This is a genomic window from uncultured Tenacibaculum sp., from assembly GCF_947502995.1.
In the GTDB taxonomy this organism is placed as follows: Bacteria; Bacteroidota; Bacteroidia; order Flavobacteriales; family Flavobacteriaceae; genus Polaribacter.
This window is the reverse complement of the sequence record NZ_CANNBW010000023.1, coordinates 1-57,671: the sequence shown is the minus strand read 5'-3', so window position 1 is coordinate 57,671 and position 57,671 is coordinate 1. Positions and strand designations below refer to the sequence as shown.

General features: G+C 29.3%; 45 protein-coding genes (1 of these 45 running past the window's edge). 32 read left to right on the top strand and 13 right to left on the bottom strand.

The window, feature by feature from the left end:
• The 3 genes from Q1A46_RS17390 to Q1A46_RS17380 form a co-directional block, all read left to right on the top strand.
• A protein-coding gene (locus tag Q1A46_RS17390) for an AMP-binding protein (RefSeq protein WP_299681874.1) crosses the window boundary here: on the top strand, positions 1 to 830 show its 3' portion. 196 nt of this gene lie to the left of the window's left edge; the window shows 830 of its 1,026 coding nt (coding positions 197-1,026); the start codon falls outside the window, past its left edge; the stop codon is at positions 828 to 830.
• 146 nt (positions 831 to 976) lie between these two features.
• Complete coding sequence (locus Q1A46_RS17385; RefSeq protein ID WP_299681872.1) at positions 977 to 4,375, top strand: VIT domain-containing protein; 3,399 nt, start codon at positions 977 to 979, stop codon at positions 4,373 to 4,375.
• A gap of 176 nt (positions 4,376 to 4,551) precedes the next feature.
• Positions 4,552 to 6,657: a von Willebrand factor type A domain-containing protein gene (locus tag Q1A46_RS17380; protein WP_299681870.1), complete on the top strand. Its 2,106-nt coding sequence runs from the start codon at positions 4,552 to 4,554 to the stop codon at positions 6,655 to 6,657.
• A 30-nt stretch (positions 6,658 to 6,687) separates the two neighbouring features.
• Here the strand turns inward: Q1A46_RS17380 and Q1A46_RS17375 are convergent, their stop codons facing one another.
• The 7 genes from Q1A46_RS17375 to Q1A46_RS17345 form a co-directional block, all read right to left on the bottom strand.
• Entirely contained in the window at positions 6,688 to 7,446 is a 759-nt protein-coding gene (locus tag Q1A46_RS17375; RefSeq protein WP_299681868.1) for a hypothetical protein, read from the bottom strand.
• 21 nt (positions 7,447 to 7,467) lie between these two features.
• The gene (locus Q1A46_RS17370; protein WP_299681866.1) at positions 7,468 to 8,193 is read right to left on the bottom strand and encodes a YebC/PmpR family DNA-binding transcriptional regulator; all 726 of its coding nucleotides are present in this window, start codon (positions 8,191 to 8,193) and stop codon (positions 7,468 to 7,470) included.
• Positions 8,194 to 8,297: 104 nt separating this feature from the next.
• Positions 8,298 to 9,485 carry an OmpA family protein gene (locus tag Q1A46_RS17365; protein ID WP_299681865.1) on the bottom strand — a complete coding sequence of 396 codons (1,188 nt, stop codon included), beginning with the start codon at positions 9,483 to 9,485 and terminating at the stop codon, positions 8,298 to 8,300.
• A gap of 164 nt (positions 9,486 to 9,649) precedes the next feature.
• Positions 9,650 to 10,384 (bottom strand): LytTR family DNA-binding domain-containing protein, encoded by a 735-nt coding sequence (locus Q1A46_RS17360; protein WP_299681863.1) that lies wholly within the window; start codon positions 10,382 to 10,384, stop codon positions 9,650 to 9,652.
• The gene (locus tag Q1A46_RS17355) at positions 10,384 to 12,162 is read right to left on the bottom strand and encodes a tetratricopeptide repeat protein (RefSeq protein WP_299681862.1); all 1,779 of its coding nucleotides are present in this window, start codon (positions 12,160 to 12,162) and stop codon (positions 10,384 to 10,386) included. Before Q1A46_RS17355 ends, Q1A46_RS17360 begins: the two co-directional genes overlap by 1 nt.
• 46 nt (positions 12,163 to 12,208) lie before the next feature.
• Complete coding sequence (locus Q1A46_RS17350; RefSeq protein WP_299681861.1) at positions 12,209 to 13,852, bottom strand: acyl-CoA carboxylase subunit beta; 1,644 nt, start codon at positions 13,850 to 13,852, stop codon at positions 12,209 to 12,211.
• Positions 13,853 to 13,914: 62 nt separating this feature from the next.
• Positions 13,915 to 15,399 carry a helix-turn-helix domain-containing protein gene (locus Q1A46_RS17345; RefSeq protein ID WP_299681860.1) on the bottom strand — a complete coding sequence of 495 codons (1,485 nt, stop codon included), beginning with the start codon at positions 15,397 to 15,399 and terminating at the stop codon, positions 13,915 to 13,917.
• A 127-nt stretch (positions 15,400 to 15,526) separates the two neighbouring features.
• Here Q1A46_RS17345 and aceB point away from each other — a divergent pair, with 127 nt between their 5' ends.
• From aceB to Q1A46_RS17300, 9 genes are all read left to right on the top strand, one after another.
• Complete coding sequence (gene aceB / locus Q1A46_RS17340; protein ID WP_299681859.1) at positions 15,527 to 17,122, top strand: malate synthase A; 1,596 nt, start codon at positions 15,527 to 15,529, stop codon at positions 17,120 to 17,122.
• Between the two features lie 89 nt (positions 17,123 to 17,211).
• A complete protein-coding gene (locus Q1A46_RS17335) occupies positions 17,212 to 18,840 on the top strand; it encodes an isocitrate lyase (protein WP_299681858.1) in 1,629 nt (542 codons plus the stop codon).
• A 233-nt stretch (positions 18,841 to 19,073) separates the two neighbouring features.
• Complete coding sequence (locus tag Q1A46_RS17330; protein ID WP_299681857.1) at positions 19,074 to 20,417, top strand: microtubule-binding protein; 1,344 nt, start codon at positions 19,074 to 19,076, stop codon at positions 20,415 to 20,417.
• A 78-nt stretch (positions 20,418 to 20,495) separates the two neighbouring features.
• The gene (locus tag Q1A46_RS17325; RefSeq protein WP_299681856.1) at positions 20,496 to 21,542 is read left to right on the top strand and encodes a hypothetical protein; all 1,047 of its coding nucleotides are present in this window, start codon (positions 20,496 to 20,498) and stop codon (positions 21,540 to 21,542) included.
• A 28-nt stretch (positions 21,543 to 21,570) separates the two neighbouring features.
• Positions 21,571 to 21,843 carry a hypothetical protein gene (locus tag Q1A46_RS17320; RefSeq protein ID WP_299681855.1) on the top strand — a complete coding sequence of 91 codons (273 nt, stop codon included), beginning with the start codon at positions 21,571 to 21,573 and terminating at the stop codon, positions 21,841 to 21,843.
• Positions 21,844 to 21,849: 6 nt separating this feature from the next.
• On the top strand, positions 21,850 to 23,808 hold the full coding sequence (locus Q1A46_RS17315) for an AAA family ATPase (RefSeq protein WP_299681854.1): 1,959 nt from the start codon (positions 21,850 to 21,852) through the stop codon (positions 23,806 to 23,808).
• Positions 23,809 to 23,813: 5 nt separating this feature from the next.
• Positions 23,814 to 24,437, top strand: coding sequence for a hypothetical protein (locus Q1A46_RS17310; RefSeq protein WP_299681853.1), 624 nt, complete (start codon positions 23,814 to 23,816; stop codon positions 24,435 to 24,437).
• Between the two features lie 39 nt (positions 24,438 to 24,476).
• Positions 24,477 to 25,064 carry an NUDIX domain-containing protein gene (locus tag Q1A46_RS17305; RefSeq protein WP_299681852.1) on the top strand — a complete coding sequence of 196 codons (588 nt, stop codon included), beginning with the start codon at positions 24,477 to 24,479 and terminating at the stop codon, positions 25,062 to 25,064.
• 229 nt (positions 25,065 to 25,293) lie between these two features.
• Entirely contained in the window at positions 25,294 to 30,150 is a 4,857-nt protein-coding gene (locus Q1A46_RS17300; RefSeq protein WP_299681849.1) for a PAS domain-containing protein, read from the top strand.
• Between the two features lie 2 nt (positions 30,151 to 30,152).
• Here the strand turns inward: Q1A46_RS17300 and Q1A46_RS17295 are convergent, their stop codons facing one another.
• Both Q1A46_RS17295 and Q1A46_RS17290 read right to left on the bottom strand, forming a co-directional pair.
• Positions 30,153 to 30,920, bottom strand: a complete 768-nt coding sequence (locus tag Q1A46_RS17295) for an AraC family transcriptional regulator (protein WP_299681846.1) — start codon at positions 30,918 to 30,920, stop codon at positions 30,153 to 30,155.
• Between the two features lie 226 nt (positions 30,921 to 31,146).
• Entirely contained in the window at positions 31,147 to 32,067 is a 921-nt protein-coding gene (locus Q1A46_RS17290; RefSeq protein WP_299681843.1) for an AraC family transcriptional regulator, read from the bottom strand.
• Between the two features lie 1,244 nt (positions 32,068 to 33,311).
• Here Q1A46_RS17290 and Q1A46_RS17285 point away from each other — a divergent pair.
• The 4 genes from Q1A46_RS17285 (at position 33,312) to Q1A46_RS17270 (ending at position 38,338) form a co-directional block, all read left to right on the top strand.
• Positions 33,312 to 34,547 carry a DUF6638 family protein gene (locus Q1A46_RS17285; protein ID WP_299681840.1) on the top strand — a complete coding sequence of 412 codons (1,236 nt, stop codon included), beginning with the start codon at positions 33,312 to 33,314 and terminating at the stop codon, positions 34,545 to 34,547.
• Positions 34,548 to 34,574: 27 nt separating this feature from the next.
• On the top strand, positions 34,575 to 35,936 hold the full coding sequence (locus Q1A46_RS17280; RefSeq protein ID WP_299681837.1) for a hypothetical protein: 1,362 nt from the start codon (positions 34,575 to 34,577) through the stop codon (positions 35,934 to 35,936).
• 78 nt (positions 35,937 to 36,014) lie between these two features.
• Positions 36,015 to 36,539, top strand: a complete 525-nt coding sequence (locus tag Q1A46_RS17275; RefSeq protein ID WP_299681834.1) for a hypothetical protein — start codon at positions 36,015 to 36,017, stop codon at positions 36,537 to 36,539.
• Positions 36,540 to 36,628: 89 nt separating this feature from the next.
• Positions 36,629 to 38,338, top strand: a complete 1,710-nt coding sequence (locus Q1A46_RS17270) for a hypothetical protein (RefSeq protein ID WP_299681831.1) — start codon at positions 36,629 to 36,631, stop codon at positions 38,336 to 38,338.
• A gap of 111 nt (positions 38,339 to 38,449) precedes the next feature.
• Here the strand turns inward: Q1A46_RS17270 and Q1A46_RS17265 are convergent, their stop codons facing one another.
• Positions 38,450 to 38,626 carry a hypothetical protein gene (locus tag Q1A46_RS17265; RefSeq protein ID WP_299681828.1) on the bottom strand — a complete coding sequence of 59 codons (177 nt, stop codon included), beginning with the start codon at positions 38,624 to 38,626 and terminating at the stop codon, positions 38,450 to 38,452.
• A 286-nt stretch (positions 38,627 to 38,912) separates the two neighbouring features.
• On the opposite strand from Q1A46_RS17265, the gene Q1A46_RS17260 reads away from it, so the two are divergent.
• The 3 genes from Q1A46_RS17260 (at position 38,913) to Q1A46_RS17250 (ending at position 40,279) form a co-directional block, all read left to right on the top strand.
• The gene (locus Q1A46_RS17260; protein ID WP_299681825.1) at positions 38,913 to 39,179 is read left to right on the top strand and encodes a hypothetical protein; all 267 of its coding nucleotides are present in this window, start codon (positions 38,913 to 38,915) and stop codon (positions 39,177 to 39,179) included.
• A gap of 79 nt (positions 39,180 to 39,258) precedes the next feature.
• Positions 39,259 to 39,483: a hypothetical protein gene (locus Q1A46_RS17255; RefSeq protein ID WP_299681822.1), complete on the top strand. Its 225-nt coding sequence runs from the start codon at positions 39,259 to 39,261 to the stop codon at positions 39,481 to 39,483.
• 184 nt (positions 39,484 to 39,667) lie between these two features.
• Positions 39,668 to 40,279: a hypothetical protein gene (locus Q1A46_RS17250; RefSeq protein WP_299681819.1), complete on the top strand. Its 612-nt coding sequence runs from the start codon at positions 39,668 to 39,670 to the stop codon at positions 40,277 to 40,279.
• A gap of 4 nt (positions 40,280 to 40,283) precedes the next feature.
• Here Q1A46_RS17250 and Q1A46_RS17245 read toward each other — a convergent pair whose 3' ends face one another.
• Together Q1A46_RS17245 and Q1A46_RS20945 are read right to left on the bottom strand one after the other, a co-directional pair.
• A complete protein-coding gene (locus tag Q1A46_RS17245; protein WP_299681816.1) occupies positions 40,284 to 41,186 on the bottom strand; it encodes a DMT family transporter in 903 nt (300 codons plus the stop codon).
• Positions 41,187 to 41,293: 107 nt separating this feature from the next.
• Positions 41,294 to 42,247 carry a bifunctional helix-turn-helix transcriptional regulator/GNAT family N-acetyltransferase gene (locus Q1A46_RS20945; protein ID WP_162288555.1) on the bottom strand — a complete coding sequence of 318 codons (954 nt, stop codon included), beginning with the start codon at positions 42,245 to 42,247 and terminating at the stop codon, positions 41,294 to 41,296.
• A gap of 132 nt (positions 42,248 to 42,379) precedes the next feature.
• On the opposite strand from Q1A46_RS20945, the gene Q1A46_RS17230 reads away from it, so the two are divergent.
• From Q1A46_RS17230 to Q1A46_RS17210, 5 genes are all read left to right on the top strand, one after another.
• Positions 42,380 to 42,739 (top strand): DoxX family protein, encoded by a 360-nt coding sequence (locus Q1A46_RS17230; protein WP_299681813.1) that lies wholly within the window; start codon positions 42,380 to 42,382, stop codon positions 42,737 to 42,739.
• On the top strand, positions 42,727 to 43,257 hold the full coding sequence (locus Q1A46_RS17225) for an NADPH-dependent FMN reductase (protein ID WP_299681809.1): 531 nt from the start codon (positions 42,727 to 42,729) through the stop codon (positions 43,255 to 43,257). Before Q1A46_RS17230 ends, Q1A46_RS17225 begins: the two co-directional genes overlap by 13 nt.
• A gap of 3 nt (positions 43,258 to 43,260) precedes the next feature.
• On the top strand, positions 43,261 to 43,701 hold the full coding sequence (locus tag Q1A46_RS17220; protein WP_095070642.1) for a MarR family winged helix-turn-helix transcriptional regulator: 441 nt from the start codon (positions 43,261 to 43,263) through the stop codon (positions 43,699 to 43,701).
• A gap of 6 nt (positions 43,702 to 43,707) precedes the next feature.
• Positions 43,708 to 44,430: a pirin family protein gene (locus tag Q1A46_RS17215; protein WP_299681806.1), complete on the top strand. Its 723-nt coding sequence runs from the start codon at positions 43,708 to 43,710 to the stop codon at positions 44,428 to 44,430.
• A 209-nt stretch (positions 44,431 to 44,639) separates the two neighbouring features.
• On the top strand, positions 44,640 to 45,122 hold the full coding sequence (locus tag Q1A46_RS17210; protein WP_299681803.1) for a hypothetical protein: 483 nt from the start codon (positions 44,640 to 44,642) through the stop codon (positions 45,120 to 45,122).
• Between the two features lie 65 nt (positions 45,123 to 45,187).
• Here the strand turns inward: Q1A46_RS17210 and Q1A46_RS17205 are convergent, their stop codons facing one another.
• The gene (locus Q1A46_RS17205; protein ID WP_299681800.1) at positions 45,188 to 46,912 is read right to left on the bottom strand and encodes a T9SS type A sorting domain-containing protein; all 1,725 of its coding nucleotides are present in this window, start codon (positions 46,910 to 46,912) and stop codon (positions 45,188 to 45,190) included.
• Positions 46,913 to 47,068: 156 nt separating this feature from the next.
• Here Q1A46_RS17205 and Q1A46_RS17200 point away from each other — a divergent pair, with 156 nt between their 5' ends.
• From Q1A46_RS17200 to serA, 8 genes are all read left to right on the top strand, one after another.
• The gene (locus Q1A46_RS17200; protein ID WP_373456518.1) at positions 47,069 to 49,096 is read left to right on the top strand and encodes an FAD-dependent oxidoreductase; all 2,028 of its coding nucleotides are present in this window, start codon (positions 47,069 to 47,071) and stop codon (positions 49,094 to 49,096) included.
• A gap of 76 nt (positions 49,097 to 49,172) precedes the next feature.
• Entirely contained in the window at positions 49,173 to 50,159 is a 987-nt protein-coding gene (lpxD, locus tag Q1A46_RS17195) for a UDP-3-O-(3-hydroxymyristoyl)glucosamine N-acyltransferase (RefSeq protein WP_299681797.1), read from the top strand.
• Positions 50,160 to 50,324: 165 nt separating this feature from the next.
• On the top strand, positions 50,325 to 50,504 hold the full coding sequence (locus tag Q1A46_RS17190; RefSeq protein WP_095070655.1) for a CAL67264 family membrane protein: 180 nt from the start codon (positions 50,325 to 50,327) through the stop codon (positions 50,502 to 50,504).
• Between the two features lie 63 nt (positions 50,505 to 50,567).
• Positions 50,568 to 52,259: an energy-dependent translational throttle protein EttA gene (ettA, locus tag Q1A46_RS17185; protein ID WP_299681791.1), complete on the top strand. Its 1,692-nt coding sequence runs from the start codon at positions 50,568 to 50,570 to the stop codon at positions 52,257 to 52,259.
• 231 nt (positions 52,260 to 52,490) lie between these two features.
• Positions 52,491 to 52,850, top strand: a complete 360-nt coding sequence (locus Q1A46_RS17180; RefSeq protein WP_299681788.1) for a hypothetical protein — start codon at positions 52,491 to 52,493, stop codon at positions 52,848 to 52,850.
• Positions 52,851 to 52,979: 129 nt separating this feature from the next.
• Positions 52,980 to 53,504 (top strand): hypothetical protein, encoded by a 525-nt coding sequence (locus Q1A46_RS17175; protein WP_299681785.1) that lies wholly within the window; start codon positions 52,980 to 52,982, stop codon positions 53,502 to 53,504.
• A gap of 904 nt (positions 53,505 to 54,408) precedes the next feature.
• Complete coding sequence (locus tag Q1A46_RS17170) at positions 54,409 to 55,530, top strand: SH3 domain-containing protein (RefSeq protein ID WP_299681782.1); 1,122 nt, start codon at positions 54,409 to 54,411, stop codon at positions 55,528 to 55,530.
• A gap of 159 nt (positions 55,531 to 55,689) precedes the next feature.
• Complete coding sequence (gene serA, locus Q1A46_RS17165) at positions 55,690 to 57,573, top strand: phosphoglycerate dehydrogenase (protein ID WP_299681779.1); 1,884 nt, start codon at positions 55,690 to 55,692, stop codon at positions 57,571 to 57,573.
• Positions 57,574 to 57,671 lie beyond the last annotated feature (98 nt).

Sequence of the window (57,671 nt, the reverse complement as noted above, 5' to 3'; positions counted from 1 at the left end):
ACTCTGCAATAGCTACTGGAAACTTTTTCAATGTAAAAGAAGGTACAAAAGCATTATTATGTCTTTCTGCAGATTATATTGCTGGCAAAATGATGTTGGTTAGAGCATTAACATTAGGTTGGTCGCTTGATGTTGTAAGTGTAGATTCTCATCCACTTTCAAAGACAAAAGAAGAATATGATTTTTCAGCAATGGTTCCAATGCAATTGCAAAATTCTTTACAGGATTTACATCGTGTAAAAAAATTAATTGTTGGTGGAGGAGTAGTTTCTAATGCATTAATAAATAATATTCAGGATAATCAAACTCAGATTTTTGCAACTTATGGAATGACAGAAACCATTACACATATTGCTGTAAAAAAATTGAATGATTTTAATGAAAAACCAGTTTTTTACCAAAGTTTGCCCAATGTTGAAATTGGTATAGATCATCGAAGTTGTTTAGTTATTAAAGCGCCAAAAGTATCAGATGAATTGGTGGTGACAAATGATGTGGTTCAGTTAGTTTCAGATAATCAATTTGAATGGTTGGGGAGGTTTGATAATATTATTAATTCTGGAGGAGTAAAGCTAAATCCAGAAAAAATAGAAGAAAAATTATCACAAATAATTCATGGTAGATTTTTTGTAATTGGTCTTCCAGATGAAATTTTAGGAGAAAAGTTAATTCTTATCGTAGAAGGAGAAAAATATGATCTTTCACTATCTAGTGTAAAAGGTTTATCTAAATATGAAATTCCTAAGGAAGTACATTTTTTATCCAATTTTATAGAAACAGAAACTCAAAAAATTCAGCGTAAAAAAACACTCGAAAAACTCAAATTATAATTCAAATTAGCTTTTTTGAGTACTTAAAAGCGAAAATTACCGCTAACTTTCTAAAAATACATTTTCACTAACCAAAAATAGGTTGTAACTCATTCATCACTTTTTTATAGTGTAAATTCTCATACATTTATCGAAAATCAAATTGTATGAAATTAAAATTTACCCTTTTTATACTTGTACTTACTTTAGTGAGTAAGATTCATGCTCAGGAAGTTCCTGTGATAAAAATAGACGAAAAAGAAATCTCGGTAAAGAAATTGAAAATCGAAACTTCAATTATTGGTGATATAGCGTTTACTACTTATGATATGTCTTTTTTTAACCCGAATGATAGAGTTTTAGAAGGAGAGTTATTATTTCCTTTAGGAGAAAATCAATCTGTAATTCGATATGCTTTAGATATTAATGGGAGTTTAAGAGAAGCAGTTATTGTAGAAAAAGAAAAAGCAAGAGTTGCTTTTGAAAGTACGATACGACAAAAAATAGACCCAGCCTTATTAGAGAAAACAAAAGGAAATAACTACAAAAGTAGAATTTATCCAATTCCGGCTAAAGGTTACAAAAGAATAGTAATAGGCGTTCAGCAACAATTGATTTTAAACAATAAGAATTATTACTATGAACTTCCTTTTCAGTTTAAAAATAAAATGGAGGAATATGCTTTAGATATCAGGGTTTTAAATCAAAAAGGAAAACCTAAAGTTAAAAAAGGATTACTATCGAGTTTTAAATATAATACTGAAAAAGACGAGTTTCAAAGTAAATACCAAGGAAGAAGTATTAAAGTGAAAGAACCAGTATTGGTTAAAATTCCTTTGAATACTTCAAAAGAAAAAGTAATTGCAACAAATGAATACTTTTATTGCGCTAAGGTTTTAGAAAATATATCAACAAATAATAAGTTAGAAAACAACATTACTATTTTTTGGGATACATCTTTATCTCAAGAAAGTAAAAAACTAGATACTGAATTAGAATTACTAGAAACGTATTTTCAAAAAGTAAAAAATGCATCAGTAAAATTAGTCAAGTTTAATCTGAAGAAACATACCGAAGTAACATATTCAGTTTCGAATGGAGTATGGAAATCATTAAAGGAAGAATTAAAAACAACAGCTTTTGATGGAGGAACATCTTTTGATTTTTTAGAGTCATACCGAGACAGTAATAGTTTACATATCTTTTTTACCAACGGATTAAATACGTTAGATGAAAGTCAAATAAATTTTAAGAAAAAGACATATGTAGTGAATAGCTTACGAAGTGCAAATCATAATGTATTAAAGTATGCAGCTGTAAAATCAGGTGGAGATTATATCAACTTAAAGAATGAATCTATAACAAAAGCATTTCAAAAGTTTCAACAGAATAAATTACAATTTTTAGGAACTGATTTAAATGAAAATATAGAGACTTATCCAGAGATAGGTAGTAGAATAGGAATAAATTTTACTTTATTAGGAAAAGGATTTAGAACAAAAGATATTATAAATGTCTATTTAGGAAAAGGAAAAGATACTTTAAAAACATTACGTTTTAAGCTAAAGAAAAGCAAGAAAAAAAATAATTACATCTCTAAAATTTGGGCACAAAAAAAACTTGATTATTTAAGTGTGCAAAAAGAAGAAAATAGAAGAGCTATAGTAAAACTAAGTAAAGAGTATCAAATTATAAGTCCATTTACCTCTCTGTTAGTTTTAGACAGAATAGAGGATTATGTAACTCATGAAATTACACCACCCAATGAATTACTAGAAGAATACAATAGATTATTAAACATAAAAGTAAATGATAAAAAAGAAAGAATTGCGCGTTTACAAAATGATTTATTTGATGATTATGATGAGATTTTAGAATGGTATAGTAAAGACTATAAAGAAATACCAAGAAATGATGTAGCTCCAAAATTTGTAGCACAAACAGATATGACTGTGAATGCTACGGTAGAAAGAGTTGAAACAAACAACACTTCAAACGAAGAGAATTCTCAAACAAATCAAGCTAATGTAAGAACAGGAGAAGGTGAGACATTTTTAGTAAAAGGAACAGTAAGTGATGAAACTGGTCCAATGCCAGGAGTTCAAATTCTTATAAAAGGAACTACAATCGGAACAGAAACAGATTTTGATGGGAATTTTTCTATTTCAGTTCAAACAGGAGATGTGTTAGTATATAGTTTTGTAGGAATGAAAACAGAAGAAAGAGTAATAGAAAATAGTACTGTTCATAATATAATATTAGAAGAAAATAACTTATTAGAAGAAGTAGTGGTTATTGCATATGGAATAGAAAGACAAAACACGTATTCTGCAAGTGTTTCTGCTGTTTTGAAAGGAGAAGTCTCAGGAATAAATGTACAAGAAAATGAAAATTCAAATATATCAATCAGAGGTGCAAGTTCAATTTCATCTAGTACAAAACCATTGTATGTTGTTAATGGGGAATTAGTAGATGGAAATCCGAAATTAAGTCCAAATGAAATCGCTTCGATGTATGTGATTAAAGATGAAGACGGACAAAAAATTTATGGAAGTAAAGCGGCTAATGGAGTGATTGTGATTACAACACATGAGGCTAAAAGTAAAGACGAAAAAAATATAGAAGCTTTTGAAGCTATGGTAGAAGGTAAAATAGAATTGAAAGGTTGGAATCCTGATACACCGTATTTAAAAGAGCTTAAAAAAATCCAGAATAATGATGAAGCTTTCAGTAAGTATTTGGAATTGAGAGTGAAATATAGTAATGCTCCATCTTTCTATATAGATATAGCAGACTTCTTCAAAGAAAGAAATCAAGAAGAAAAAGCGATTCAAGTTTTGTCTAATGTAGCAGAAATAGAATTAGATAATTATGAGTTGCTACGATCATTAGCTTATAAATTTGAAGAGTATAAAATGTATAGTTCAGCTATTCATATGTATAAACAGATTGTAGAGTTAAGACCAGAAGATATTCAATCGTATCGTGATTTAGCTTTAGTTTATGAAGATATAGGAGAATATCAAAAAGCTATAGATCTATTATATCAAATTGTAAATGGCGAGTTTGTTGATAGAGATGAAGATAGAAGATATGAAGGGATTGAAACTGTAGCATTATTTGAATTGAATAAAATTAGAAGAAAGTATAAAGAGAAACTTAAAACCAATCATTTCGATAAAAGACTCGTAAAAGATGTAGCCTTAGATTTAGTTGTTACTATAGATTGGAATCATAATGATACGGATATCGATTTATGGGTTACAGATCCAAATGGTGAAGAATGTTCGTATAAACATAGTCAAACTAAAATAGGAGGTTACATAACTAACGATATGACAGAAGGTTTCGGTCCTGAAGCTTTTATGCTTAAAAAAGCGATAAAAGGAAAGTATGCTTTTGAAGTTGATTATTATTCAAGTTCTGAACAAAAAATATCAGGTCCAACTACTTTAAAAGTAACAATATATAAGAACTACGGAAAAGTAAATGAGATAAAAGAAGTGAAAGTTATTCGTTTAAGTAATAAAGATGATGAAATTGAAATTGGAAACATAATTTTCTAATTTTAGTGTTTAGTTAGTTGAAGAAAAGGTCAGTATTACATAGCTACTGGCCTTTTTGTTTTTTATAAAATCTAAAAAATAATAATCTGTTTACTCATTCAAATAGGCATTTCGCTAATTCTATGTTTTATAAACTCATAACTATAAATAGCTTTGATGCTATAAATTTTGTAGTTATGAAAAAAATAATTCAATTACTTGTTTTAATACTATACATTCCTTGTTCATTCGGGCAAGAGAAAACAATCACAGGTGTAGTATCCGATGAACAGAATAATGTACTGCCTTTTGTAAATGTTTTTATAAAAAACACGAAAAAAGGAACTACAACAGACATTAATGGAAAGTATGTTATAAAAGCATCTAAAGGAGATATTTTGGTTTTTTCACTAATAGGGTTTAAAAAAGAAGAAAGAAAGGTGAAAACTTCTTCTGTAATTTCTGTTACTATGAAAGCTGAAAAAGTTGAATTAGAAGAAATTGTTATAGTAAACGAAGTAATTGAAGCTGTAGAAGATGATGCACAAGAGTCAATTCAATATAATAAAGTAATTCCAGCGCCTAAAAAAGAAAAAACTAGAAGAGGAAGAGTAAGACGAAATAATATGTCTGCAAATTTATATTACAGAGGGTTTGTTTCTTCACCAACTAAAGAGTTGAAAATTAGAGGAACTTCTAGCTTAGAAGGAACAAAAGATCCTCTTTTTATAATCGATGGAATTCCTGTTAAAAAGAATTTAAATAAGACACTTCAGAATATAGATCCAGAAAAAATAAAAAGTGTAAATGTTATAAAACCTAAAAATGCAAAAGCTATATATGGAGTTTCAGGTAGTCATGGTTGTGTAATTATAACAACCAAAAAAGGAGATTTTCAAATAGAAAATCAGGAAAATTATAAAGAGATAAACGAGAATCATTTTGAAAGAGTAACATTATCTCCTTTATCTACATTTTCAATTGATGTAGACAAAGCATCTTACAGTAATATTAGAAGAATGATAAATAGTGGGATTTCTATTCCTGCTGATGCTGTTAAAATAGAAGAAATGATTAATTATTTCGAATATCAATATCCACAACCAAAGGATAAACATCCATTTTCAATTACTACAGAGGTTACTAAAACACCATGGAATGATGTTACCAAATTGGTTCGTATAGGTTTGCAAGGAAAAAAATATGAGCAAGATGAATTGCCAGCTTCTAATCTTACTTTTTTAATAGATGTTTCTGGTTCTATGCGAGGATCTAATAAATTACCATTATTAAAAAAAGCATTTAAATTATTAGTAAATCAATTACGAGCGAAAGATAAAGTTTCCATAGTTGTTTATGCAGGAGCGGCTGGAGTTGTGTTAGAGCCTACATCAGGAAATAATAAAGTAAAGATTTTAAAAGCATTAAATAATCTTAGAGCTGGAGGTTCAACAGCAGGAGGAGAGGGAATTAATTTAGCATACAAACTTGCGGAGAAAAACTTTAAGAGAAATGGTAATAATAGAGTAATTCTAGCAACTGATGGAGATTTTAATGTTGGTGCATCATCAGATAAAGCAATGAAAACATTAATAGAAGAGAAAAGAAAATCAGGAGTATTTTTATCGGTTTTAGGTTTCGGTTATGGAAATTATAAAGACAGTAAGTTAGAAACTTTAGCAGATAAAGGAAATGGAAATCATGCTTATATAGATACGATGCAAGAAGCTCAAAAAGTGTTTGGAAAAGAATTTGGAGGTACTTTGTATACAATTGCTAAAGATGTGAAAATTCAGGTAGAATTTAATCCTAAAAAAGTTCAAGCATATCGTTTAATAGGTTATGAAAATAGATTGTTAAATGACGAAGACTTCGTAGATGATACAAAAGATGCAGGTGAGTTAGGAAGTAATCATAGTGTAACAGCTTTATATGAGATTATTCCTTCTGGAGTTAATAGTGAGTATTTAAAAAATATCCCAGATTTAAAGTATACAAAAGCTATAGTAAATGATTATAACGATGAATTATTAACGGTAAAGTTTAGATATAAAAAACCAAAAGGAGAAAAAAGTATAGAGTTAATAAAAACGGTAAAAGATAAAACTACTGTAGCTACAGATGATATGAACTTTACATCAGCAGTTGCTCTATTTGGAATGCATTTAAGAGGTTCTAAATATAAAGGAGATTCAAAAATAGAAGAAGTTATTCAACTTGCTAAGAAAGGAAAAAGTAAGGATGAAGAAGGTTTTAGGGGTGAATTTGTTAGATTGGTAAAAGCTCATATAAGTACCAATTAAACAAAAAAGGATCGCAATTGCGGTCCTTTTTTAATATTGATAATTCATTTCTCTTCGACTATTATCACTCTTTAAAAAAGTAATATTTATTGGTTGATTAAAATCGTTTACTTCAATGTCTACGAGTGTTTCATCATCACTGTATCTAATATACTGTGGTGAGTTTTGTATTCTTCTGTAAGAAATTGCAGTATGATTATAAAATGGGTTTTTAATATCTGAATATGAATATCTCGTAGTTCTCGATGAAGCTATAGTTCCATCAGGATAACGGATATTAAAAACTCTTTCAATTAGTTGGTCTTGACTATCATATTCAAACCTGTAAGTAACACTATTTCTAGTTGATTCAATAACTAAATCTCGAGTATTATATTGATAAAATTGATCTTCTTGTTCATTGTTATCGAATGTAGAAGTAGTTGAGGTAATTAAATCACCTTCGTAATTATAATCGATTCGTTCAATACTATTTGTGTTTTCTCTTTTTAAAGTATAGCTATAAGTATCATAATCACTATCATTATCTTTTAAATTGATACGAATTATGTACTCTGAGCTTCTTTCAGGATTTAGAAAGTAATCTGATTTAATATCAATTCTGGTAACCATGTTGTTAGAGTTGTAGAAATAATCAGAAACTCTTCTAGAAATTACTACATCATTACTGTCATAGCTTGTAGATATAACTCTATTTACTAACGGACTCCCGTCTGCTGTTCCGTTCTCAGCTGGTCCACAAGCAGATAAAATTACAAGTGAAACTAAAGTGTAAAAGAACTTTTTCATAATATGTGTAAATAATAAATCTTATTGAACTTCCATACTATGATACACTTGATTTACATCATCATCTTCCTCTAAGCGTTCTAATAATTTTTCTACATCTTCTTGTTGTTCTGCGGTAAGTTGAGTTGTTGTAGTTGGAATTCTTTCAAATTCTGAAGAAACAATTTCAATATTATTTTCTTCTAAATATCCTTGAATCGCTCCAAACTGACCAAATGGAGCATATAACATTACACTATTATCTTCTTCATCAGTAAAAACTTCTTCAACTTCAAAATCGATCATTTCCATTTCGAATTCTTCAAGATCCATTCCTAAAGATTCCTCTTTTACTTTAAAGTTCACTACATGATCGAACATAAAAACTACAGATCCAGAAGTTCCTAAGTTTCCGTTACATTTATTAAAAGCAGCTCTTACATTTGCTACAGTTCTATTATTATTATTTGTTGCTGTTTCTACAACGATAGCAATTCCATGAGGAGCGTATCCTTCAAACAAAACCTCTTTATAGTTTGCAGTATCTTTATCTGAAGCTTTTTTAATGGCACGTGCTACATTATCTTTTGGCATGTTAGCAGCCTTTGCATTTTGAATAACAACACGTAAACGAGAATTGGTTTCTGGATTCGGTCCACCTTCCTTAACAGCCATTACGATATCTTTACCAATTCTAGTAAAAGTTTTCGCCATTGCTGACCAACGTTTCATTTTTCGTGCTTTTCTAAATTCAAATGCTCTTCCCATTTCTTACTGTGATTAATTTAATGTTAGCAAATGTAAAAAAATCAAAGTACTTATAAAAAAGAAACACCATCCGTTTAAGATGGTGTTTTTAGTGATTTAATTCGTTATTGTTTTTTTACAAATTCGACTCTTCTATTGTTGGCTTTTTCTTCAGGCGTTTTATTCGTATTTAATGGTTCGCTTTCACCTTTACCAATAATTGATAAACGCGCTGCATCTATACCTTGATCAATAATAGCTTTTTTTACAGCTTCAGCTCGGTCAGAAGATAATTTAATATTGCTTTCGTGATCACCATCATTATCAGTATGACCAATAATATCAAATTTCCAATTTTTATTTTCATTTAAAACATTCACTACTTTATTTATGATTCCTAAAGATGATTTTTTAATGTTTGATGTTCCACTGTCAAAAATGATTCCATTAGTTACATATTTTCCATCAGCAACTATTCGCTTATACATTTGTCCGCCTCCATGAGCAATACGAATGTTTTTTATGGCTAAATAAGGATGCTGTTTTTTTCCTTGATAATAGCACCATAAGTTTAAAGCAAAAATTTCTGGATTACTATCGAACTTAGGAATGTTAGAAATACGTTTATTATCATAGTACATTTTAAATTTCCCTTTGTAATATGAAATAGAAATATGATGCCAATCATTCTGATTCCCCAACGGAACTCCTTCAACTTTAAAGTTTTTGTTAGATGCCCAACCTCTAGTTTTTTTAGTAGATTCATCAAAAACAACTTCGACACTCTTATTGTAAATATTTGAATCAAAGAATATTTCATTCTCCATATGCCAAATTTTTTCATCAAAGAAGTTAGGAATTAATACATCATATTCTATTGTGAATTCATCTCCTAAATACCCAGTTTTATCAAAAAAAGGTTTTATAATATTGGCATTTTCGGCAGTCAGAATAATAACTTTTTCTCCGTTTAATTTTGCTACTTCGGCATTTCCTTTGACCAAATCCCAACGAGAAGGAAATTCTCCAGTTTCTTCAAATTGTAAATCGTCGTAAAAAATTACGTTTTCACCAGGAACAAATTTGAAATTTCTCCACAAGTTAGGAGCATCTGCTGAAATTTTTTCCGAAGAAGCTTTTTTACCTTTACTACCTTTAGTTTTACTGCTTGGATTAATAGTTTCATCGATTTCTTTTTCTACTATTTTTTCTGCTTTTTTCTTTAGTTTTTTCCAAAATTGTGCTTGAACGTTAATATTGAAACCGAAAAAAAAAGTACAGCAGATGATAAGAATCTTTACAATTCTGTTCATAGTTATTTGTTTTTAGTTGTATTTAATTCTAGTTGAGAGGAATTAAATAAGATTATTAGATTTATTGTAATTTTAAAATAACTGTTTTGTGAATTGTAGAAGAGGTCTTTATTGAATTACAAGAGAATTGTTTTGAATTTGAAGCGATTTCTTTTGAGACGGTATTATAGTTTTTTTAATGCTTGAATTAATTGTTCTTTTTTCCCTTTAGAAACAGGAAGAATAGTTTTGTTGGATAAAAGGATTTCTTCATTTTTTTTGTGAAATTTCTCTACGTATTCAATATTGATTAAGTAGCGCTGATGAATTCTTATAAAAGAATAAGGAGCTAATTTTTCATCAAAAGATTTTAAAGATTTAGAAACTACAATTTCTTCTTTATTTTTTAATGTGAAAATCGTGTAGCTATTTTCTGATGAAGCATAAATAATTTCTTCAATAGGAACAACATGTAAATGATCAATATCTGATAAAACTATTTTCTTACTTTGAGAATTATAATTGTGTAAAAAGGTATCTAATTTTTCTTTTTGATCATTATTAATTTTATTTTCAATTACCTTATCAATTGCTTGGCATATTTCGTTTGGAGTGAATGGCTTTAAAATAAAATCTAAAGCACTAAACTTAAAAGCTTGAATAGCGTATTTGCTGTAAGAAGTGATAAAAATAATTTTAAAATCAGCTTTAGGAAATTCCTTAAGAATCGAAAAACCTTCACCATCATCTAAGTTGATATCTAAGAAAATAAAATCTGGTTTATATGTGTTTAAAATAGAAATACCTTTTTCTATTGAAGTGGCAGTACCCAAAACTTTAATTGAAGGAAAGTTATTTTTTATGATATCCTGTAATATATCTACAGTGTTTTTGTTGTCTTCAATAATTATACAATTCATTAGTAACTTTTCTTTGGGAATAATAAAGAAACTGTTGTGCCGCTAGAATTAGATTTGATCTCTTTCTGTATTAAATAGTTATGGGTTTTGGATAAGTTTTTAATACGTTCTTCTATTACATCTGAGCTTGAATATCGTTCTAATAAATGGTTGTTATTTTTACTTTTTACTCCCTTTCCATTATCACTAACAATAACTCTTATAAAGTCATTATTATTGTGATAACTAACAGAAACCAATCCGTTTTCTATATCTTTAATTCCATGTTGTAATGCATTTTCTATAAATGGTTGAATTAGCATAGGAGGAATTAAATATTCTGAAATTTCATCACTACTTTCAATTGAGAACTCTACATTATTCTGAAAATTACTCTTTTGTAAATTTAAGTAAGCCTGCATTGCATTAAAATCTTCTCTTACAGTAATGAAGTCTTTTGAAGTATTTTCAAACATTGAACGCATTAACTTACTGTAATTAGAAAGGTAGTTTAAGGATGTTTCTTTCTGATTTTTATAAATATAAGATTGAATATTATTCAAAGAGTGAAATAAAAAGTGAGGATTTAATTGTGTTTGAAGAAGTTTGTTCTGTAAAAAAGCTTTTTGTAAAGATTGTTTAGTTTTTTCATTTTTGAACCATAAGAATAAAAGTGTTCCTAATAAGAAAACAGTTACAATTCCTCCAATTAAAAGGTTATTTTGATTTTTTATTTTACTTTCTTGAAGTTCATTTTTAGTATTCAAAAAGTTTATTTGTTGTTCCTTTTTATCTGATTCGTATTTTTCAGTGATTTCAGTGATTTTCTCTTTTTCTTTCTTTTCAGTTAAAGAATCTTTAATTTGATCTTTTAATTCAGAAAAATCTAGTGCTTTTTTATAATTTTCTAATCCAGTGTAAGCTTTTTTGTAATTGTTATAAATATAGCTTTTTAGAGCTCCATTTGATTTTGGTAAGGCGCTATCTAAATAAGTAATCGCTTTTTGATATTCCTTTTTCAGTAAATATGTATGTGCGATATTATTGTATGTAAGCGAAAGGTTTTTATTTGTAGTTTTTTTCTTTAAATCTAGACTTTGTTTACCATAAAATAATCCTTTGTTGTAGTTGTTTTCTATGTCGGTATAATACAAAGAAAGATTAGAATAAATGATGCCTAAAACACCATTAATGTTATTTTTTATTGCTAAACTTTCAGCATCTAAAGATGCTTTTTTAAATTTTGTATATTTTTTGTTCTCACGATAGATATTTGCAAGATTTGAAAGTATTTGAAGTTTTAATAACTCATTTTTTCCTGCTAAATCAACTACTTTTTCTAAATAATTTTGTGCTTTTTCGTAATTCTTAAGTTGAGCATTAATAACTCCAATATTAGAATAAGTGTTTAGAAGTAATTGCTGTTGTTGCGATTTTTCAGTTAAAGAAGCAGCTTTTACATAAAGTTTAAGAGCTTGTTCTAAATCACGTTTTTTATATAATACAGTTGCTAAATTATGCCATATCTGTCCTTCTATATGAAAAGGGGAAGATTTAGAAAGTAGCGAAGTTAATACTGAATCTGCTTTATTGAATTCATTTCTAAAAATGTAAACGCTACTTTTTTGAATTTGAGCTTTGGTTATTAAAGTATCTAGATTTGTCTCTTTTGCGAAAGACAGTGCTTTTTCAGAATAGAAAAAAGCACTGTCTAAATTCTTTAAAAGGAAATTCTTAGATGTTTTGATATTGTTTTCTGTCTTTTCAGATAAGGTGTTTTGACCTTTTAAGTTGGTCAAAAAAATAAAACAGAAAGCTAGAAAAAGTTTCCTTTTAAAATTCATTTTATACTTGAATTACACCTAAGTTAAAAGGTTTTTCAATTGGAGCATGATTAGCGGCTTCAATTCCCATTGAAACCCATTTTCTCGTGTCTAATGGATTAATAACTCCATCTGTCCAAATTCTTGCTGCAGCATAATATGGAGAGATTTGCTCGTCGTATCTAGATTTTATTTTATTAAATAATTCTGCTTCTTTTTCTTTTGTGATTTCTTCACCTTTTTTCTTTAAAGCAGCAGTTTCTATCTGTAATAAAACTTTTGCAGCTGAAGCTCCACTCATTACAGCTAACTCTGCACTTGGCCAAGCTGCGATTAATCTTGGATCGTAAGCTTTTCCACACATGGCATAGTTTCCAGCGCCATAAGAATTTCCTATAACAATAGTAAATTTTGGTACTACCGAATTACTTACAGCATTTACCATTTTTGCTCCATCTTTAATAATTCCTCCGTGTTCAGATTTACTTCCTACCATAAATCCAGTTACATCTTGTAAGAAAACTAAAGGAATTTTCTTCTGATTACAATTAGCAATAAAACGAGTCGCTTTATCCGCAGAATCAGAGTAAATAACTCCACCAAATTGCATTTCGCTAGGTTTAGTTTTAGCTCCTTTTGATTTTACAATCTTTCGTTGATTCGCTACAATTCCAACAGCCCAACCATCAATTCTTGCATAACCTGTAATTATTGTTTGTCCGTAACCAGCTTTATATTCATCAAATTCAGAATCATCAACTAAACGCTCAATGATTTCCATCATATCGTATTGTTCATGACGAGCTTTTGGTAAAATTCCGAAGATTTCATTTTCATCCTTTGCCGGTGATTTGCTTTCAGTTCTGTTATATCCAGCCTTCTCAAAGTCACCGATTTTATCCATTACATTTTTGATTCTATCTAAAGCATCTTTATCATCTTTTGCTTTGTAATCAGTAACTCCAGAAATCTCACAATGCGTAGTTGCTCCACCTAAAGTTTCGTTATCGATAGCTTCACCGATTGCAGCTTTAACTAAATAACTTCCTGCTAAGAAAATACTTCCTGTTTTGTCTACGATTAAAGCTTCATCACTCATAATTGGTAAATAAGCACCACCAGCAACACAGCTTCCCATAACAGCAGCGATTTGAGTAATTCCCATGCTACTCATTACAGCATTATTTCTAAAAATTCTTCCGAAATGTTCTTTATCTGGAAAAATCTCATCTTGCATTGGTAAATACACGCCAGCAGAATCCACTAAGTAAATAATTGGTAGTCTATTTTCTATTGCAATTTCTTGAGCTCTTAAATTTTTCTTTCCAGTGATAGGAAACCAAGCTCCAGCTTTTACAGTCGCATCATTTGCTACAACGATACATTGTTTACCTTTTACATATCCAATTTTAATAACTACACCTCCCGAAGGACATCCACCATGTTCGGTATACATTCCTTCTCCAGCAAAAGCACCAATTTCTATGCTGTCTGTATCGTCATCTAATAAATATTCAATTCGTTCACGGGCAGTTAACTTTCCTTTTTCGTGGTGTTTTTGAATTCTTTTTTCACCACCACCTAATTTAACTTTAGCTAATCGTTGTCTTAAATCCGAAGCTAATAGCTTATTATGATCTTCGTTTTTATTGAAGTTAATATCCATAAAGTAGTCTGTTTGTTTTGTGATTGCTAAAATAACAAAATCAATGCAGATTTTTTAAGCTCTTAAGTATAGGATTTTATAATGTTATTAACTGTGTTTTCTATTTCTTTATATCGTGCTCTTTTCTCTAAAATCCATGGTTCAGATACACGTTCTTTACAGTCTTTTACAGCACAAGATTCACAGGTGACACCTACCAATTGTTTTTCAAAAGTATCTTCTTTTAAAAAGTTTACTTTTCTTTTCAAGTGTGGAGATAAAAGCATACCGATACTGATACTCCTATAAATGTCTTTTTTGAAAGGATCTTTGTTAGCTGATGATAATACTAAATATTCGTTGTTTGAATTTTGGTACGATGAAATTTGAATTCCTGATGCAGATTTTTGTTGGTCTGAAGTGATAAAATTTTGAATGGTTTTCAAGGAAACCCACCTTCTGCAATAGTGTTCTTGATTTCGATTTGCGTGTGGTGATTGTTGCTGTGTAATATGTAATTCTTTACTTAAACGATATTTCGGAGCATCCTTTTTATAAGTGAATCGTAAAAAGAATAGGTTTTTAATATTAAAAGCTTTTGGTAAAATATTAGTTAAACGCTGATAAAAAGTCTCGTCTGAACAATTATAACTTTTAATGATTTTATGTAATCGTAGTGGATTCCAATCTTCTTTATCGAATAATTCTTTTAATTGTTGAATCAATTTTTTCTTTGGAATAATTAATGCTCCAGCAAAATAGGAAGCAATAAAATTATTTAAAACCTGATCGAAACTTTCAAATTTTATCCAAGGAAAAGTATACAAACGATCTTCAATTTTTAAAAAGTTATAGGCAATTTCTTTGGCAAGAATAAAAGTTCTTTGAGCTTCAGAAATTTCATTAGTTAATAAAAGAGTATTCTTTTTAGGAATGTATATGTTACGTAAATCTGTTAAGTTTTTATGTTTAGATAATTCTTCGGTATCTATTTTATAATTGAACTCTTCTTTTAAAACTTCTTCTAAATCTGCAGAAGTAATTTCTTTAGTTAAATCTATGTGATACGATTTTGCAAACTTCTCAACACTATCTTCAATATCTTCAAAATAATTATTGTGAGCTTCCTGGTAAGAACGTAAAGAAGCTAGGAAGAAACTTTCTCGGGTTAAATTATAATTCTGAGATATCTTAATTATTGTACTAATAAAAGCATTCACTTTAGCAGGAGCATTAGCAACAATATCTATTAAGTTGTTTTCTTGAATACCGAATAAGTCTAACGGAATTTCCTTTAGAATTTTAGACTGTAAAATTTCTCCAATAGGAGCTAGGTTTTTATCAAGCTTTAAAGAAACCAAATGATCATAAGGAACTTCTAAGCTATCCGAAAGAATTGCAATCTTATCTGTTTTAGGATATTTTTTTCCTTTCTCTATTTCATTTAAATACGATTTAGATAACCCTGTAAGTTTAGCTAAGCCAAATAAAGAAAGGTTTTTCTCTGTTCGTATTTGCTTAAGTTTTAGCCCAAAAATTAGGCGAATATATTCGTCTTCTATGATCATAAAATCAAATGTAAAGAATAAAGCGAACTTATAAAAATTAAAATTTTTTAAAATTTAGCGAACGTTCGCTTGTGGAGACCAAAAATATTTTATATCATTGTAGTGTAGTTTTTTAAAAAGAAGAAAAATGGAAACAAAAGCAATGTTAAATGAGATTCAATTCAAAGGATTTGAAGAACAGTCTTATCAATCAATTTTAACTCCAGAAGCTAAAGTTTTTTTAGTCGAGTTACACAATAGGTTTAATGCTAAAAGATTGGAGTTGCTAAAGGAAAGAGTCAAGATGCAAGCGTATTTTGATGAAGGAAATTTTCCTTCGTTTCCAGAAGAAACAGCTTCAATAAGAAATTCAGATTGGGTTTGTAAACCTTTGCCTCAAGATTTACTAGATAGAAGAGTTGAGATTACAGGTCCAGTTGATAGAAAAATGGTGATTAATGCTTTAAATTCTGGTGCTAAAACTTTTATGGCAGATTTTGAAGATAGTAATGCTCCAACAATTTCTAATATACTAAATGGTCAACAAAATTTATTTGATGCTAATACGAAAACGATTTCGTTCTACAACGAAAAGAAAGATAAAACGTATCAGTTGAATGAAGAAACAGCATTATTATTAGTAAGACCTAGAGGTTTACATTTAAATGAAAGACATTTTGTAGTTGATGGAGAGGAGATGTCGGGTTCTTTAGTTGATTTCGGATTATATTTCTTTCATAATATTAAAGTATTACAAGAAAAAGGATCTGCAACTTATTTTTATTTGCCAAAATTAGAACATTATTTAGAAGCTCGTTGGTGGAATGAAGTATTTGTTTTTGCGCAAGATTATTTAGGTATTGCTCAAGATACTATTAAAGCTACAGTTCTTGTTGAAACAATTACAGCAAGTTTTCAATTAGATGAAATTATATACGAATTAAAAGATCATATGGCTGGGCTTAATTGTGGTCGATGGGATTACATCTTCTCTTATATAAAGAAGTTTAGAAATCATGAAGGGTTTTTAGTTCCAGATCGTGCTCAAGTAACAATGAGCTCGCCATTTATGAAAGCATATTCTCAACGCGTAGTTCAACGTTGTCATGTAAGAAGAGTTCATGCAATGGGAGGAATGGCAGCGCAAATTCCTGTTAAAAATAATGAGGAAGCAAACAATGCAGCTTATGCAAAAGTAGAGCGAGATAAACTTCAAGAAGTGAAAAATGGTCACGATGGAACTTGGGTTGCGCATCCAGCTTTAGTAAAAGTAGCTATGGATGTTTTCAATGAATACATGCCAACTCCAAATCAAATTGATAACAAGCGTGAAGATTTAGTGGTTACAGAAGAAGAGTTAGTGGAATTACCAACAGGAACTGTAACTGAAAAAGGAATTCGTGAGAATATCAATGTGGGTATTTTGTATATCGAAAGTTGGTTGTCAGGAAATGGAGCAGCAGCATTATATAACTTAATGGAGGATGCAGCAACTGCAGAAATTTCAAGAACACAAATTTGGCAATGGCTACACAAAGGAGTTCGATTAGAAGATGAAAGAGCTTTCGATATAGAAATGTACAACGAGTTTAAAGTTCAAGAGATAGAAAAAATTAAAGATTTAGTTGGTGAAGCAGCTTTTAATTCTAGAAGATTTGAATTAGCAATTCAATTGTTCGATGACTTAGTGTTGTCAGAAGACTTTGAAGAGTTTTTAACCTTACCAGCGTACCAATACATATAATTAAAAATAAAAAAAGCCCTAAAAATGCGGCAACATTTAAAGGGCGAGTCATTAATAAATTAAATAACTCAATAGCGAAATACAATATTATGAAAAATTTAGCACAAGGAAGTTATAGTTCAGCTTTAGAAACTGTAAGAACTTTAAAGGAAAAATTCGGGAATTCATGGAGTGCTATTAGTCCTGAAAATGCAGCAAGAATGGCAACTCAAAATCGTTTTAAAACTGGTTTAGATATTGCTAAGTACACCGCTTCTATCATGAGAGAAGATATGGATGCTTATGATGCTGATCCTGTTAATTACACACAATCATTAGGATGCTGGCACGGATTTGTAGCTCAGCAAAAAATGATTTCAGTAAAGAAACATTACAAAACTACTAGTAAAAGATATTTATACTTATCTGGTTGGATGGTAGCTGCGTTACGTTCTGAATTCGGACCGTTACCTGATCAGTCAATGCATGAAAAAACAGCTGTACCTGGATTAATAGAAGAGATTTATGACTTCTTACGTCAAGCAGATGCTATCGAATTAAATGATTTATTCAGAAGGTTAGAAGCTGGAGAAGATGTACAAGGTCAAATCGATAATTTTGAAACTCACGTGGTGCCAATTATTGCTGATATTGATGCTGGTTTCGGAAACGAAGAAGCGACTTATTTATTAGCTAAGAAAATGATTCAAGCTGGTGCTTGTGCTATTCAGATCGAAAATCAGGTTTCTGATGCAAAACAATGTGGTCACCAAGATGGAAAAGTAACTGTACCACACGAAGATTTCGTGGCAAAATTAAATGCAGTTCGTTACGCGTTTCTAGAATTAGGTGTTGAAGATGGAGTTATCGTAGCGAGAACAGACTCTGAAGGAGCTGGTTTAACTCAAAAATTACCAGTAAGTCAAGAGCCAGGAGATTTAGCTTCTCAATATTTAGATTTCGTAGAGTGTGAAGAGGTTTCTATCGATGAGGTTTCTAACAACGAAGTATTATTAAAAAGAGATGGGAAATTAGTTCGTCCTGTAAGATTAGCAAACGGATTATATAAGTTCAGAGAAGGGACAAATATTGATAGAGTTGTTTTAGATTGTATTACAAGTTTACAAAATGGAGCAGATTTATTATGGATTGAAACTCCAACGCCACACGTAGGTCAGATTGCTGCAATGGTAAATAGAGTTAGAGAAGTAATTCCAAATGCAAAATTAGTATATAACAATTCACCTTCATTTAACTGGACATTAAACTTCCGTACGCAAGTTTACGATGCTATGGTAGAAGCTGGAGAAGATGTATCTGCATACGATAGAGCTAATTTAATGGATGTGGTTTATGATGGAACTGAACTATCTAATCGTGCAGATGAGAAAATTAGAACTTTCCAACAAGATGGTTCTAAAGAAGCTGGAATCTTCCACCACTTAATTACGTTACCAACATATCATACAACTGCTTTACATATGAATGATTTAACTGAAGGTTACTTCGGTGAAGAAGGAATGTTAGCTTATGTGAAAGGTGTACAAAGACAAGAAATTAGAAAAGGAGTTTCTTGTGTGAAGCACCAAAGAATGGCAGGTTCTGATTTAGGTGACGATCATAAAACATTCTTCTCAGGAGATAATGCGCTAAAAGCAGGAGGAGAGAAGAATACATCAAATCAATTTGAAGTGAAAAGTACTGAAGCAGTTTTAGAAGAAACTTCAGTAAATATTTAAAATTAACGCTGAAACTTTTTTTGAGTTTTAGAGAGTTGTTTGTTTACATAAATTTCTAGTTTGAAGTGAAAAGCTACTTAATTTTTTAGGTAGCTTTTCTTTTTTTATAGAATTATTGTAACATTTTAAGTAAAAACGATACTTATAATTGTTGAATAATTATTTCTTGAAATAATTTTTTTTAACGAAATTGCTAACTTTAAAAATTGTACAACTAAAAAAACTTACACGAAATGTCTGATGATTTTGATTTACTAGAAACAAATTCTAGCGAGAGAACTGAAAAAGTAGATGTGAACTGGGGGAAAGCTATAGATAGTATGAAGTCTAAGCTTGCTCAAGAAGACGATCCGCAAACACGTCAAAAAATATTAAATGCAACATTAGATGATGTTGTAAATATGGCGGAAAAAGATAGAACTACTTTATTAGATGCGATTAAGGATTTAACAGATTATCAAGACGAAGTAGGTATTATTTTTGAAAAATTTTCTTCATTAAACGCAGAAGAACAAAAAATTATCGACGATGCTCAAAAGGCATTAGAGAGAGCGAAAATTGAATTAGAGGATGCTCAAAATAAACCAGATACTTGGTGGAATAACCTTTGGGGAAGAAAAAGTAAAATTCAAAAGGCTGAAGAAGAATTAAAACAAGCTGAAAAAACACGTAGTAGTGCAGATAATAAAGCCAAAGCTAAGTTTCAAGAGCGTATTGAAAGTGCAGATGTTCAAACTTTATTAGGTGAATTATCGTATAAATCTCAAGCAGCAGTAACACGTTTAAAGAACCGTGAAATTGAAATCAAAGAGGTTGAAGAGAAATTACAAACAGCTATTGTAGAAGCTTCAAAAAATCATACGAAAGCTTTAGAGAAGAAAAAAGAAGTTGAAGCTCAGTTAGAAGAGCAATATGCTTTATTAAAACAAGCGCGTCAAGAATTAGAAGAGATTGCAGATAAGCAGTCAACGGAATATTCAGAGGCTATTGGTAAAGTTACATCTTTAGAGCAAAAAGTAGAAGAATTAGAAGGTTTAAAAAGTGCTTACACTACTTTAGCAGCGAGTAAAGATAGTTTTGTGCATAAGCATAACTTAACAATTAAAGTATTAACATCTTTACGTAGTAATTTACAAACACATAGAGCAAAATTAAAGTCAGATACTGAAGAGCGTTTAAAATATTACGATGGTTATATCGTAGCTTTAAAAGCTAGAACAGATCAAGAGTTTGCTGCTATTTTAGAGCATTTAGGTGTTAAAACAGATGAGCATATTGGTGAAACTTTAGCGGCTATGCACACAGCAAGTGCTAAAGCTCGTCAAGAAATGATGGATAACATTCCTGTACACGAAAAAGTAATGCAAGGTGTATATAGTTCTTATGCAGAAGCATTACAAGAAATTAGAGAGAAAGATTCTGAGATTCAAAAGAACTTTGCAGATCGTTACGGAATTGACATGAAAGAATTGTTTGAAGATTATTATAAAGCTGACGGAACTGCTCCAACTGGAGGAGGAGATGAGCCTTCAAATGATCCAGAGCCAGAAACAAGTGATGACGATTTATTATCGTAACAAATATTAAAGCGGTAATCTTTTACCGCTTTTTTTATCCAAAATATTTATAAGATTTTTAGTAATACAATATAGAATATGATTGTAACTCCTTTAGATTCTGCGACATTAGATTCAAAAGAACAATATGTGTTTTACCATAAAATGTTAGACTTTGTTCTGAAAGAACTTTTAGTGAACATTCAAAAGCAGAATTTATGTAGTCATCAAGAATTAACCATATTTAAACAATATTCAGATTTATTCTTGTATTCCATAGAAGCCATGCGTATTAAATATATGTATGATGAAGAAGAGAATATGAAAATAGATCTAACAGAGTCTGGTTTTCCTAATTATTTAGAATTCAGGTATCTCTACAATGATTTAGATTTAAGAAATGAATATATAAGTAAGCTTGAAAATGTAGATGATATTAAAGAAGAATTTTTAGATACGCTATTACGTAAGAAAGAGCCTATTAAGAGAAGAAGATTATTTCAAGCGGCTTCAATTGTGTATTATAATTCTGTAAATCCTAAGTACATTTTCAAAAAATTTGTGCAAGGAAAAGTAATTAATGCACCAGAAAATAGTCCTGCAAAATATATTACAAGTTGGAGTTTTTATGATGTGTCTGATAACAGACCTTACATCTGTTTTATGTATTTTGATTATGAAGGAAAAAAGTCAAATGATTTTAAAGAGCCTTTGTATAAAGTATTAAAAGAAACTGCAGATAGAAAAATGGCCTTAGACACTATGGCTCATAATATCGATAGAAAACTTGGTGATATTCATCCGAAATATATCAAACGATTAGATTTAGGACCACTTCACAATGTGTTTGCTAAAGATGAAAATAAGATAACACATGCAATATTAGAAGGAATTGCTAAAAAACAAATTCCATTAGAATCGTATGCTTTATCATTTAAAACTGATGAGGTTTTTTCTGGTAGTACATTTACTGAAGGCGGTTTTTTCTCAAAACAAACCTATCAAAAATGGAATGAAGTTGATCGTAGAAAATACGTCTTTGCACCACACAGAATCATTCAATTATTACATAGTAAAACTCCCGAGGTGTTAAACAAGTTGGCAAAAGAGCCGATTCAAACTTCAGATTTAAAAATAAGTATGTAATTATATTCTACTTGAAAAAGATTTAAAAATGAATAAAGAAGATCTTACAGATAAACCGACTGAAGAATTAGGTTCTCTTTTGAGAAATAGAAAAATGACTTATAAAATTCAATTAGGTCTTTTAATAATCTCTTATATAGGTTTTGGTTATGTCTATTTCTATTTAAAAGGAGATGTGTTTTTACCTTTGTTTGTAATTACTATGCTATACATCTCAATGATTTACAAAGATTCCAAAAATATAAAGGAAATAAAGAAAGAATTAAATTTTAGAGAAAAAGAAAATAAAATAATCAACTAAAGAAAAATGGAACACAACTCAACTTTCCCTATAAAACAAAATGAATTAGATGTGCTTCGCGATGAAGCAAGTGGATATTTAAAAAGTATTCAATGGGAACAAAGTCAACGAGCAAAAAATAAAGATAAAGATGCTAAAGATGAATCAATTTTATTGTTTTTATCGAAGGCAAAAGGAGGAAGTGGAAGTTCAGAAATAACATCTGTTTCTAAAACTATATTAGCATTAAAGAAAAGATTATTACCAGATTCAATTGCTATTCCTGTGTATTTAAATCAAACTTTATTTGCAGTTCAAGAAGGATTAACTTTAGGAATTTGGATTAAAGATAGTTTTACAGATGCGTCAGGTTTATCAAGTTTATCTGAAAGAAAATCTGCATTAGATGCAAATGGAAGAAGAGAGTTTGAAAGTAAAATGCAAACTGCTACAGCTTTTCAGTTATTTGCTACATCATATAAAATACTACACGATTTAAAAGAACACGCTTCAGATGATTTGTCTGTGATGAAGCAGAAATTTGCTGGAATTCCGGAGGTGTCTTTTTTAACACCATTAAAAGGAATTTCATGTTGTCTGTTTTATTATGAAAAATATTTATCACATCCAGATATCATTAAGTCAGATAAAGATGTAATAGATTTTACTGTAGTCTATTTTGAAGCTTTAATTGATGAAATCAATTTAAGAAAAAGCAGTTTAGAATATACTGAGACAATTACAGACAGAACTTACAAATTAGAAAATTCTGACTTTGCAGTTTCAGGATGGGAAAATACATTTAGCGGAACAGCTAAAAGTGTTGAGTTTAATAAAATTCAGTTCGAGCAAATCGTAGGAAATAAAGATGCAAAGCATTTTGCACGTCGTTTAACAGAACGTATGTTAAGTTACGATTTTGATGCTCAGAAGAATCCATTCCAAGAATTGGGTGGCTTTATGCCTGTATTTATGGGATACGGAATTCCAGGTACCGGAAAAAGTATGTTAATTGCAGCAATTGCTACGCGATTAAAAGAGCATTCAGATAATTTAGAGATTCCGTTCTTATTTCATCCAATGCCAGATACATTAATCTCTACTTTCCAAGGAGGTTCTGCAGAAAAAATGGTAGAGTGGATGAAACCAATGCAAGACCCAACGAAATTAATTTTTGCACCAATTGATGATGCAGAAAATAATTTACAAGAGCGAACGGCACAAGGAGTTTCTGCTGGTGTAAAAGAAGTTATAGGTGTTTTCTTACGTTATACAGAAGGAGCTTACGCGGTTAATTATGGGAATAGTTCGATTGGGTTATTTACAAATCTACCAGAAATGCTAGATAAAGCTGTGATTTCTCGTGTACAAGGAAGGTTTAAAATTGATGGCGCAAGAACAGAAAATGACTTTTTAGACCAAGATCATATTTGGTGGAGAAAGTTTGAGAAAACAATGCCTGAATTTGTAAACATGACAGGTCCTTCTGGTTATGAATACTTGAGAGATCAAGGTTTTGTGAAAACCATGGGAGATGTGTTAAATAGTATAGAAAAACCTACAGAAGCTCGTGTTCATGAAGTTTACGATCGTGTAGAAAAACAATATGGTACAAATCAACATATGTTTTTTGCAAGTTTATATAAAGAAATTCAAAAAGTATTTCCATTCTTTTCTTCTAGAGACGTTAGAAATATTCAATCTGCAATTTCATTACGTTTAACAGATTTTGATTTAGAACAAGATTGGTTTGATAATCCAGAGGTATATTTTAGAAAGGATTATGAAACGAAATTTAATATGTTAAAAGAGTTAATGAAAACTAATATGAAAGGGTTAGATTTCTCAGAAATTAGACGTCAAGAAGTGGTACGTTATTTAGATAATGTGGCAACTATTGCAGATACTGATTTCAAGAGAAAAGTAGATGCTCGAGTAAATCAAATGAATATTGAATTAGAGGCTAGAAAACAATTTGATAAATAATAGGTTTGGAAATTTCTAACGAAAATAAAATAAACTCAAGTAAATACGGAGTACAAGATTATATGTCTATTGGATATGTTTTTTTGTTAATCCTAGGAGTTATCAATCAAACTATTTTTTATGGTTTTTTAAATATTAATATTTTCGAATACACTTCGGTTTTAGATGTTTTATTAAGTCCGGTTGCTATTTTAACAGATCGATGGATAATTTTTGTTACTGCAGTTATTCTTCTAATAGTTATGGTCGGCTATTTCGAATTGATGAAAAAATTCTATGCTAGACTAGCTAAAAAAGAAAAATATCAACAAGGAAAAAAGAAAGAACAAATAGATAAGATTTTATCTAATTTAAATAGAAAGTATTCAATAATTCCATTTTTATTGTTTGCTTTAGCTTGTATGTATTTAGGTTTAGGTTTTGGTACTGGACAGAAAACTAAAGACAGAATTAATAATTTCGATTACACATATTCAAATGAAATAGTATTTGATGACGGAGAGAAAAAGAAGGTTAAAATTATAGGAAAAAATAGTTTATATATATTTTATGTAACCAAAGAAGACACTCATGTGAATATTGCTCCTATTGATGGAAATATAAAATTGATTAAAGAGATTAAAGAATAATGTAAAAAATAAAATCAACTTTTAGTTGGTTGAATTACGATGAAAAATAGACTCAAAAATATTACACGAAGTATTTTGTCTAATGAATGGAGAACACTTTATAAAGTTAACTTCGATTTTTTATTTAAAGACGGAAAATGGAAAAACCTCTCCAGAGAAACTTATGATCGAGGAAGCGGAACATGTATTTTATTGTATAACAAAGAAAAAGGAACTGTAATCTTAACGAAGCAGTTTTGTATGGCAGTTTACAATGAAAACTCTTCTGAAGAAGGAATGTCTATTGAAGTTTGCGCAGGGTCTATCGACGATAATGAAAATCCTGATGATTGCGTTATTCGGGAAGTAAAAGAAGAGGTTGGATACGAAATTAAAGAAGTAAAAAGAGTTTTTGAAACGTATATTTCTCCTGGCGCTACAACTGAAAAATCTTATATGTATGTGGCAGAATATACAGAAGATATGAAGGTAGATTCAGGAGGTGGAGTAGAGGAAGAAGGTGAAGAAATAGAAGTGTTAGAATTATCATTTTCTAAAGTGCTTCTGATGATTGAAAATAAGGAAATCAAAGACGCTAGATCAATTATGTTGTTACTATATGCTCAACTACATAAGTTGTTAGAATAATATAAAATATCATAGTTATTTATTTATAAAAATAAACTCTAAGAGCTCAAATTTGATCAAAATTTGAGCTTTTTAAATTGTTGTTTTTTTCTAGTTTGTACAAGCTTTCTTTTAATGTGTTTTTCAAAACTTATGAGTTAACAGGTTGAAATCAGGTAAAATACCCTTTGTTTTGCTTTGAAATTAACTTTAGATATGCTATATTAATCACTGGACTAAACTTACTTTAATGATAAAAGATTACCGTGTAATTGGTATTGGAACTTCAGCTGGAGGATTAGAGGTATTAAAAACCTTTTTTAATAATGTACCAGAAGATTTTAATCATGTTTTTATAATCATACAACATTTATCTCCAGATTATAAGAGTTTGATGGCCGAACTGCTAGTAAAGAACACAAGTTTACCAATTCAAGAAGTAGAATCTGGTGTTAAAATTCAGCCAGGAAACATTTATTTATTACCACCAAAGAAAAATATGACTATCGAAGGAGATAGTTTAATTCTTACAGACCGACCTGAAAAAAATATTTTAAACTTACCTATAGATATCTTTTTTAAATCATTAGCAGTTGAACAAAAGGAACAAGCCATAGCGATCATTTTATCAGGGACAGGATCTGATGGAACTAGAGGAATTCGAAAAATAAAAGAATTTGGAGGTATGGTTATTGTCCAAGATCCAGAAGAAGCAAAATTCGATGGAATGCCAAAAAACGCTATTGGTTCAGGGTTTGTAGATGCTATATTACCGATATCCGAGATTCCTGCTGAATTAATAAGTTTTATAGAACATGCAAATGCTATAGAAGAGGAAAAAGATAAAGATTCGATATTAAGTGATGATATTTTAAAAGGAATACTTCGTTTAGTACACAATAAAACAGGAATAGATTTCTCGGAATACAAAAGACCTACACTTAATAGAAGAATCACTCGTAGAATGAGTGTTACAAAAACAAAAACAGTAGGAGAATATTTAAATTATTTACATGAACACGATTATGAAGCTGAAATATTACACAAAGAGTTTTTGATTGGAGTCACAAAGTTTTTTAGAGATAAAGAAGCTTTTACTTTTATCAATGACGAAGTAATCCCAAAAATATTTGAATCTAAAGAAAATAACGAGCCAGTTAAGGTTTGGAGTGTTGGTTGTTCTTCAGGTGAAGAAGCATATTCATTAGCTATTCTTTTGAACGAATACAAGGAGAAGCATAATATAAAAAGAGATATAAAAATATTTGGCACTGACTTAGATGCAGATGCTATAAACAAAGCAAATAGAGGTGTTTTTTCTGAAAGTATAGTTGGTGATGTTTGTCCAGATCTTTTAGAAAAGTATTTTCAAAAAGAGGGAGATTCTTATGTGATTTCACCGAAAATTAGACAAAGCATTATTTTTTCATTGCATAATACTGCACAAGATCCTCCATTTAATAATATGGATTTAACGATATGTAGAAATCTACTGATTTATCTTCAGCCTAATTTGCAACAAAAATTATTGTCAGATTTACATTATGCAACAGGATTTAATAAGTTTTTATTTTTAGGCCCAAGTGAAACTTTAGGAGAATTATCTAAGTCATTTAATGTGTTATCTAGAAAATGGAATATATATCAAAATATTAAAGCGTATACAGGTTCAGATTTTTCTCCTAGAATTTATAAGAAATCAAATATAGACTCAACAAAAAAAACATATAATCAAAATAAGCAGCGAACAATAGATCAAAAGTTGTCGGAGAGTTTATCAGGTCTTTTACTCGAAGAATTTTCTGCTTCAAGTATTTGTATTGATAATAACTACGAATTGGTTAGTGCAGATGGAAATTTTAAAGAATTTATAGAGTTACCAGAAAACAAATTCCGTTCGTTTGATATTTTAAAAATGTTACCTAAAGAATTGTCCTTAGCTTTAAGTACGGCTTTAGTTAGTGTTGAGCAAAAAAATGAAAAAGTAAGATACGACAATATCACCTTCGAAAAAGATGATAAGAAGAATGTTGTGAGTATTCTTGTATCACCTGTGGAGAGTTTATCTAATTATCGAAAATTATACTTAATTATTTTCAAAAAAGAGCAAACATATTGTAATATAGAATCTCATGGTGCAGACACGGATAATTTTAATTACAATAAAATTAGTTCTTTAGAAGAAGAACTTAGAGATACTAAAATAAATCTACAATCAAAAGTTGATGAAATTGAAGTTTCTAATGAAGAATTACAATCTGCAAATGAAGAGTTGTTAGCTTCTAATGAAGAATTACAAACAACCAATGAAGAGTTACAAAGTGTTAACGAAGAATTACATACTGTAAATGCAGAATATCAAGATAAAATATTAGAATTAGTTCAATTAAATGACGATTTAGAAAATCTAATCTTGTCTGTTGATATAGGAGTTTTATTTTTAGATGAAAACTTAATTATACGCAGATTTTCACCATCATTAAAAAAGTTTATTAACATTGATAATTCTGATGTCGGAAGATCAATTGTAAAATTTAAAACAAACTTAAAAGAAGAGCATCAGAATTGCTTACTTCAAAGCATAACTAAAGTAATAAATACAGGAAAAATTCATGAACAAGAAGTTCAACTCTTAAATGATTCTTGGTATCTAAAAAGAATCAATCCTTTTTTAAGTGAGCAGAACAAAATAAAAGGTGTTGTAGTTTCTTTTGTAGATATTAATACGCAGAAGAATACAGAGTTAGAATTATTAAACAAAGGTAAGTTTTTAACCGAACTAACCAGTTTACTGCCTGGTCTAATTTATGTGTATAATCATGAAACGAATATGAATGAATATGCAAATAGAGACATTGCTTCAGTTTTAGGGTATACCAAAGAAGAAGTGAAAGAATTTGGTGATACTTTCTTAGTAGATATTGTACATCCGGATGATATAGAAAAAGTTTTTGGCAACTTACAGAAAATTCAAACTTCAGCAGATAACATAACTCACGATATTGAGTATCGTGTAAGACATAAAAACGGAAATTATATTTGGTTACTTTCTAAAGAAACAATTTTCGAAAGACTTCCTTCAGGAAAAATGAAAATTATTGGAGTTGCTACCGATATTACTCATGTGAAAAATACTGAAAATGAATTATTAGAAAAGTCTAACTTTTTATCGAAAATTACAGATGTAATGCCAGGGATAACATACATTTATAATCAAGAAACCCAGGAAAATGAGTATGTAAATCAGGAAATTGCTAAAGTTTTAGGATACAGTAAAAGTGATATTGAAACTTTAGGAAGTGATTTGATGACTGAAATAATTCATCCTAATGATATGATTAGAATGGAAAAACATCATCGGGCAATAAGTGAATCAAAAGATAATGAAATTCTCGATTTTGAGTATAGAGCAAAGCATAAAGATGGTAAGTATCGTTGGTTTTTGTCAAAGGAAACAATATTCGAGAAAATAAAAGGAAGTGATAAAGTTAAACATATTGGTGTTGGAACAGATATTACCAACCTTAAAGAAGTAGAACATAAACTGAATGAGTCTAATATAATGTACAACATTATTTTAGAAACTACTCTTGCAGGATATTGGGATTGGAGAGTTAAAGAAAATTATACCTATTACAGTGCTTCTTTTAAAGCAATGTTTGGTTTTGAAGATCATGAGGTTCCGAATTCTCCTGATTGGTGGGCACAACAAATGCATCCAGACGATGTTAAACAAGCCTACGATATTGTAGAAGAACATATAAAATCAAAAGGGAAAATTCCGTTTACAAATGAAGCAAGGTACTTTCATAAAAACGGATCTATTGTTTGGGTGTATTGTAACGGTAAAGTTATAGAATGGGATGAAAACGGAGAGCCGTTAAGAGTTATAGGAAGTCATGTAGAAATTACAAAAATAAAAGAAGCAGAACAGAAGTTGTTTGAAAGTAATATTATGTATAATAATATTATTGAAGCAACATTAGCAGGATATTGGGATTGGTACATCCAAGAAGATAAAGTTTTTTATAGTCCTACATTTAAATCAATGTTTGGTTTTGAAGATCACGAAGTGCCAAATGAACCAAGTTGGTGGCAGCAACAAATTCATCCAGATGATCTTGGAAGAGTTTTACAAAGTGCTGAAGATCATATAGCAACAAAAGGAGAAGTTCCATTCTTAAACGAAGTTAGGTATTATCATAAAGATGGATCTATTGTATGGGTTCGATGTAAAGGAAGAGTTATTGAATGGGACGAAAATGGAGAAGCAGTTCGATTAGTTGGAAGTCATGTAGAAATTACTAATATTAAAGAAGCAGAAAGAAAGCTTTCAGAAACCAATAAGATGTACACTAGTATAATAGAGGGGAATCTTGTTGGGTATTGGGATTGGCATGTTAAAGAAAATTATGAATATTATAGTCCAGCTTTTAAAGCAATGTTTGGTTTTACTGAAGGCGAGGTATCAAACTCTCCTGATTGGTGGAAACAGCAAATGCACCCAGAAGATATACCTGAAGTACTAAGTTTATTTAACGAACATATAAAATCAAAAGGAAAAATACCGTATGCAAAAGAAGTGAGATATTATCATAAAGACGGCTCTTTGATGTGGATTTATTTTACTGGAAATGTTATTGAATGGAATGATAATGATGAGCCGTTAAGAGTTGTTGGTAGTCATATAGATATCACAAAAATTAAAGAAGCAGAAGAAACTTTTAAGTTGAATAATGCATATCATAATATTTTAGAAGAATCTTTAGCGGGATATTGGGATTGGTATATACAAGAGGATTATGAATATATGAGTCCAAGATTAAAAAATATGTTAGGATTTGAAGATCATGAGGTACCTAATAAACCTGATTGGTGGCAAAAACAAATTCATCCAGATGATTTATCTGGAGTTCTTGAGATATTTGAAAAACATGTAAGTTCTAAGGGAGAAATACCATATGACAATGAGGTAAGATATTATCATAAAAATGGATCAATTGTATGGGTGTATTGTAGAGGAAAAGTAATTGAATGGGGAAATAATGGAGAACCAATAAGAATGGTTGGAAGTCATATTGATATTACACCTTTGAAAAATAAATAAGTTTATTTAAATAATTGTCTAAATTCAAGAGGAGACATTCCTGTGTTTAGTTTAAATGTACGTTCAAAGTAGTTAAAGAATTTAAATCCAAGTTCTTTTGAAATTAACTCTATAGAGTTTTCACTTTTTATTAGTAAAACTTTAGCTTTTTCTATAGTGAAATCTAGCACATGGTTTTTAATATTTCTTTTAATTTCTTTGAATAATAAATCATTGATGTAGTTTTCAGATAAACCAAGTTCTTCTGCAATGAATTCGTTTTTTGGTATACCAATTTCTTTGAATTTATTTTTACTGTAATAATCTTCTAGAATGAAATTAATACTATTTAAAGTTTCTTTATTAGAAATTGAACGAGAAACAAATTGTCTATCATAAAATCTTGAACATAAATTTAATAAAAGACTAAGTGTAGATATGATAACGTTATTACTATGATTATCAATTCTAGCATTAATCTCATTTACAATTAATCCAACACAGTTCAATATTAATTGTTGTTCAGATCCTGATAAATGTAAAGATTCTGAGTTTTTATAAAAGAAAAAATTGTAAGTATCTATTTTGTCAAATAAGATGGTGTTTTTAAGTAAATCGATACTAAATATTAAAAACCAACCAGAAGTAGCAGCAAGACAATTTTCATCAACCTTAGCAAACATTAAGCTAGGTTCTGTAAAAGACATAATACTTTCTGCAAAGTCATAACTTTTTCTGCCAAATAAATGCCCGCAACTACCATCCTTCATAGAAATGACAAATAAATCCATTTCTATATTAGCATGACTCTCATTAATGTTATTTTTTAGTTCATCGATTTCGATAAGACTAATTGACGGGTGCTTAGGTTTGGACAGGTTAAATATCTGATGGAATTCCGATATCGTTCTGATTATAGAGGTTTTGCCACTCATAATCTTTCATTAATCATCTAACAAAGATGAATATAAAACTTTAAAATTAAAAACACTAATTATTAAAAAATAAACAGATTAGTTATAAAGATTTTTCTTTTCGGTATTGATGTGGAGTTTTACCAATTTTGGATTTAAAAAAGCGGCTAAAATAATGAGGGTAATTAAATCCTAATTTATAGGATAATTCATTTATAGAATATTCTTGTTTATGAATAAGTAAACTTTTAGATTTTTCTAAAATAAAGTAATTTATATAATCTTTTGTGTTTTTACCTGATTCTTTCTTGAGTGTAATAGAAAGATAATTTGGTGATAACTTAACGTAATTTGCTATTTGTTGAACACTAGGAATACCTTTTTCTGCAAATAAATTGTTATCATAATAAAACTTTAAAAATGCGTCAACCTTAGAAATTACATGATTATTTTGTAAAGCTTTTTCTTTAAACTGTCTTTCATAAATCCTGTTACAAAGATTTAATAAAACTTCTAAAACAGAAGATATAACAATATTTGTATGATTATCTGATTCTTTACTAATTTCGTTTTTAATGAAGTTAATACAATCGGTAATACTATCTTGTTCCTTCTCAGATAAATCTAGTCCTTCATTAATATCATAACTAAAAAAACGATAATTTGAAATTTTTTCTTGTAAAGGAGAGTTTTTCAACAAGTCATTATGAAATGCTAAAATCCAGCCTTTATGATCATTTAATTCTTCAGTATTTGAAACACTTAAAGTCTGATTAGGTTTAGTAAATGCTAATTTTCCTTTATTAAAATTAAAGTCATGTTTTCCAAAAAAGTAGCTAGAAGCATTATCTTTTAAAGATATAGTGAAAAAATCAAAAGTGTAGTTATTGTTTTCAGACGCAAATTTAATATTATCAATTTCATTTGAATTTATAATCGTTACTAAAGGATTACAAACTCTATTTAGGTTTAGAGTTTTTAAAAACTGTGGTATTGAATTAATATGTATCTGTTTAGTCTTCAATGAAAAAGGTTTTCTTAAAGTTAAAAAAAATATTCGAAATTTAATTGATTTCTGATACTTTTTTGATTTTTAGACTTTTACAGTTGTAAAAAGTATCAGAAAATATATATATATTGTTAAAATTTGTTAACTTTGTAACTTTCAGATAGTTATAACTAAACTTTCAGGTTAGTTAGTTTAAGTAGAGGTCTATTTTAATAAAGATGTGTATTGGGGGCAATCTGCACTTTATTACTCTTTTTATGTTATAACAGTTTACGAAAATAAGACTGTTTAGAGATTCTAAACAGTCTTACTTTTTTAGACAAAGGTAGTAGTAAGCATTTGCTTAATGTATCGGGGGAATACTGTATTTATCTGTTACTAAATTACGTATATAATTAATTGATGACTAACACAATTTTTATTTCTTACATCACATAAACACTTTTTTTATAAGAATTAAGAAATTTTAGTGTTTTTTTATTTTTAAATAGTTAGAAATGTATTTGAATTATTTTGTTTAAGTTTTATAAAATCAGTCTTTTATGTTGTTTTTGTGTAGATGTGTATAGTATTTGTAGCAATATTAAGAAAATAAGACTGTTTAGAGATTCTAAACAGTCTTACTTTTTTTTTGACAAAGGTAGTAAGTAGTAAGTATTTGTCAATTATATTCGGGGGAATAATGTTTTATCTGTTGCTAAATTAGATATATAATTAATTGACGACTAACACAAATTATATTTCTTACATCACATAAACACTTTTCGTGTTATGATAGATTAAATTCAGTGTTTTTGTGTTATTTTTTTGTTTAAAAAGTGTTTTTTTACTAAATTAGTAGGAAGTTTTATTCTTCAAATTTTCGTTTCATAGGGAAATAGAGATAAAATTTTGTCAAGAATAGTTTAATGTAAGTTTAAAGTTAATTATTTAACAAGACTGTAATTGGGGGATTACTTAAGTATTTTGTTAATAATAAATCAGAGCTTTCAAATTGGGCAAGACTGTTAGATCTATAAACAGTCTTGCTTTATTTTTTATTAGTAATTTCTTTAAATAATACCTGTTTTTTTGTTTTTCAAAAGGTGCATAATTGAAATCATTTTAATTTTATGTAACTATTTTTAATATATAGCTTCTAATAACTGAAGAATTGCTACAATCCCCATAATTAATTTTATATTTGAATTGTACAAAGAGTATAAAAAAATTGATGCTATATTCTGTTAGAATCAATCTAATATTTGTTTTTAAAACCAATGCAGAAACTAAAAGAGGCAGATTTATATAAAGGAGAATTAATTCCAATAAGTGGTAAACTAGTAGAACGTTATAATAAATGTTTGGTAAAATTAGGTTTTACAGAAACCAAATTAGAATCGTTTTTTATTGACGGGATAGGATGGAGTCCTGAAGTTGCAGAAGAAAAAGGAGAAATTCATTATTTAAATAATGGAGAAGCAAATCCGCATTGTATCATAATCACTCCGCTTCAAAAAGGATTACCAGTATATAACCCCTTTCATTCTTTCGATAGAGAATTAATGAAACAAGTATTTAAAATACATCAAACGAATATAGAAAACATAACTAGAGATTCAGCAATTTGTGTTGATTTCGATCAAAGAATTGATGTATTTTATGAACCATTAGATGTATTAAAGTACAAAGACATTATTGTTCGTTTTCGTTTGGTAGATAATTTAGATCAAGCTCAAAAAGAACAATTAGAGCTTATCGAACTATTTAAAAGAGATAATAATTTTGTCGATGAAGAAATTCATCAAAAATTATTAGAATCTGCTAATACATATGGTGATTTAAGAGAACGAGTGATTGATATTAAGGATATCACATTTAATGTTGATTCTTTTTTTACTGAAGCATTTGGAGGAATCTTCGTAATTAAAAGTTTCTTATCTCCAATTTTAGTATTTCAAGATATAGATGCTTATAAAGAAGCAATTAAAGATACAAGTCACGATGTATTAATGTATCATATTGGTCACGATGAATTGATTGAAAAATTACAGTCACATTTAATTATAGAATTTGACTTAAATTCAGAAATCACAAAAAGAAGACATGAACGTGTAAAAAAGTTTTTACTTTCAAAACATTTAGAAAATACAACTCATGAAATAAAGGATATTTTAGAAGATCCAATGTTATTTAAGAGCTATTTGAATAAGATTGATATTAGCGCTAGAAAAAAAGTAATGAGTGTCGATCGATATTTAGAAAAGAAGAGTTCAGGAACTTTTGTAAAAGTTGAAGATATTATAGATGAAGAAGTTCGTGTAGCATTACATAGTCCGCATTCATCATTAAAACCAAGCGAACAAGATTTAATTTGGAAATTATTGGTAAGTATTTCTCCAAAGGACGTTTTATTCTTGTATTGGTACGATAAAGAAGAATTTTACAAACGATATAAAAATTGGAACGATTCGATGAAAGATTGGGTTATTCAAACGATTAAAAATAGTATTTAATTCAAGAAAAGAAAAAGCAAAATTGGTATGGGATTATTTGATTTTTTAAGCAATAAAAAAAGCGATTCATCGAAAAAAGAATCAAAAGAAAATAACGTTGAGAAAAGTGATTTTTTTCTTTCAATGCAAAAGTATAGCGAGCATATAAAGTTATTTATGAATATGCAACTTCAAGGAAATTATGCGCCCATATCTGCTTATGAAAATAATGATGGAGAAATAGTAGGTTTCTTATATACTGTTGGAAATGATAATTCTTATGTATTGTCTGCTGATATGGCAATACTAAAAATGGAAGAACGTTTTGAACAGTTGTTAAAACAAAACAAAATAGTTTCGTATACCATTTTTTATCATTCTCAATTTAACAACGATAACAATCATACTATTGCAAACACAGACGAAGAGTTAAAAGCAATTTCTATCACATACAACTTTAATGATCATCAAAAAGGGAAAATTGGCTTACCTTATGTTTTTGATAAGGATAAAATTAATTATGGAAAATTTGCGGAATTTACTGTAAATGAGAATAATGATATTTTAAAAGCAAATCTACTTGAAGGCAAAAATTATTTTGAAGATAGAATAGAAATTACAGCACCAAGTTTTGAAAATGAATCAGGAATAATTGTTAAAAAAGCAAATACATTAAGTTTAAGTAATACATGGGGAGGTGTTTTTGGTTTTGAAACATATAGAACTGAAGAAGGAAGTAAAATATTACATGAATATTTCGCTTTTGCATTAACGAAAGAACCTAAATTAAAAAGAGATAATTTATCAATATCTGAAGTAGAATTTGATGATGTTAATTTTAAAGCAATAACCCATAAAGGTGAACCTAAAACGATTTTACCAGTAGTAAAAACAGAGTATCAATTAGATTTTGAAACAAAAGAAATTGTTGAATGGGAAAATATAGATAACCTTGAAGCTATTGTTTCAGGAAGAGGTAGAGATACTTTTGGACTATGGTATTTCGCTACAGATTATGCAGAAAACAGAGCAATATATTTAAGTCAAAAAAAGATCAATATTAACTTAAGTGGAATTGTATTTGTCCTAGATATTCATAATGATGATACTTCAAACAGTGAAGTAAAATATAGTAAAGATTTTACGATGTATATGCCTAGTAATGATCTACCAAACTATGGATGTTTCGATTTTATAGGAGAATTAGAGAGTTTTAAAGAGAGTTATCTCTTAAATGATAAAAGTAGTAAAGGCTATTTATTGAATGTTAGGTTAATTACAAATCAAGATGTGAAAGACTTTTTTACTATTGATATGTACGTGGCAAAAGAAAATATGCGATTCTCTGAATTGCATGTAGGAATGAAATTAACCGGAATGTTTCAATTACAAGGAAGCATTGCATCATAAGAACAAATAATTAACTAAGTTTGATGATAAGAGTTTTTTAATAATAACTTATTTCAAACGCTAAACTTGTAACAGCATATGTTAACACTAGAAATTATACTTTTTGTAGCTGCAATTTTATTCGGAATTGTATGGTATTGGAAAGAATCAAAAGGAAATGGAATTTATCGATTTTTTAATAAATTAATGAATTCAAAAGAATTACAAATGAAAGCAACTGAAACTAAAGGATTTGTTTACGGACAACCTTTTTTATTACGTTTAGTTTTTGTTTCTGTACTTTTTTTAATAGGAATTCTAGTAGTAAGGTTTTTAATACCAATCGACATTGCTACAATATCTGCTTTCGCTTCTATGATCGTAGGAACTTTAATAGGAACTTATGTCGCAGGTGGAGTATTTAAATCAGCTGAAGTGATTGATGAACATTCAGATTCGTTAGAAGATTTAGTTCAAAATACTATAGAAAAAGGAAAAGATTTTATCGAAGATTTAAAGTCAGACTCTAAAGAAGAAGTTAAAGAAGAGGTAAAAAAAGAAGAAGAACCTAAAGAAGAAAAGAAAAGCGCTAGAGAGCGTTTAAAAGACAAAGGTTATTTATAATTTAAACAGAATAAGTTTAAAATTTAGTACTACATAATATAATTTGAGATCGAGTTCAATCGAAATCAAAATCAAATACATCTAACAAAATGATCAAAAGATATTGGAATAAAGGAAGCAAACAAAAGTTCGTTGTCATATTTTGGACTTTAGTGATTTTATTAGCCTTATTTATATTAAGAGACGATTTTCAGCCAGCTTTACTTTTTCTTAGGAAATATATTTTTATAATTCTATTATCATTTACCGTACTATTTTTAGGAATCAGAAAATTCCGAAGAACAGCCGGAGCTGGAGGTAGAATAGTTTCTTTATTCGGAATGATTGTGTTTTTTGGAATATTATATTTCGTTGGATGGCAATACAAAATGTATGATTATATTAAAGCATATAATGTATTTAACGATTTAAATAAATATGAAATCAGTGAGTTACCTTTAACTCAGAACGAACGTATACAGCCTTTAATGAATATTTTTTCTATGGCAAATGAGTCGGTAGGAGAAACAAAAGATGTGTCATTACCTCATTTAGTTCGTATAGATTCTGTAAATAAATGGACAATGGCAATTCAGCCTACAGAGAAATACGCTTGGCAAGGAATGACCGATAATACCGAAGAAGTTTTTGCAGTATCTAGTACAACACCTTTTCCTAGGTTTTCTAGTGAAAACAGAATTCCAGTTACTTTTTCAATTGGTGAATCTTTAAAGTTTAGTAGAAATACATACAATGCTGTTGTTCAACGTTTCAATATTTTTCAGTTATTCACGATGGAACCAAGTGATACTTATTATATGAAAAATGATAAAGGTGCTTGGGTTCAAGTAGTGAGTTTAATAAAGTGGAAAGGTTTCTTTTTTCCTTATCCAACTTTTGGTGGAGTAATGATTATTGAAAATGGAGCACACGATTTTAATGATTATATAGAACGTATTTTCTTCGGTAAAGGAACTTTTGTCGCTCCAAAAGACATGAAGAAATATCCATTTTTAACACGTCAAAATACTTTAGCAGAAAAAGTTTCTCGTTTACAAGCAGAATCTTTAAAATTCTTGGGTGGATTTAGCGATCCTTTACCATGGAATATGAAAACAGCAGTTAAAATTCCAGATTTAGAAGATGATCAAAATCAACAACCATTTGTAACAGATTTCGATTTTTCTGATACTAGTTTAGATGCGTATAGTGGATTATATCATTGGTTTGGATTAGAACCTGTTGGTGATGAGCGAACAAGTTTAAGTTTTAGTGTGTTCATTCCTGCCGATGGAACAGATAAATTGTATTACTACGATCATGCAGCAAAAAAACAAGGATATGCAGGAGTTTCAGCAATGCCTTTAAAAGTTATTGAGTCGAGAAAAGAGTTTGATTGGTCTGTAAATAAACCTGTGGAATTTAGACCATATATTAAAAATATTGCCGGAAGAAAACGTATGTTTTTCTTAGGAACAATCTCTGCAATTCGTGATAAATCTAGTAATTTCGATGGTTCAGCAACTCCAGATTTAGCGTTAATTGATAGTGAATACAGAGATGTAGTTTGGATTGATGCAAAACATCCAAGTAAATGGGATGAAAATGTTTTCGAACAATTAGGAGAAGCATGGAAAGAAAGTGAGACATCTAACGATTATTTTAAGATTAACTCAACACTTTTCGAAAAAGAAAAGTCAGTGGTATTAGATTCTATGAGTACAAAACTGAATGAACTAGAGAATAAACTACAAATAGAAAAATTACAAAAGCAAATTGATTCCATAAAAGCTTTAGGAAAAGAACTAAAAACAGAATAGAGTCTGTTTTAAAATTCTACAATATTAAAAACCATATTATTTAAATTGAATAATATGGTTTTTTTATGAAATATGGAAAGTTTAAGTATTTTTAAAACCTAAACAAAAAGATTAATATTCAATTTGTTTTTTATCTGGATTTAAAAAAATGATGAAAAGAAAAAGAATTCCTATACTCGATGAAATGGTAGAGTCATGTAGACTTTTACCTATATTGTTACAGACATTATTATTTGTGTCTTTTCTAGGAGTGATAACTATAATTTCAACATCAGGACTTATGTCCATCTTTTGGATAATTCTATGTATACAAGTCATTTTTATTTTCTTATTGGTTAAAAAATATCTTGTATATCAAAGTTTTTTAAAAGGTAAACAACATAATAATTATAAAGTCCATTGGATTGAAACTAGTAAATAAGCTAAGGAGAAAAAGATCAAAACAATTATCTTTAGTATTCTTTTTTTAGTATCAATATTATTTTTTTATTTAGACAAGAGTTACACGTTATTCCTAGTAAATTGTCTTTTTTGTTTGTTGTTTTCATTAAAAGTTTTCTTTTATGTACCCTTAATGAGTGTGAGAATTTTTGATAGTGAAAAAGGAGAACGTAATTTTATATTTATCACTAAACACCCTTCAGAGATAATAGAGTTAAAGTTTTTTGAATTAGATTCTATAAATCTATTTGCTAATAAAATTGTTTTAAAAACAGATAAGCAAAACTTTGAAATAAGTATTGATTTTAAATCTATTAAAGAGAAACAAAAACTTGAAAAATATCTATTAAGTAACCAAAATTTATGGAATACTTATAAAGTTGAATTAACCATCATATGAATTTATACACCAAAATATTAACGACCAGATATTATTATCTAGAACATATAAAATTGATTCCACCTTCGTGGCTAGCATTATGTCACACTTCATTTTACATACTGTAAATATTTTTTTAATCGTCTTACATTTCGATTTTAAAGTAAACTTTTTAGGAAACCAAATATTTGATATAGGTGTAATATTACTTGCAATTTTATTAGCTGGATTACATTATGTTTTAGTTGTAAAAAGAAAAGCTTTTCCTGAACGTGTAAAGAAGTATCAATTAATTCATTTAAATTGTATGATGGAATACATTTAGTGTACGAATTATTCGCTATCGGTTTCTATTTTTATGTTTATCAAATGTCTCCGATAAACTTCTTTTACATAGTAATTGCATTAGTAGCATTATTTCTATACAGACACTTTCTAACTGAGAAATAACTGTAAACTATATTTATTTATGGAATGTTTTTTGTGGTTAAGAATTTTAAAGTTTAGCCATGAAAAAAAGAAAGTATCCTAGGCAAAAAATGATACATTTTTTGCCAATTATAACTTTTGTATTTGTTTGTTTAATGTTTTCTTTTTCTATTTATTATACTCCAAAATGGAATTTTAAATGGAAAGGAATTAGAAATGAAATCAAAGATTCAATTATAGCGTTAGATACTTATGGAACAATTACAGGGAATACAGTAGGTTATGCAGGAAGAACACCACAACAATTTTTTAGACAAAAATGGATATTAAAAAATGCTACACCAAGTGAGTTGTATAATTTATTAGATTATCCAAGCGGAACTGTAAAAGCCATTGCTTATGAAGGGTTAATGTGCAATCCAAAAGTAAAAAAGTATCCTCTATTTAAGCGATCATTAAAAGACACGTTAACATTTGTGTTTTCTCAGTACGGCTGTGAAGGTTCTGGAGCTATGCTTTCAGATTATGTGATTAATTTTATAGCTAATATCGATAAAGGAGTTCCTCCAAGATTTAATCCACCAGAAATAAAACTTTCAGAAGAGGAAAAGGATGAAATCCTAAAGCTCTTTTACAAAAGAAAAGCGAAAGAGAATTATTACAAGAAAGAGTTTTATAAAACCTTAAAGTAAAATTTTAATTAGAATATAAAATCAAGGCGACACCAATCATAATTCCTGCCAAAGGTATTAATTTCTTACGTTTATTCTTTTCTTTAAATAGAATTCCACCCAAAACTACAGCAATAATTAATTGACTTCTTTTAATAGCCGATAACAACATAATTAAAGCTTCAGGATCTTGTAATGCTTTAAAATAAAAATAATCTGCAGTTTGTAATAAAACTCCAACAGCTGGAATCGACCAACGCCATTTAAAAGCCTTACGTTTCTCAATCTTCGGAAACCAAATAATACTTAAAATAATTAAGAGAATAAGTATACAATAAAAACAGAACCAGAATTGTAAAGTTTGCGGATTCAAATGAATTTTTTGAATTAAAAACTTATCGTATAATCCACTAGAAGCTCCTAAAAAAGTGGCGCCAATTATAGCATAAATCCATTTATTATTTTTAAAAATTATTCCTTCTTTTTTTCCTACTTGAGAATATAAATACACAGAAAAAATTATTAGGAAAAAACCAATCCATTGATATAAATTAGGTCGTTCTTGATATAAAAATATAGCTCCTAAAAAAGTGAAAAATGGTCCACCAGATCGAATTGGAGCAACAATAGTTAACGGTAAATGTTTAAGTGCCTGATAAGCTAAAATCCATGAAGAACACATAATCATAGATTTTATAAAAATATAACCATGTTTTTCTAAAGGAATATCCTGAATTAGAAAACCAGCTTTTAATGTTGCTTCTGGAAAAAAATGAGTTCCAATATAAAAAGGTAGTAAAATTAAAAGTCCGCTAATTAAAGTTCCCAGTAATACAGGATAGACTTCATTGTTTTTTACTGCATGTTTTTTGCATAAGTTGTGTAAACCTAAAAATAAGGCAGCTAAAAGGCCTAAATACATCCACATAATTCCTGTAAATTTTGCTTTTCAGGCTGCAAAACTAGTTATAATGTATGATTTAGACCTTAATTTTTTAAAGTTTTAAAATTAAATCACGCAAGCGTTATCGTAATTTAAAGCCCTTTATATACCATTTTTATATCGCTACGCTTGTAAGGCGAATTAGCTTCCAAAGGAACTTCTACAAAACCATATTTTCTGTAAATGTATATAGCATTTTCTAACAAAGTATTTGAGTAGAGTAGAAGTGTATTGAATTGTTCTTGCTTAGCAAATTCAATACATTTTGTAATTAATTTTTGCCCAATTTTATGACCTCTATGTTCAGGAGAAACAGCCATTTTTGTAAGCTCAAAAGTTCCGTTTTCATCAAGAGGCATTAATGCTACAGTTCCTACAATTTCGTCGTTTAGTTTTGCAAAGAATATATGTCCACCTTTATCAATAATATATTGTTTTGGTTTTCCTAAAACTTCTTCATCGAAAGGTTCTACATAAAAATAAGTCTGCAACCATTCAATGTTTAAATCGTAAAAACTAGAGGCAAACTCCTCTGAGAAGTTTATAATTTCTAGTTGTTTTTTGTTGTTTGCAATGTAATGTTCCATAATAGCATCACTAAATTTTTTTTGAATAAATTTCTTTTCTAGTTTATTAATATGTTCAATTAAAGAGTCTGATGTAATTCTTGTATAGTCTTTAATAGTGTACTCTATGCTTTTCCATAATGGTTGAATTTGCTCTGCTAATTTTTTTCCTTTCTCAGAAAGCGCAATCAACTTTTTACGTTTATCATTAGGATGTTCTTTAAGGACAATCAATCCTTTTTTATCAAGTTTATTAATGACTTGTGTAGTTGCTGGCTGAGAGGTTTTTAAGCTCTGATTGATTTCTGTGTTTGTTACTTCTTCTTTATGAAGAATAATTTTAAATGTAGGAAACAAATACGGATCAAAGTCAAAACCAAAATGATCGTAAACCACTTGAGTATCTTTCATCATGTATTCACTTAATCTCTTTAGTCGAGAACCTATACCAATTTCACCAATCCCTTGTAAAGCATCCATATTAATATATTTAAATATATAAGTACTTATGCAAATATATAAATTTTTCATATTACACCATAAAAGAAATAAATATCAAAATTTATTTTCCATGGAAAATATTTTATATCTTTGTAATATAAAATTTTTAAAATGAAAACAAATCAAATTATTTTTTATGCATCTACAGGATTATTAACATTGTTAATGTTGTTTTCTGCTGGGATGTATTTTTTTAATCATGAATATATTGTAAAAGCATTTGAGAGTATGGGATATCCTACCTATATCATTTATCCTTTAGCAATAGCTAAACTTTTAGGCTTAGTTACAATTTGGTTCATAAATAATAGATCTTTAAAAGAATGGGCCTATGCTGGTTTTTTCTTCAATACTTTATTAGCGTTTTTTGCACATATAATGATTAAAGATGGAGAACAAATGGCTGCAGCAATAGGTTTCGTTTTAGTATTAATTTCATATAATTTCAATAAAAAAAGATGGGAAAAGTAATAGCTTTTGCAGGAAGTAATAGTAAAAATTCAATAAACAAGAAGTTAGCAACATTTGCAGCAAGTTTATTAGAAAGTAATGAGTTTAAAGTTTTAGATCTTAATGATTATGAACTTCCATTATATAGTATTGATGTAGAAGTGGAAAATGAATTCCCTGAAGCAGCAATAAATTTTAATAATGAATTAGCAGAAAGTGATGCAATTATAATTTCATTAGCAGAGCATAATGGAAGTTACACAGCGGCATTTAAAAATCTTTTAGATTGGGTATCTAGAAAAGATAAAACTGTTTTTAAGAATAAGCCTGTTTTAGTTTTAGCAACTTCTCCAGGTGGTAGAGGAGGCGCAACTGTATTAAACACAGCTTTAAATAGTTTCCCTCATTTTGGAGCAGATATTAAAGGGAGCTTTAGTTTACCTTCTTTCAATGACAATTTTAAAGAAGATAAAATTGTAGATTCAGATTTATTAAATCAATTATCAGAAGCAGTTAAAAATTTAGAGTCAGCATTGTAAGAGATGGGAGATATTAGTAAGGATATTCATTCGACTTTCGATAACCATCGTTTTAAAGCCTTTATCAATATTAAATACACAGCAAATTGGATTAATAGCAAAGAGGTAGAGTTTTTTAAATCTTATGGTATTTCGCCACAGCAGTATAATATTCTTAGAATTTTGAGAGGAGCAGCAGATAAAATTAAAGTTCAAGTTGTAAAAGACCGAATGGTAGAAAGAGCTCCTAATGCTACTCGTTTAATGGATAAGTTGGTTGAGAAAAACTTAATTCATAGATCTAAAGGAGAAGTAGATCGAAGAGAAGTATATGTGGCTATTTCAGATGAAGGTTTATTATTGTTAACCGAAATAGATAAGGAAATAGATACATTGAATCCTCTAGATCGGCTTACTGAAAACGAGGCTAAATTATTGAGTGATTTATTAGACAAAATAAGATAAATAATTATGCGAATAGAAAAGTTTCCAGCAAATACTCGTGGATTTGTAAATCATGGTTGGTTGCAAGCGAATTACTCTTTTAGTTTTGCGAATTTTTATGATCCTAAAAGAACAAATTTTGGAGCATTACGCGTTTTAAATGACGATTTAATTGCTCCAAGTATGGGATTTAGTACACACCCACATCAAAATATGGAGATTATTACAATTCCATTAAGTGGCGTACTAAAACATAAAGACAATACTTCCAACGAATGGTTGTATGTACACCCTAATGAAGTTCAAGTTATGTCTGCTGGAATAGGTATTTATCACTCTGAAATGAACGGTACTACTGATAAATATTTGAGTTTATTTCAAATCTGGATTATTCCTAATCAAGAAGGAGTTTCACCAAGATATAATCAAAAGGACTTTAAAGTTGAAGATAGAAAGAATAAGCTTCAAGTTTTGGTCAGTTCTATCGATGACGATAATTTCGATGGTTTAAAAGTGCATCAAAATGCCAAACTATCGAGAATAGATTTAGATGAAAATAATGAGTTTATTTATGAATTATCTTCAGAAAATAATGGAGTTTATGTTATGAATATTTCAGGAGAAATAAGTATCAGCGATCAAGTATTTTCTGATAGAGATGCTGTAGGGATTTCTGAAACTACTTCATTTAAAATTAAAGCAAATACAACTTCAGAATTATTGTTTATTGAAGTACCTATGACTTTTTAAACAGTAAAAAATTAAATATTAATAAAAAAGCTCTTGAGTATTCAGGAGCTTTTTTATTAATAAATTTTATAGAAAAAATGATATTTTTAATAAAGTATTTTTCCCCATAAAAAAGGAGGATATATGATTTTTAAATAGTTAAATAATTGTTAATTAGTGCTTTATTGTGTTTTAAGTTTGTGGTGTATTAACCGATTAAAATTAATAATATGAAAATTTTTAAAAGCATCGCAATCATTTTTATTGTATCGTTAATGATGACATCTTGTGAAAAAAACGAGATCAACGATATAAATGAAGAAGTAGAAACTGTTTTAGTGCAACGAGAAGGTACTAAAGAGAAATTAAGATTGGATTATCATGAAAAGTATGGAGTTGTTAAAGCTCATGAATACCCAATGAATCCAAAAGGAGTACAAGAAGAACCTACTTTAGAAGATTTTTTAGAAAAATCTGATCTTAAAAAGGAAGAGTTGTTGGATTACAGAATTGTAAAAGATGAATTCTCAGGAGTTGGTTTAGCAGAGCATAGAATGGAAGATGGTAATGTGATTAACGTACCGCATAGATTCGAAAGAGAGCCTGTTTATAAACTTGAAGGAAAAACGATTCATGGGAAAAAGATAATTATCATTATTATCATTAGATGTGCTAATGGAATGATAATAGACGTAATCGTTATAGAGTTTTAGTAAAACTAACAAGACTGTCTAAAATCATTTAGACAGTCTTGTTTTATAATTAAAAGATGTAATTTTTATTTTTTAAGAACTTTAATAAACTTTCGTTCTCCTTTAGAGTTCGTAATTGCTAAATGATAAAGTCCTCCAGATATAGTATTAATATCTAACTCTATCGAGTTTGTTTCTTTTTCAGTAGTTAAAATTAAATTTCCAACGGCATTGTATAAATGAATATTATATGTATCAAAAACATTAAGTTGAATATTAATTTTATTTGTTGCCGGATTTGGGAAAACTTTATTTACAAAAACAAAATTTTCTTTTGTGCTTAAAGTATTTCTGTTAATAGAAAAATCTGCTACAACAGGAAAATGGTCAGAAGCAGTACTTGTATCAAACTCTTGTAAACCAAAAAGATTTAAGCGTTCACTTGGCATTTCTTCAGTTTGAATCACAAAGGTTTTCTCAGCATTTAATACATAATCAGAATAAATTATAAAGTCTAGTTTTCCGGGAGGAAAATTAGAACCATCAGATCTCCAAGTATAAGCCATAGGAATATCTGTTTGTAAAGCATTATCATGCTTAAAGTCTGTATCATCCCAATCTAAAGGAGCACCAGAACCATAAGTTCCTACATTTTGAATCTGTCCAGTTAATAAAGTAGCTAATTGATTAGAAAGTCCAACTAAATTTAAATCACCAGAATATACAATTGGAGTATTTTTTGGTAAAGTTATTTGTCCGCCTGGAGATTTAGCATCTAAAACAAAAGCTGCATATTCATCAACTTGTCTTTGTCTTCTATCATCGGCTCCACAACAATTTAAATGAGCATTGGTATATAATAAATCTGTACCATAACTATCCGGTAAATCTATAAGTACAGGGAATTGACGATCTAAATCCCATTCTTGTGTGATTTCCCAACGAGAAACAGTTACTTCACCACCATGTTTTTTAACGTACCATCCGTTTGCTGTTCCTAAAGGAATCCAAGAATCAAATAAAGATTTAATGTACTCTATTGTTGTATCAGCACTTTCTACAAAACCAATAACATCTGGTTGAATTACTTTAATAAGTCGTTCGTATTCATCTAACTTATTCGTATCTAATAATGAATTCAATTTGGTATTGTAGGCTACTACTCTTATAAAAGAATCATCAGATTTGTTAATATCAACTGGTTGATAAGGGGTTGTAGGAGTTTCATCAAAAGTGTAAGTAAATACACTATTTAAATTAGGTAACCAATCGAAGTTAGTTCTATTACGGATTAAAATTTTCACCGAAGGAGATGGAAATAATGGATTAATTCCATCAGGAATGCTAGCTCTTGGAATTGCAATTTCAAATTCTTTAGATGTTACTGTTGGTGCAGCTCTTAATCCTACTTCAGAAAAATTAACTTGTGTTTTTGGTGTGTTCACAAAATTATTGAACAATACACGTTCACCAAATTGAATACCTAATTCAGCTCCATAATCGTCTCGTACTCTAAATCCCGTGCTAGAATCATTATCAGTATCTAAGTACATAAAGAAGTTATGTGGGATAATATCTCCGTCTGTTAAGTCGAATTCTTTGTTTGCTTTAACTTTAATATATAAATATTCAGCGTCGTTAGTTACTTGAAATTCTAAAAGATCAATTCCGTCAAGAGATTCATTGGTATCAGTAAAAGTCGTCAAATCAGAAGTCCAATCATCAAAATTTCCATCAATTCGAATTGATGCTGACTGAGAATAACTATAAAAGCTGAATAATATTAAAATAGTTAGTAAAAGTTTATTCATTTATTTTTTCGTTATAAAAAGGTTAGCAAATTTATATTTTCATTAAATTATAACACAAAAAAATAAGATTAAAAGAAAGTTAAGGTTTACAAATTCGAAAAATAAAAGTATCTTGCAGTTATTATGCGTGCATAATAAAATTAAAAATCAGACTGAATGACTAAGTACAAGAATATTTTTGAACCGTTAGATTTAGGTTTCACTACAATAAAAAATAGAATCCTAATGGGATCTATGCATACTGGTTTAGAAGAAGAAAAAAATGGATATGATAAAATAGCCAGATTTTATGCAGAAAGAGCAAAAGGAGGAGTAGGATTAATTGTTACTGGAGGAATTGCTCCAAATATACAAGGATGGACAGGACCTTTTTCTGCTAGAATGAGTACTAAGAAACATGCAGAAAGACATAAAGTAATCACAGAAGCTGTTCATGCTGAAGGAGGAAAAATATGCATGCAGATTTTACATGCAGGAAGATATGGTTATCATCCACTTAATGTAGGTCCGTCTGCAATAAAGTCGCCAATAACACCTTTTAAACCTTTTAAGCTTAGAGAGTCTGGTATTAAAAGAACAATTAAAGATTTTGTTAAGTCAGCTGCTTTAGCAAAAGAAGCAGGTTATGATGGAATCGAAATTATGGGTTCTGAAGGATATTTAATTAATCAGTTTATTGCAAAAAGAACAAATAAACGAAACGACGATTGGGGAGGAAGCTACGAAAATCGTATGCGTTTACCAATCGAACTAGTTAAACAAACTAGAGAGAAAGTAGGTGAAAATTTTATTATTATCTATAGACTTTCTATGTTGGATTTAGTAGAGAACGGAAGTTCTTGGGACGAAATCGTAATGTTAGGAAAGGAAATAGAAAAAGCTGGAGCAACTATTATCAATACAGGAATTGGTTGGCACGAAGCTAGAATTCCTACAATAGCAACTTCGGTACCAAGAGCAGCTTTTACTTGGGTGACTAAGAAAATGAAAAGCGAAATCTCTATTCCCTTAATTACTTCGAATAGAATTAACATGCCAGAAACTGCTGAAAAAGTTTTAGCAGAAGGTCATGCAGATATGATTTCTATGGCTCGTCCATTTTTAGCTGATCCAGAATGGGTGAATAAAGCAGAGCAGGAAAAAGATGATGAAATTAATACTTGTATTGCATGTAACCAAGCTTGTTTAGATCATGTTTTTGAACAAAAAGTAGCAAGTTGTTTAGTAAATCCAAGAGCTTGTCACGAAACAGAATTAAATTATTTGCCAACAGATAAAAAGAAAAAAATAGCAGTTGTAGGTGCTGGTCCGGCTGGTTTGGCTGCTTCTACAGTTGCAGCGCAAAGAGGACACGAAGTTACTTTATTTGATAGTGAAAGTGAAATTGGTGGGCAGTTTAATATAGCGAAACAAATTCCAGGTAAAGAAGAGTTTTATGAAACGATTCGATATTTCGGTAAGCAAATAGAACTTCACAATGTTAATTTGAAGTTGAATACTAGAGTAAATGCTGAAGATTTAGCGCAAGGAGATTTTGATGAGGTAATTTTAGCTACTGGAATTACACCTAGAACACCAAGAATTCCGGGAGTAGATCATGAAAAAGTATTAAATTATATAGATGTTTTAAAACTTAAAAAAGAAGTTGGTAAAAGAGTCGCTGTAATTGGAGCTGGAGGAATTGGATTCGATTTATCTGAATATTTATCACATGAAGGAGAAAGTACTTCTCAAAATATTGATGCATGGTTGAATGAATGGGGAATTGATAAAAGTTTAGAAGCTAGAAGTGGTATAGAAGGTGTAGAAAAACATGTGCATCCTTCACCAAGAGAAATCTTTATCTTCAAGAGAAGTAAAGGAAAATTTGGAGGTAATTTAGGGAAAACTACAGGATGGATTCATAGAGCGAATTTAAAGAAAAAGAATGTACAATTTATTAATGAAGTACAATACGATAAAATAGATGATCAAGGTTTACATTATACTCAAAATGAAGAGCAAAAAGTTTTAGAGGTAGATAATGTAATTATTTGCGCAGGTCAATTACCATTTAAAGAATTACTACAACCTTTACAATCTAAAGGAGTTAATGTCCATGTAATTGGAGGTGCAGATGTAGCTGCTGAATTAGATGCTAAGCGCGCTATAGATCAGGGAAGTAGGTTAGCTTCTCAATTATAAAAAACTATAAGAAACTATAAACAATCACTCTTGCTTTAAGGGTGAAATCACGAAAAACTAGAATTATAATACGCTCATGAAATCATTTCTAATAAACGAAATCGCTACATTTTTAAAAGGAGATTTAATAGGTAATTGTACGGAAAAAATACATGCTCCAGAACAAATAGATAAAGCAACTAAAAATCATATCACTTTTATAGGAAGTAGTAAGTATGCACGTTTATGGGAAAAATCAGAAGCTAAAACTGCCATAGTAGATGAGAAAATAACAATAGAGCCTGGAGAAGGTAGAGCTTTTGTTAGAGTTAAAAATGCAGATTTAGCAATGGCAAAAGTATTAGAGCTTTTTCAACCTGAATCACCAGTTTTTTCTACAGATATTCATGCTACAGCTGTAATAAGTGAGACAGCAAAATTAGGTAACAATTGTAAAGTTGGTGCAAACTCTTTTATAGGAGAAAATGTTGTTTTAGGTGATAATGTAGTAATATATCCGAATGTATCTATTTTTGATGATACAACGATTGGGGCTAATACAATAATTTGGTCTGGAACAGTGATTCGTGAGCGAAGTGAAATAGGAAATAATTGTATCTTTCATACCAATGTGAGTATTGGAGCTGATGGATTTGGGTATAGACCAAGTGAACAAGGATTAACAAAAATTCCTCATATCGGAAATGTTATTATAGGAAATAACGTAGAAATTGGCGCAAATTCATGTGTAGATAGAGGTAAATTTAGCTCAACAATATTAGGAGACGGTTGTAAAATAGATAATTTAGTGCAAATAGGTCACAATTCTGTTTTAGGAAGATTCTGTATCATGGCCGGAAACAGTGGTTTAGCAGGTTCTGTTACTTTAGGAGATGGAGTAGTAATTGGAGGTAGTGCGTCTATAAAAGATCATACAACTATACATTCTGGTGCTACTGTAGGTGCAGGATCAGGTGTTATTTCAGATGTTGCAGCTGGAAAAACGGTTGTAGGATACCCTGCTTGTGATTCGAGAGAAATGATGAAACAATGGGTAACCTTAAGAAAACTTGCTAGAAAATAAATAACTCATTTATATAGAACCATTAATTTATTCTTGAATAATATAAATATTTCTCGATATTTGTATTTCATTTTGCGCAAAATACTAAGGCATTTATGTTTATCTCAAGAGAACGACAACCATAGTATAAATCACGCTTGTGGAAGCGCATAAAAAGATAGATATATGGCAATGAACAAAAACACAGTGTTAGCTTACGCTACACTTTTAATGATTTTTATTGGAGTTTTATTAATAGGATTAGGAGCATACAGATACGAAGACATAGGCTGGGGTTTTGCAGCTATAGGTTTAGGATTCTTTGCTATAGCATGGGTGTTTAATGCTTTAAAAGGTCGTGTATAAGACAAACAATTACTTTTAAATAAATACAGTTAAATTTTACAAACCAAATTAACCACTACATAAATGTCAGACGATAAGAAAGTCATTTTTTCCATGAATAGGGTATCTAAAACCTATCAATCAACTGGAAAACAAGTTTTAAAAGATATATACTTAAGCTTTTTTTATGGAGCTAAAATTGGAATTTTAGGTTTAAACGGATCTGGTAAATCTACCTTACTTAAAATCATTGCCGGAGTAGAAAAAAATTATCAAGGAGATGTTGTGTTTTCTCCAGGATATAAAGTAGGATATCTAGAGCAAGAACCTCAACTTGATGAAGACAAAACCGTACTTGAAATCGTAAAGGAAGGAGTTGCAGAAGTAGTAGAAGTATTAGATGAATACAACAAAATCAACGATATGTTTGGTTTAGAAGAAGTGTATTCTGATGCTGATAAGATGCAAAAACTAATGGATCGTCAAGCAGAATTGCAAGATAAAATTGATGCAACTAACGCTTGGGAATTAGATACGAAATTAGAAATTGCAATGGATGCACTTCGTACTCCGGATCCAGATAAAAAAATCGGTGTTTTATCAGGAGGAGAAAGAAGAAGAGTTGCACTTTGTAGATTATTACTTCAAGAACCAGAAATATTATTATTAGATGAGCCTACCAACCATTTAGATGCTGAATCTGTACATTGGTTAGAGCATCATTTAGCCCAATATAAAGGAACTGTAATTGCCGTAACTCACGACCGTTATTTCTTAGATAATGTAGCAGGTTGGATTTTAGAGTTAGATAGAGGTGAAGGTATTCCTTGGAAAGGAAATTATTCTTCTTGGTTAGATCAAAAAGCAAAACGTTTAGAACAAGAAAGTAAATCAGCTTCTAAGCGTCAGAAAACTTTAGAACGAGAATTAGAATGGGTTCGTATGGCACCAAAAGGGCGTCAAGCAAAATCAAAAGCTCGTTTAAAGAACTACGATAAGCTAATGAATCAAGATCAAAAGCAAACAGAAGAAAAGCTTGAAATTTACATTCCTAATGGACCACGTTTAGGAACTAATGTAATCGAAGCTGCTGGTGTTTCTAAAGCTTTTGGTGAAAAGTTATTATACGAGAATTTAGAGTTTAATTTACCTCAAGCAGGAATTGTTGGTATTATTGGACCAAACGGTGCCGGTAAAACAACAATTTTTAGAATGATTATGGGAGAAGAGAATCCAGATGCTGGAACTTTCTCTGTTGGTGAAACTGCTAAGATTGCTTATGTAGACCAAAATCATGCAAATATAGATCCTAATAAATCTATTTGGGAGAACTTTTCAGATGGTCAAGATTTGGTAATGATGGGAGGGAAGCAAGTGAATTCACGTGCTTATTTAAGTAGATTTAATTTTTCTGGTAGCGAGCAAAATAAGAAGGTAAATACATTGTCTGGTGGTGAGCGTAACCGTTTACATTTAGCCATGACACTTAAAGAAGAAGGTAACGTATTATTATTAGATGAGCCTACCAATGATTTAGATGTAAATACACTTCGAGCTTTAGAAGAAGGATTAGAAAACTTTGCAGGATGTGCAGTAGTGATTTCGCACGACCGTTGGTTCTTAGATAGAATATGTACACATATTCTTGCTTTTGAAGGAGATTCTCAGGTATATTTCTTCGAAGGATCTTTCTCTGAATATGAAGAAAATAAAAAGAAACGATTGGGTGGAGACATTATGCCTAAACGTATTAAGTATAAAAAATTAATTAGATAATTTCTGAAGCTCACCATTAAGGTGAGCTTTTTTTTTAAAAAAGAATCTTAATTAGCGTTAAAAGTTCTAAAATAAAGAGTTGTTATATTAAATAAAGTTAAAGTATTGATTTTTAGAAAATAATATTAATTTCTACGGGTTTTATGTAGTGTAGATTATCAATTTCCTGCGCAGTTAATTCAATAAGCTACCAATCAATATCAATAAGTTTAATTTTTAAAACAATCAAAAATGAACAATTATTTAAAAAAAGTAGCTTTTTTAATGCTATTCTTATCTGCAGGAATTTACGGAAGTTTAAATGCTTTAAAAATGCCATTAGACCAAGTTTGTTTACTTCAAGACGAAAAACATGTATTGGCTAGCTTCGAAGGACATTCCGAAGATGGTTATAAATTTTTACTAAAAGATGGAACGTCAATGCTTTTTAGTTCAGTTTCAGATGAAGTATTAGAAACTTACGATTTACAGTCTGACATTTTTAAAGGGAAATCTTTTGAAATTACGTATACTTCTCTAGAAGAAGACGGAGAAGTTGTACACAAAATTATAGGATTAAAAGAGTTGAAACCTCAGGAAGAGAATTCTTAATTAATAAGAGTATTTTTTATTAAAGAGCTGGCAAATTTATTTGCTGGCTTTTTTGTTTCTCTTTAAAAGTATTTAATCATATTTTTACCAAAGTTGTAATTATAAAAAGGTTACAAAATTTAAATTGCTATGCGAATAACTTACATTTTTTTAGTTATACTCATTGTTTTTTCTTGTAAAGACAAGGGGTGTAATAATGAATACAGAATGAATGAAAAAGGTTATGATTTAGAAAAAATAAAAATTGCTAAAGATTACCTTTTAAGGCATATTGAAATTTTAAAAGATTCTGCCGAAGCACATACGACGTTTGTACATTCAGATCGTTTTTATAGCTATAATATCAATGGAATTAAAAGATTATTACCTCATAAAGAGAAGAAAAACTTTTACGTATTAGATAGTATAAAAGACGATTTAGAACCTTTTACAGCTTTAAGTATTAAGCCTAAAGATTCAACGTTTGTGTTTAAAATTTTCAATACAAACTGTAATGAATATTATTTCTGTCATCAAATAGTATATAGTAAAAAGAGACTACAATTTCAAGAAAGTAAATCAACTGATCATATTCAAAATTTAGAACTAAAAGAAATTGAAAAAGATTGGTATTATGAGATTTACAGTTACATCAATAATAAATGGGAACTTTAATTATACGACAATAATGGTATCAAAAATTTACAATAAAAAAACAAATTTTATAGCAACATTACTTAGCCTAATTATTTTATTAATTTTTACATACAAAATAATCAATAGTCATAATGATTTAACAAGAATGCTGTTATTAATAAGTATTCCTTTTTTAATATTATCGATTGTAGTTTTTTCCTATAAAAAGTTTGTGGCTTATGCTACTCCAGAGGAAACAAAATTGATTCATAGACCAGCGATGCTCGCTACAGTAGGATTGGTTTTTGTAAACTACCAAATTGTTTTTAATGATATCCTAGAGGGTAAAATAATATTAATAACAGTGTTTTTAGTTAATATATTTAATCTGTTCATACTGTACTTAAAAGCCTTTTCAATTAAAGCAAATAGGTATAACGTATTTGTATTATTAACAGAACATAAGAAACAACTTAATAATGCTTCCATGATAATAGCAATTTGTATTGTGTTAAATGCTCTTTTTGTTTATATGAATGGTTCAGATATTCAACACGTTATATTAAGTGGGTTTTTTGTTATTCCGTTTTTAATAATAAGATATTTAGATAAACTGAAGGTAAAAAAGAAATTACACTATATCATTTTATTGATTTTCTTAATTTTAATGCTAGCGTTCGTATTATTAGTTTCCTTTACAAACAACATAGCTAGCTTAACCTTTTCGTTATACTTCCTCATAAGTTTAATTACACTATTGTCTAGTATAATTTCATTAAAATTGACAAATCTTAAAACCGAATAAAAATGCTAAAAAGAGTTTTTAAATTTTTTATTTCAGGTCTTTTTATTACTCTGATAATTTCTTGTGTAAAAGAGAAAAACAATAGGAAAGAAAATGAAGAAAAACTAAATACTCAATCAATATTAAATAAGTATGAAAATGCTAAAGAAAAGAATATGGATTGAAAGGCTCAAAAAAAATAAGAATAAAATAGAGTTTAAAGACGTTTTAAATCAAAGATTATTTTTTATAGAAAAAGAAACAGATTCCTCTTATCAAGTAGGGTCTTTTGGGGTCTTATCACCTTCAAAACCAGGCAATATAAAGGGATGGAAAAAGATCGAAAAAGATACATTCATAGTGTTATTTAGAGGAGGAGATGAGTTTTATCAAAGAAAAATGAAAATTGATAAAGTCGAAGGCAATAAAATTTATGTGAAAGATTCAGATGATAGAAAAATACGTTACACCATAGGAGTAGAAGGTTTGGAAAATAAAGTTTTATCCATAAAAGAAGAAAGTGATTATGATTCATATCGAGCAAAATCAGAGACATGGTATGCTTTAAAAGAAAATGATATAGACTCCGCGTATATTTTTAATAATTACAAAGAAAAAGAAAGATTACAGCTTATAGGTGAATATGGCAATAATTATAAAGAAATGATCAGCAATAATGAAATTGATGCTTATCAACATACATCAGATTCTATTTACATGAAATATATGATGAAAGACTGTTATAGTTATGGAACTTTTATTGAAGATGGATGTGAATTTATAATTAATGAAAAAGTAACGAATAAAAATGGAGTGTATAGATTTATTAATGAAGAGAAAAATATATTTCTATATAACGATTATAATTTCTCTAAGGAGCTCATAAAATATATATACAAAGATGGAAATGAATATGTAGTGGTATCAGATATTTTGCCTAAAGAAAATAATAATGAAGATTATTCTAATATGGTTTTGAAGGATAGAATCTTACATATTACAAGTGTAAATAATAATTGGATTGCTACTGAAAGTATTGGTACTGAAATAGAATATAAAAATTTACCTGTTTTTTATGTGAATGCTAAAAGTGGTTTAAATGTTAGATCGAAACCACTCATAAATGGTGAAAAAATAATGAAACTCAATTATAAAGAGAAAGTTTATGTAACCGACACTTTACAATTGGAAACAATAGGGAAAGTAAAAGGTAACTGGTTAGAAATACAATTTCCTGGAGTTAAAGGTTATGTTTTTGGACCATATGTGTCTGAAAAATAAAACTTAAAAAATTGTAGTTAATTTTCTGTTTTTTAGATTATTCTTAAAATAAATCATTTTTTTTAACAGTTTTGTAAAAATCAAATGTTTCTTTCAAGAATAGTTTTTTCTCTACCAAATAGATTGTAATTTTCAAGCTTGAATGGATAATCAAAAGCCATGAGTAAATATTATATATTCGATTTCGACAGTACGCTCACAAAAGTTGAGGCGTTGGATGTTTTAGCTGAAATAACATTAGCAAACAATCCAAAAAAAGAAGAGGTAATTAATGAAATTATCAAAATCACAAACCTAGGGATTGATGGGGAAATCTCCTTTACACAGTCGTTAGAACGTAGAATAAAATTACTTAATGCAAAACGATCCGATTTAAATCTATTAATTCAAGAATTAAAGAAAAGAGTGTCCAGTTCTATTGAAAGAAATAAAGAATTTTTCGAATCATATTCAGAAAATATTTATGTAATTTCAGCAGGATTCAAAGAATTTATCATTCCTATAGTTGCAGAATATAACATTCCAGCAGAAAGAGTATTTGCTAATACTTTCGAGTTTAGTGAAAATGACGAAATTATAGGATTTGACAGAGACAATGTTCTTTCTGTACACAATGGAAAAATCGCTTGTTTACAAGGCTTACAATTAGATGGAGAAATTCAAGTAATTGGCGATGGTTATAGCGATTATATAACCAGAGAAGCAGGAGTAGCCGACAAGTTTTTTGCGTATACAGAAAATGTTCAGCGTGAAAAAACAATTAAAAACGCAGATTATATCACACCAAATTTAGACGAATTTTTATTTATAAACGATTTGCCAAGAAATATATCATATCCAAAAAATCGCATCAAAATGTTATTATTAGAAAACATACATGCAGATGCGTATGAAAAATTTACAAATGACGGATTTACAGTAGAAACTGTAGGAAGAAGTTTATCTGAAGAAGAACTGATTGAAAAATTACAAGATGTTCATGTAATTGGAATCCGTTCGAAAACTCAAATTACTAAAAAAGTAATTGAAAATGCTCCAAGGTTATTGGCAGTAGGAGCGTTTTGTATAGGAACGAAACAAATTGACTTAGATGCATGTAAAGAAAACGGAATAGTCGTTTTTAATGCGCCATATAGTAATACAAGATCTGTTGTAGAATTAGCTATTGGAGAAATTATTATGTTAATGCGTAGTGTTTTTCAACGTAGTACAGAAATTCATAACGGAGAATGGAATAAAACCGCTCAAGGATCTAAAGAGGTAAGAGGTAAAAAATTAGGAATTGTTGGTTATGGAAACATAGGGAAACAATTATCTGTTTTAGCAGAAGCTTTAGGAATGGATGTGTACTATTATGATGTTGAAGATAAATTAGCTTTAGGTAATGCTACTAAAATGAATTCTTTAGCTGATTTATTGGCTATTTCTGATGTAGTTACGTTACATGTAGATGATAATTCTTTAAACAGAAATTATATAGGAGCTAAAGAAATTTCTCAAATGAAAGATGGTGCTCATTTAGTGAATTTATCAAGAGGTTTTGTAGTTGATATTCCAGCGCTAACTAAAGCGTTAAAATCTGGGAAATTAGCCGGTGCTGCTGTTGATGTATATCCTGAGGAACCAAGAAAAAATGGAGAGTTTTATACAGATTTAAAAGGTTTACCAAATGTTATTTTAACTCCTCACGTAGGTGGAAGTACAGAAGAAGCTCAAAGAGATATTGCAGATTTTGTTCCTGGAAAAATTATGGCATATATAAATTCAGGAAATACTGTAGATGCTGTAAACTTCCCAAATATTCGTCTACCAAAGCAACAAAATTCACATCGTTTTTTACACATGCATAAAAATGTATCGGGTGTAATGGCGAATATCAATAAAGTTGTTGCCGAATACGGATTAAACATTGTTGGACAATATTTATCTACAGATCCTAAAGTTGGTTATGTAATTACTGATGTCGATAAAGATTATAATCAAGATGTAATTCAAGAATTAAAAAATGTAGAAGGTACATTACGTTTTAGAGTATTATATTAAGATTTAATTCTAAAAAGTTAAATTGAGTCGTCCTAAAATAGGTTGACAGTTTTAAAAAGTATTATTTAAACCAGAGAAGCTAGCTTCTCTGGTTTTTT

What these genes read in the sequence shown, in the direction of transcription:
- Q1A46_RS17385 (WP_299681872.1), top strand. Translation starts at nt 977, where the DNA reads ATGAAATTAAAATTTACCCTTTTTATACTTGTACTTACTTTAGTGAGT.
- Q1A46_RS17380 (WP_299681870.1), top strand. Translation starts at nt 4,552, where the DNA reads ATGAAAAAAATAATTCAATTACTTGTTTTAATACTATACATTCCTTGT.
- Q1A46_RS17375 (WP_299681868.1), bottom strand. Translation starts at nt 7,446, where the DNA reads ATGAAAAAGTTCTTTTACACTTTAGTTTCACTTGTAATTTTATCTGCT.
- Q1A46_RS17370 (WP_299681866.1), bottom strand. Translation starts at nt 8,193, where the DNA reads ATGGGAAGAGCATTTGAATTTAGAAAAGCACGAAAAATGAAACGTTGG.
- Q1A46_RS17365 (WP_299681865.1), bottom strand. Translation starts at nt 9,485, where the DNA reads ATGAACAGAATTGTAAAGATTCTTATCATCTGCTGTACTTTTTTTTTC.
- Q1A46_RS17360 (WP_299681863.1), bottom strand. Translation starts at nt 10,384, where the DNA reads ATGAATTGTATAATTATTGAAGACAACAAAAACACTGTAGATATATTA.
- Q1A46_RS17350 (WP_299681861.1), bottom strand. Translation starts at nt 13,852, where the DNA reads ATGGATATTAACTTCAATAAAAACGAAGATCATAATAAGCTATTAGCT.
- Q1A46_RS17345 (WP_299681860.1), bottom strand. Translation starts at nt 15,399, where the DNA reads ATGATCATAGAAGACGAATATATTCGCCTAATTTTTGGGCTAAAACTT.
- aceB (WP_299681859.1), top strand. Translation starts at nt 15,527, where the DNA reads ATGGAAACAAAAGCAATGTTAAATGAGATTCAATTCAAAGGATTTGAA.
- Q1A46_RS17335 (WP_299681858.1), top strand. Translation starts at nt 17,212, where the DNA reads ATGAAAAATTTAGCACAAGGAAGTTATAGTTCAGCTTTAGAAACTGTA.
- Q1A46_RS17330 (WP_299681857.1), top strand. Translation starts at nt 19,074, where the DNA reads ATGTCTGATGATTTTGATTTACTAGAAACAAATTCTAGCGAGAGAACT.
- Q1A46_RS17325 (WP_299681856.1), top strand. Translation starts at nt 20,496, where the DNA reads ATGATTGTAACTCCTTTAGATTCTGCGACATTAGATTCAAAAGAACAA.
- Q1A46_RS17320 (WP_299681855.1), top strand. Translation starts at nt 21,571, where the DNA reads ATGAATAAAGAAGATCTTACAGATAAACCGACTGAAGAATTAGGTTCT.
- Q1A46_RS17315 (WP_299681854.1), top strand. Translation starts at nt 21,850, where the DNA reads ATGGAACACAACTCAACTTTCCCTATAAAACAAAATGAATTAGATGTG.
- Q1A46_RS17305 (WP_299681852.1), top strand. Translation starts at nt 24,477, where the DNA reads ATGAAAAATAGACTCAAAAATATTACACGAAGTATTTTGTCTAATGAA.
- Q1A46_RS17300 (WP_299681849.1), top strand. Translation starts at nt 25,294, where the DNA reads ATGATAAAAGATTACCGTGTAATTGGTATTGGAACTTCAGCTGGAGGA.
- Q1A46_RS17295 (WP_299681846.1), bottom strand. Translation starts at nt 30,920, where the DNA reads ATGGATTTATTTGTCATTTCTATGAAGGATGGTAGTTGCGGGCATTTA.
- Q1A46_RS17285 (WP_299681840.1), top strand. Translation starts at nt 33,312, where the DNA reads ATGCAGAAACTAAAAGAGGCAGATTTATATAAAGGAGAATTAATTCCA.
- Q1A46_RS17280 (WP_299681837.1), top strand. Translation starts at nt 34,575, where the DNA reads ATGGGATTATTTGATTTTTTAAGCAATAAAAAAAGCGATTCATCGAAA.
- Q1A46_RS17275 (WP_299681834.1), top strand. Translation starts at nt 36,015, where the DNA reads ATGTTAACACTAGAAATTATACTTTTTGTAGCTGCAATTTTATTCGGA.
- Q1A46_RS17270 (WP_299681831.1), top strand. Translation starts at nt 36,629, where the DNA reads ATGATCAAAAGATATTGGAATAAAGGAAGCAAACAAAAGTTCGTTGTC.
- Q1A46_RS17265 (WP_299681828.1), bottom strand. Translation starts at nt 38,626, where the DNA reads ATGGACATAAGTCCTGATGTTGAAATTATAGTTATCACTCCTAGAAAA.
- Q1A46_RS17260 (WP_299681825.1), top strand. Translation starts at nt 38,913, where the DNA reads ATGAGTGTGAGAATTTTTGATAGTGAAAAAGGAGAACGTAATTTTATA.
- Q1A46_RS17255 (WP_299681822.1), top strand. Translation starts at nt 39,259, where the DNA reads ATGTCACACTTCATTTTACATACTGTAAATATTTTTTTAATCGTCTTA.
- Q1A46_RS17250 (WP_299681819.1), top strand. Translation starts at nt 39,668, where the DNA reads ATGAAAAAAAGAAAGTATCCTAGGCAAAAAATGATACATTTTTTGCCA.
- Q1A46_RS17245 (WP_299681816.1), bottom strand. Translation starts at nt 41,186, where the DNA reads ATGTGGATGTATTTAGGCCTTTTAGCTGCCTTATTTTTAGGTTTACAC.
- Q1A46_RS20945 (WP_162288555.1), bottom strand. Translation starts at nt 42,247, where the DNA reads ATGGATGCTTTACAAGGGATTGGTGAAATTGGTATAGGTTCTCGACTA.
- Q1A46_RS17230 (WP_299681813.1), top strand. Translation starts at nt 42,380, where the DNA reads ATGAAAACAAATCAAATTATTTTTTATGCATCTACAGGATTATTAACA.
- Q1A46_RS17225 (WP_299681809.1), top strand. Translation starts at nt 42,727, where the DNA reads ATGGGAAAAGTAATAGCTTTTGCAGGAAGTAATAGTAAAAATTCAATA.
- Q1A46_RS17220 (WP_095070642.1), top strand. Translation starts at nt 43,261, where the DNA reads ATGGGAGATATTAGTAAGGATATTCATTCGACTTTCGATAACCATCGT.
- Q1A46_RS17215 (WP_299681806.1), top strand. Translation starts at nt 43,708, where the DNA reads ATGCGAATAGAAAAGTTTCCAGCAAATACTCGTGGATTTGTAAATCAT.
- Q1A46_RS17210 (WP_299681803.1), top strand. Translation starts at nt 44,640, where the DNA reads ATGAAAATTTTTAAAAGCATCGCAATCATTTTTATTGTATCGTTAATG.
- Q1A46_RS17205 (WP_299681800.1), bottom strand. Translation starts at nt 46,912, where the DNA reads ATGAATAAACTTTTACTAACTATTTTAATATTATTCAGCTTTTATAGT.
- Q1A46_RS17200 (WP_373456518.1), top strand. Translation starts at nt 47,069, where the DNA reads ATGACTAAGTACAAGAATATTTTTGAACCGTTAGATTTAGGTTTCACT.
- lpxD (WP_299681797.1), top strand. Translation starts at nt 49,173, where the DNA reads ATGAAATCATTTCTAATAAACGAAATCGCTACATTTTTAAAAGGAGAT.
- Q1A46_RS17190 (WP_095070655.1), top strand. Translation starts at nt 50,325, where the DNA reads ATGGCAATGAACAAAAACACAGTGTTAGCTTACGCTACACTTTTAATG.
- ettA (WP_299681791.1), top strand. Translation starts at nt 50,568, where the DNA reads ATGTCAGACGATAAGAAAGTCATTTTTTCCATGAATAGGGTATCTAAA.
- Q1A46_RS17180 (WP_299681788.1), top strand. Translation starts at nt 52,491, where the DNA reads ATGAACAATTATTTAAAAAAAGTAGCTTTTTTAATGCTATTCTTATCT.
- Q1A46_RS17175 (WP_299681785.1), top strand. Translation starts at nt 52,980, where the DNA reads ATGCGAATAACTTACATTTTTTTAGTTATACTCATTGTTTTTTCTTGT.
- Q1A46_RS17170 (WP_299681782.1), top strand. Translation starts at nt 54,409, where the DNA reads ATGCTAAAGAAAAGAATATGGATTGAAAGGCTCAAAAAAAATAAGAAT.
- serA (WP_299681779.1), top strand. Translation starts at nt 55,690, where the DNA reads ATGAGTAAATATTATATATTCGATTTCGACAGTACGCTCACAAAAGTT.